This window comes from Paenibacillus sp. GSMTC-2017 (genome assembly GCF_016019935.1).
Taxonomy (GTDB): domain Bacteria; phylum Bacillota; class Bacilli; order Paenibacillales; family Paenibacillaceae; genus Pristimantibacillus.
Map to the genome: position 1 here is coordinate 346029 of NZ_JAECMT010000002.1, position 57423 is coordinate 403451.

Here is a 57423-nt window from a genome sequence, read left to right on the forward strand (position 1 = left end):
AGTCCAGTGCTTCAACTAACTCTTGCTTCGCCCGTTCTTGCCCACCTATTTGCCCAAAAGTAAACGAAGTATCTTTTACTTCATTTCGGCTTTTACCGTTAGAAAACGCTGTAAGCTTACCTTTTCCTTTTACTGTAAAGAACAAAAGAGTACCAAACAGGGCAAAAAATAAAACAGGCATGACATTAATGCCAATGACAGTCAAAAAGATGAGTAATACAGGCACAAATCCAATGGTTAGCTCAAGCCAATACTTACGCATTCGACCACGCTCCCAATTTGTTAGGCGTACGAGGCATTACAATATATTTAGCTGATTTATCATTCCGAAGTGTTACATAAACGTTAGAATCGTCCATCTCGGTTTCAAATGATACCCCTTTTACACTTTCAGTAGCTAGCTTTAATGCTTCAGGAATTTTTGAGTACGTTTTAGTTTCCATCGCTTCTGCAACTTCAAACATTGACTGCTGCCAAATTGTATTTAGCACTTCATCTTCCGATGTACGCACTTGTAGATCTATCTTTTTGCTAGGTGTAATGTCTTTACCTGTTTTAGTAGCCGCTTCGTAAATGTCTCTTATATTAGCATTTTCAGATAGCTCTACAGCTATTTGAACGTTATCTTGTGTAATTGTGGGTTTCTTAGCTTCGACAACCCCTGGAACAGCCTTTAATGCATCTGTTAGTGGTGATGCAACTGCAACTTGTTTATATAAAGTCCATCCACCAAATAATAAGCCAATAGAAAGGACTGCTGTAATGACTATTGGAAATAAACGAGGCTTTTTCATCAATGAATCCCTCCCGTAGCTTTTTTGTAGATTATTATCTATCAGCTTTGCTATACGAAAGTATATCATATATCTCAACAATTTGATTGATGTAAAAACAGGAAACGGGACCATCACGGTCCCGTTTTTGTTGGAAGCTTATATGAATTTAGTAATTTAAACTCTTTATCGAAAGTATAGAAATCGTAATAATATCGCTTAGTTCCATCCACTGTTTCGCTATAATACAATTCCCAAGCAGGGTTATTAAGAAACAATGCAGGAGATAATCGAATGACTTCCGCTTCAGGTTTAAGCTTATTGAAATTAGATTTCACTGATTCCTTTGATAACGTTACACTCGCATCGATCGTATGAAGAAGTTCTTTATCTTTATGGAACAGATAAAGAGCCCGATCATTTTGATCAATCCCTTCTGTTATCCACGTCGTTTGCTCCCAGACATGTTTATTTATGCTGGTAACTTCTTTGATAAGGTTTGTAGCTAGTGCTATGTCACGAGCTGCTTTTTCTTCAGACCATCTTGGCGACTGGATCTCACGGAAATAAAAACCGAACCATAGGCCAAACGTAATAATTGCAAGCACAATTACTACTTTCCATCGCTTTGGCGTCATTAACGGCGGTCGCTTTTTCTCAGTTACGCGCATTAGCCATTCAATAGTCGTTCAAAGCTCGCTTGCGCTTCATAACGAATTTTCTCCTCATCAAGTAGTGTACAAACGCCATTACGTACTACTTGTTGACCGTCCACCCACACATGTTTCACATCTCGTCCTGATCCTGAATAAACAAGATGAGATACAATGTCCGTCATCGGGTAGAAATGAGCTTGATCTATATCAATGGCAATAAAGTCTGCTTTCATGCCCACCTTTAATGTACCAATACGATCTTCCTGCCATATTGCAGAGGCTCCATAAACTGTTCCAAGTTTTAAGGCTTCCCAAGCAGGAATTGCTGTCGGGTCACCTGAAATTCCTTTATGAAGAAGAGCCGCAATACGAATTTCCTCGAATAGATCAAGATTATTGTTACTAGCTACACTATCCGTTCCAAGCGACACCTTAACGCCTGCTTTAATGAGATCATTTAATCTTGCTACTCCACTTGCAAGCTTAAGATTGCTGACTGGATTATGAGATACTGAAACATTGCGTGCTGCAAGCAGAGCAATCTCATCATCAGTAAGATGGACAGCATGTGCGACTAACGCCGGACGACTAAAGAAACCTAAAGAATCCAAATGTTCAACTGGTCTAACTCCGTAGTCACGAACGTTCATTTCCACTTCTGCTAACGTCTCAGACATATGTGTATGTAGTGGTAAGTTTAAGTCATGAGCGGCTTGTACAAATTTCTCAATGTATGCTGGTGGACATGTATATGGAGCATGTGGTGAAAGCATCGTAGAAATTCTTCCATTAGCTTTTCCGTTCCATTCGCGCGCAAATGTAATCGCATCGTTTAGTTTCGCCTTTTGTTCTTCTTCAGAGCAAAGTCCGATAACACCACGTGTAAGAATACCACGTATTCCTGCCTGCTCAGTTACTGTTGCTACTTGATCCATACGGTCATACATATCAACAAATGTTGTTGTACCACTACGCAACATTTCTACGATTGCTAGAGCACTGCCTGCTTTCGTATCTGCATCGACATATTTAGCTTCCATCGGCCACATTTTCTCTTGAAGCCAAACCTGAAGCGTTTGATCATCAGAAAAACCTCGAAGCAGTGTCATCGCAGCATGTCCGTGTGTATTGATGAGACCAGGCATAAATGCAAGCTTACTTCCATCGATCTTCTGCACATCAGGTAACAAGCCTACTGGTGGCTCTGCTCCGATATATGTAATCCGATCATCAGTAATGACCATATGTCCATTAAGCTTAGCATTAGAGTCATCCATCGTTACGAACAAACCATTTTCAATCCACAATTGCGTCATCGTTTCCGTCTCCTTCATGGTTCAAATAGTAAGCTAAACTAAGCAATTCTTTTGTAAAATCAGCATTATGAATCCGAACTTCTTCCGGTACGCGCAATATAGCAGGTGCAAAATTAAGTATGCCTTCAATTCCAGCAGATACGAATTGGTTAGCAACATTTTGAGCTTCGAATGCAGGTACAGTAATAATGCCGATTCTAATGTTCTGCTCTTCCACTGTTTTTGCCAATTCACTCATTGGCAACACAACAAGATTGTTTACATTCGTACCAATTTTCTCTGGATGTATATCAAATACTGCTGTTATTTGCATGTTATCTTTAGAATATTTATTGTAATTGCATAGTGCATGCCCTAAATTACCTGCGCCGACGAGTGCAACTTTAATCGTTTGATTTACTTTTAAGATTTGTCTAATCTTTTCGATAAGATACATAACGTCATACCCTATGCCTTTACGACCAAACTCGCCAAAGTAAGCTAAATCTTTTCTAATCTGGGCTGGATTTAAGTCAAGTTTAACACCAAGTTCTTGAGAAGAAACCGTTTGTATCTCGCGACTATAGAGCTCATTTAGCACTTGAAGATAGATCGGAAGGCGCCTTACGACAGCTTCCGATATTTTTGCATGTTTCATCGCAACCTACTCCTCCTTCATGCTCGACATTACTTCATCAGAATGTTTTCCGGTATCAGCCAACCACTCACGCATTCTTGGTACCATTTGATCCGTATGCATCGATTCGATCTTAGGTCCAGGCAATGAATACAAAAAGTGTTTTCCATAATACGTATCAATGACTCTTGTATCATAAATAATGACGATACCCTTATCTTGCGATGTTCTAACTAACCGGCCAAAACCTTGTTTAAATCGAATGACAGCTTGTGGAATGGAAAGCTTCATAAAAGGATTTTGCCCTTGTCTCTTCAACATCTCTGACTTCGCCTCAACAAGCGGATGATTAGGCGGCTGGAATGGCAGACGAACGATAGCAAGACAGATTAAGCCTTCGCCGGGAATATCGACACCTTCCCAGAAGCTGCTTGTTCCAAGTAACACCGATTGAGGTTGCTGTAGAAATCGTCTTGTAAGCTTCGTCCGATTACTGCTATCTATCCCTTGCCCTAACAAACCAATTCCAACTTCATCGAGCTTATTCTTGAGCGGATCATATACTTGTTTTAACAACTTATACGATGTAAATAATACAAGCATACGACCTTTCGTCTGATTCGCCGTATCCGCTATTGAACCAACTAATTTCTGTAAATAGGCGTCATCCACATAAGCTCCTTTTAATATAGGAAAGTCACGAGGTATAACGACAAGTGCTTGTTCTCGATAATTAAAAGGTGATGAAAGTAAAACGGTACGAAGTCTTCCTTGTTCTTCATATCCAGTGAGGCCAAGTTGTTCCTGTGCATATTGGAACGACTTCTGTACGGTAAGTGTTGCTGATGTAAGAACGATACTGTCTTTCACATCAAAGAAGTACTTTTGAAGCTGCTCACTTACGTCCACAGGCGCTGCATAAAGCTGTACAGATCTGTGACGATAAGCTGTGCTTGCTTCTATCCAATAAACGAACTGAGGGCTATCCAGCTTCGTTATATGACGGAGTTCATCTTTTACTCTCGATAAGTCGCGTAGGGCACCATTTAAATCAGTAAGCGATGCTTGTACGGATATATCATCTATACGATCTTTAATATCAGTCAATAACTTCTCTGACGTTTTGATAACTCTAGAAAGCTCTACATGTATATTCCCTTCGACAGCGACAACTTCCTCCCATCCTTCTGGGACGGCGGTTGAAGTTAATCGTTTTACCAAAGAACCATTGTCAGTCATACTATCTGATCCGTTTGCAGCGAAGTTGTATAACAGCTCGAATAGCTTATCCCAATGTTCTTTAATTTCTTGAAAAATAGGAATGATCGTTTCAATCGTTTCTAACCATGATTGTTGATGGTCATCATCTTCTTGCTCAAGCTTAAATTTAAGCGACGGAAGTAAACCTGAACGATTATCTTTATAAAGTCTAATAATAGCTTGAACCAACGTGAAATAATGCACTTGCATCCCTAGATGTTTTCCTGCCACTTCTTCAACATGATGTGCCTCATCAATAATAAGATTACTGTAAGCAGGCAATAATCGATGGTCCGCTTGAACATCTGTAAATAACATGGAATGATTCGTAATACATACATCAGCCAGATTGGCTTCATGTTTAGCTCGATGGTAATAACAACGTTTAAACCACGGACACGCCCGATTAAGGCAAGAGTCGGCATCACTAGACACAGTGCCCCAGAAATCAGCACCTCTGCTCCCGAAGTTAAGTTCTTCTTGATCACCTGTTTCCGTCTCACTTAACCAAACGACCATTTGAGCAGCTGTAATAGAATCTTCAATCGGAGCTACCAGATCACCCACATTTAATTTCCCTTCAAACTTCCTTAAACAAAGGTAATTACCGCGACCTTTAAAAATAGATGCTTTAAAAGGGAATGGCAAAACATCACCTAACAACGGAAGATCTCGTTGTCTGAGCTGTTCTTGCAGGTTAATTGTGTGTGTGCTCACTACAATTTTACTATTATTTTTAATGCTGTAATATAGTGCAGGAATCAAATAACCAAGCGATTTCCCCGTTCCAGTCCCTGCTTCGATAAGTAAATGTTTATTCGTGCTGAGAGCGTCGTAAACTTCATTAAACATTGTTGTTTGCGCTTCACGCTCTTCGTAATTTTCAAATCTCGATTGGAACCGTTCTTTAATTTCTGCTAAATATTGCTCAAAGCTCATCTCCGCAAGTGGGTTCTCCGACTGATTAGCCACTTCTCCTCGAGGATGTTTTTCTTCCGACCACTCCCGCGCTTTAAGCGCAAATTGCCGATGATAGTCATATTCATTGGAATCGAATACCGTTTCTTGTTCGACGTGTTTCTCTGTATGCTTCAAAAACCAATGTAGATCCTTGCTTTCGTCAATTAACGCAGACAGCCGCTGCACAGTTAGCAGCGGCATGGAGCGAAGTTTATTGACTAAGTCAATGAAGATTTGTGCGGTCGCCATCGCGTCACTGTCAGCACGATGGTGCTGGTGATTAGCAATGCCAAACTGCTCCGCTACAGCTCCGAGTTGATAGGTCGTAATTGATGGATACAATATCCGAAGAAGCTCAACAGTGTCAAGCCTACGACCTGTGAAAGGCATATAGCCGCAGCGATCAAGCGCTTGGTTTAGAAAACCAGCATCAAATCCTACATTATGCGCTACAAGAACAGCATCATCCAGTAAAGGAATGAGCTGAAGCAAAACATCATTAAGCTCCGGCGCATCCTTTACCATCGATTCATCAATGCCCGTCAATTGCGTAATAAAAGGCGGAATTGGAATAGTCGGCTTAACAAATGCACTGAAAGTACTAATAATCTCAAGCTGATCAGAGACAATGACAACTCCAACCTGCAAAATATCGTCTTCAGTGCTATGTCCAGTCGTTTCTAAATCCAAAACAGCATAGTTCATTCCATTCCCGTCCCTCTCACAAACAGCACAGCTCCGTGCTACCAAAATATAATGATAATTGCCCTGGAGTTTCTTGACAACTTTTTAAATTATTTAATGAGTCCGTAAAGGTGGGATACGTTTCATAAGCTTTACTAAACAACTTTTCAGCTTGTGCCATATTCATGTGTACAGCTTGAATGCACCCAAGGGCATTATAGCCTAAAGCAAGCCACTTCGGAAAGTCCGAAAGTACAATTAGAAGTTGGAAATGTCGCTGAGCTTCATTCCAATTTTGCATATGCATCTGACTCATGCCTAGAAACAAGCGGGCTAAATTACATTCTGGAGCAACAGTGATGGCTTCATTAAAAATGCTCGCAGCACGAGAAAACATAAATAAATTGTAGTACCCTTGTCCCGTCTTTATTTTGTCTGCAACATCGTCAGGGATAATAATATCCCCTTCGTTACAAGAAATTGCTTTGCTACTCGATTGTAACGTTTTGGATTGTTCTGGTGGAGACAACTGAAGAATAACTTCCCCCAAGTCCTTAGACTCATGAATCTGTTCCCCAAACAACTCTTGAAAGTCAGAAACCTTCTCTTCAAACTGTAGCCAGCTCTCAATAAAGGCGTCATTTAACTTTTTCAGCTCACATACCTGCTCATTATACATCAGTCGCTCCTGATCGGTTGCTTCCGGATATAACTCCACAATCCCATCGAGCATCTCGTTCATCGAAGTGAACATATGCTGAAACATTCCGCATCCCGCCTTCGCATTTGAATAAGGAGTGATACGGTCATTTTTTGTTTACTGACGTCTTTTCATTCAGCATGGGAATCGTTACATAAGACAGGGATGAAGCGTTAATTATTATTGGGATAGTTACATGATTGTTGCGTGAAGTTCTTCAGTTAAAAGTTTAACAGGTTTGTTATTGTTATCCAGTATTGTGATGATTGGCTTATGAGTTTTCGCTTCTTCATTTGTTAACATGGAATAAGAAATAATAATGACTTGATCGCCAGGCTGTACTAATCTAGCAGCAGCACCATTCAAACAAATGACCCCTGATCCTCTTTCACCAGTAATGACATATGTTTCAAGACGAGCTCCGTTGTTGTTGTTTACAATTTGCACCTTTTCATTTTCAAGCAAATCAGCTGCATCCATTAAATCTTCATCTATCGTTATACTTCCAACATAGTTTAAGTTTGCTTCCGTTACTGTTGCACGATGGAGCTTTGACTTCATCATTGTTCTAAACATTGTTAGCACCTCCGCTTGTATTTAACAAGCTATTATCAATTAATCGTGTTGTTCCAAACTTAACAGCTAAAGCTAAAATTATTCGTGAAGTGATCGAACCTACATACTTATTCACTTCGATAGGCTCAAGTGTTGGGTAATGAAGTAGCTCCACATATTCAATGTTTGCTTCCTTTGCAATCCCAATATGTGATTTCACACGCTCGATTAAACTTCCAGCAGTAACTCCTGTTTCCTTAATCCACTCTTCGGCCAGATGCAATGACTGAGACAATACAACTGCCCCAGCACGCTGTTCAGCATTCAAATAGACATTTCTAGAACTTAATGCTAAACCGTCTGGTTCTCTAACGATTTGGCATGGCACGATTTCGATATCGAAGTTCAAGTCATCAACAATTTGCTCGATAACGGCAACCTGTTGTGCATCCTTCATGCCAAAGTAAGCACGATCTGGTTTAACAAGGTGGAACAATTTGCTTACGACAAGCCCCACACCGTCAAAGTGACCTGGTCTAGTTGCGCCACACAGTTGACTTGTCAAACCGTTAACGACTACAGTCGTTAACGGTTTTTTTGGATACATTTCTTCATTTGATGGAATAAAAACGATATCGGTTCCGCATTCCTCAGCAAGTTTAAGATCTCGTTCTTCATCTCTTGGATAGCGATCAAGATCTTCATTCGGACCAAATTGCATTGGATTGACATAAATACTAAGAACAGATATATCGTTTGCTTCATGTGCCAAGCGAAGTAGGCTTCCATGTCCTTCGTGTAAATAACCCATCGTTGGTACAAAACCTACTGACTTTTCATTCGCTCGTAACTGATTCAAATTCGATTTGAGTTCCTCTTTCGTACGACAGACGATCATGCTGTTGGAACTCCTTTCGGCGTCACTGAAGCTACGCTAGCCTTATCTATCCCTTCAGGTGAGTTTTTAGCTCCACCGCCATATAAACTCGTAGGAGAAGCTGTTTGAGGCTGAAATACATTCTCTTCAGCAGGAAATACACCTTCTTTGACTTCACTTACGTAAGATTCAATGGCATTACGTATTGTTGTACCGATATCAGCGTATGATTTTACAAATCTCTTCTCGAAATAAGGTGAAGAATATTGTAACAAATCGTGGTAAACAAGCACTTGACCATCACAACTTCTACCCGCTCCAATTCCGATTGTTGGTATCGTAAGCGCTTCACTAATTGCAGTACCGAGCGATTCAGTTACAAGCTCAATAACGATAGCGAATGCTCCAGCTTTCTCTAATGCTAGTGCATCTTGCATCAATCGCTCAGCATCAATTTCCGACTTGCCTTGTACTTTGTAGCCGCCTAGCTGATGAACAGATTGTGGTGTTACACCAATGTGGCCCATTACCGGAATACCTGCCTTCACTAACGCTTCAACATCGTCTGCAATTTCTGCTCCGCCTTCCAGCTTCACTGCTTGAGCGCCGCCTTGCTGCATAATTTTCGCAGCGTTTAGAAGTGTGGCTTCACGACTTGCTCCATATGTCATAAACGGCATATCCGTTACTATAAATGTGTTTGTAGCAGCCCTCGCTACTACCCTTGAATGATAAATCATATCGTCGATCGTTACAGGAATAGTCGTTTCATACCCGAGTACAACATTCCCAAGTGAATCTCCAACCAAAATGACATCAATACCAGCTTCTTCTGCAAGCTTAGCGGACGGAAAATCATATGCCGTCAGCACGGAAATCGCATTGCGCTCCTGCTTCATCTTCTGCAGGCTTGAGATCGTCAGTCGTTTCCTCATTTGCTCCAACCCCTTTTAGACTATTTTAAACACAAAAAAACCTTTTAGCCGTTGCTAAAAAGGTCCCAGAACAAAAAAGGAAACGATTGCTTGTTGTGCTTCCTTCTGTCTCGGTCCCTACGGCTCAGAGCAGAATATGCAAAACTAAACTTTGACACAAAACCTTCTGCAATTATCAGTGCAGCTTCATTCGAATACCGCCTGATAATTGTAGTGTACCAAAAAATGTCGACTTCGTAAATGATCGTAATATACGGATCATCTACGATCTATCGGCTCACCCATTTCAGCAGAAAAAATGGCAACTTCCGATCCATCTTCTCGCCTAACTCTTATTGCTCCACTTTCTTCAAGTCCTACCGGTACACCTATCAGCTCGCCTTGCGGAGTATTGAGCATTACCGTTTTACCAATTGATACCGACAATGATTCCCACAGTGACAAAATAGAACTAAAACCCTCTTGCTGGAATAGATCATAAAGTTGCTCCCATTCCTTCAAAAACTCGTTTATAATAACGGTTCTGTCAAAAGAATGTCCCCCAGCTATGCGTAGTGAAGTTGCTTTACTTAGCAATTCTTCAGGGTAATCAGATTCCGTTAAATTAACACTAATACCGATTCCAGCAATAATATATTTTAATCTTTCGTCTTCAGCAGCTGATTCTAACAAAATGCCGCTAATTTTTTTTCCATTTACGAGCAAATCGTTCGGCCACTTAATTCCGATTGGTAACGAAGTTATTCGCTTTAAACTTCTACAAAGCGCAACGGCCGTAAGCAATGTAAGCTGGGGTGCACAATGTATAGGTACCTCAGGGCGCATAATCATACTCATCCAAATGCCTTTACCTTGAGGAGAAACCCAACCTCTGCCCATACGGCCTCGACCACCTGTTTGCTTCTCTGCGATAACAAGAGTTCCTTCTGGGGCCCCTTCTTCAGCTAATGTTCGTGCTAAATCTTGTGTAGATTTTACTTCCTCAAAACAAACAAGCTGCTTTCCGAACCTAACAGTCGTTAACCTATCACGCAATTGTTCGCCTATAATTGGATCAGGTTCAACTAACAGACGATAACCAAGTTTAGTTGACGCTTCAAACTCATAACCAGCAGCCTCGAGCTTTTTAATATGTTTCCATATCGCTGTCCTGCTCACATTCAACTTTTGGCTCATTAAAGCACCTGATACATATTGATCCCGATTTTGACGAAACACTTCTAACAACGTTTCAGAATTCATTCTAATTTCCCTCTTCATTCCATAGTTTGGCTAACGCAGCGAGCTTGTCCGTTTCATTACACACTTCACCTGCTGCTGCAGACTCAAGCAATCGCTTTAACATCATGCTTAACCACGGTCCACCTTCACGGCCCAGTTGTCTCTGTAAATGAGAGCCATTTATTTTTAACTGTTTCATACTTTTAACTGGCATTTTTTCCATTTCTGTTTTCAGCAAATCAAGGACGTTTTCCGATATACTTACAGTTCCATGTTTCATTGCATGTGCAATTAGAAGCCATTTCGATGCCATACTTTCACTATATGTTAAAACGACTTCTCTCCATCTCTTCATAAGCATGTTCTGTTCATTTATATTTGTTCGTACAATAGTATGTATTTTCATTATCGTATGGATCGTTTTCGTGCGATCACCTGACAAACGAAGTGCTGCCATTGTTGCTAAAGCATCTTTTTCCTCCCAGTTAAAAAAAACAAAAAGAGATGCCCAACGAAGATCCAATTGTTCAATTTCTTGTAAAAAGTATAATGCTTCATTGTTAAACGTATTTTTCTGAACGTCCATCATTGATTGTTGCAACTCATAGGGTAATACAAGTGATTCCTTACAAAATAATAATAAACCACTGGCAGCTAGCCATCCTAGTGCACGATGCGGCTTCTCACTCTTGATCATTTTGTCGAGCTCTGCATGAACTCTCTCCATAGCGATATGTACAAGCAAACTACGATGCCGCTTAAGTGATCTCCAAGTAGAAAGTGCAGGTTTATAATGATATGCCCCCATAAATCGAACCGCACGAAGCATACGCAGTGCATCCTCTAGAAAACGCAAATCCGCATAACCTACACATCTAACAATTGAAGACATCATATCTTCGTGTCCTCCATAAGGATCATGAAGCTCACCATTTGCTCGAATAGCCATCGCATTCATCGTAAAATCGCGCCTCAGCAGATCGTTATCCAGATCGCTTATAAATGAAACTTGTTTCGGCTTACGATGTGCTTCATATTGCGATTCTTCTCGGTATGTCGTAATTTCGTATGGTATACCTTTATCGATCACGGTAACCGTCCCATGTTGTAATCCTGTTGGAATTGTATGTGGGAAAATTTGCATCGTCTGCTCTGGGAGAGCAGACGATGCAATATCAATATCATTAATTGGCAAACCTAAGAGCATGTCTCTGACGGCTCCACCTACAAACACCGCCTCATAGCCATGCTCCTCAAGTTGTTTTATTACGGGCAATGCTGCCGTCATTGTTGCTGTCAGTTGAAACTTCAATGATGCAACCTCCGTGTTAGATCAGTCTAGTAGTTGTAGTTCTGATCATCAGTTATTCACATACCAACTCTGGAATGTCAGCTTCAATACCAAGAACTCGGTAATAAATCTTCTCATATTGAACTGTAATTAAATCATTACAGAATGTATTTCTTGCTCGATGAAGACAAGCTTGTCTGAACGACTCATGAAGCGCCTCATTAGTCAGTAATTTAATCGCATTTGCTGACATCTCTTCAACATCACCAATTGCCGATAAATAGCCTGTTTCCCCGTGTGTGACGAGTTCTGGAATACCGCCGGCATTAGATCCAATAGTCGGAACTCCACAAGCCATTGCTTCTAAGGCAACAAGTCCAAAACTTTCTTTTTCCGAAGGAAGAAGTAATATATCTGCTAATGAAATCACTTGAGCCACATCTTCCTGTTTACCAAGGAAATGTACACGATCTTCTAACCCTAAACTTTTGATTCGATATTGCATTTTCGAAAGTTCAGGTCCTTCTCCAACTAATAACAACTTAGCGCGTACTTGCTTGGAAACTCGTTCGAAAATGTCAATAACGTCACATACACGCTTGACTGGTCTGAAGTTGGAAATATGCATCAATATCTTTTCATCCGGCTCAGCAAAGTCAGCTCGAAGCGACTTAACTTCCCTCGGATAATAAACACGTTTATCAACGAAATTATAAGTCAGATCAATAGGTGTCATAATATCTAATAAATGTCTTGTTTCTTGAATTAAATCTTTGGAAACAGCCGTAACAGCATCACTTTTGTGTATGGCTAGACGAATGAGATCTTTTAACGATTCATCTTGCGCGAGCACCGTAATATCAGTACCATGCAACGTTGTCACTGTTTTAAGTCCATCACCGATCATTTCTTTAGCTAAGTATGCACAAACAGCATGCGGAACTGCGTAATGCACATGTAGCAAATCTAGCTTTTGCATCTTAGCAACTTGAGCCATCTTACTTGCTAACGACAAATCATAAGGTGGATAACGGAATACGTAATAATCGTTAACTTCTACCTCATGGAAAAATATGTTTTTATGAAATTTCCCTAGTCGGAACGGAATGCTATGAGTTATAAAATGAATTTCGTGCCCACGTTCAGCAAGCAATTTACCTAGCTCAGTAGCGACTACACCTGATCCTCCTAATGTCGGATAACAAGTGATACCTATTTTTAGTTTTTTTGTCACTCTGGCTGCACCTCCCACTCAAGTGGTATCACTCTAGTATATTCTATGGAGCTTGTACTATTTGTTAAAATAATGAAACGTTATATGGACGTTTTATTGCAAAACCTTCTGCATATGCACAACCTCTACTGCCACCTAACAAAGAATCTCTTGATTCTACTCGCTCCAAATATCCGTTTGTTAGTGGAGTTGCAACAGAATTGTTAGTTGCAAAGGGATCAAATTGCGAACGATATGCTCTAAGTGCTTCTTGTTTAGTCGCATACACCTCACTAATATCTACAGTTAAATTAACCGCCTCTACATCATTTATGTAATAGTAGATCAATTGTTCTACATTCACAACGGGAATATTAGGCATATAATTACGTAGCTTTGCGTTAAATACAGCTTCTTCAATCAATTTACTCGTCTGGACATGGTCCGGGTGCCGATCGACCCAATAGGGAGCGAATACGATTCGAGGACGTAACCGACGTATTTCTTCTACGATTACTTCAATCGTCTCTCGACTGTGGACTAATCCACGATCAGGTAGCCCCAAATTAGATCTGGAGGAAAGACCAAGCACCGTGGACGCATGAGCAGCTTCTTGCTGCCTTAGCTCCACGGTGCCATTAGAAGACATCTCTGCAAACGTTAAATCACAAACTCCTACTCGATAGCCTTCTTTTACATGTTTAGCGATCGTGCCGCCCATACCGATTTCTGCGTCATCCGCATGGGCACCGAACACAAGAATATCTAGTGGTTCCATTATTCCAACGCTCCTGGCTTATATTTATGGACAAGCTCTCTCCATGCAAAATCCCCGCGTTCAACTGCTTTCACAAGTACCTCAGCTGTTGCAATATTTGTTGCTACAGGTATGCCTTGTACATCACAGAGACGTAACAATGCAATAATATCTGGTTCATGCGGTTGTGCCATTAAAGGATCTCGCATGAAAATGATTAGATCCATCACATTTTCCGCTACTAACGCGCCAATTTGTTGGTCTCCACCAAGTGGACCTGACATAAACCGATGTATGGATAGGCTTGTCTGCTCCATTATTCTTGTCCCAGTCGTACCTGTAGAAAATAAAGTATGAGGTATAAATACATGTTCGTAAGCTATAACAAAATTAACTAACTCATCTTTTTTACGGTCATGTGCGATAAATGCAATGTTCAACATGTCGTTCCCCTCTTCTGCTGTCTGATTAGGAAGCCTGTGCTAATCCATGATATGTTCAAAGCCATATACTAATCCAGTATACGTCATTACCTTCTTAACAGCTACATTGACGCCCGGCATGTATCCAGCTCGATCATAAGAATCATGACGTATCTTTAAAGTTTGCCCGTAACCACCAAATACTACCTCCTGCTGTGCAAAAACACCTGGAAGTCTTACGCTATGTATACGGAAACCATTATAATATCCGCCTCTTGCACCTTCAATAATTTCTTCTTCTTTCGGATTACCTTGTCTTAGCTCTTGACGTGCTTGTGAAATAAGCTCAGCTGTTTTAATTGAAGTACCCGATGGTGCGTCAAGCTTTTGATCTCCATGATATTCTATAATCTCTACATTAGGCATATATTTGGATGCTTCTGCAGCAAACTTCATCATTAGTATTGCACCAATCGAAAAGTTTGGAGCAATTAAACCACCGATTCCTTTTTCTTTACAAAGCTCGTCCAGTTCTTCGATCTGCTCAGGTGTAAACCCCGTTGTCCCAATAATCGGACGAACACCATATTCAATAGAGGTTCTTGTGTTGCTGTACGCAGCTTGAGGGACAGTAAAATCAACGAGTACATCAGCTTTAGTTCCGTTTAGCGCTTCTTCAAGCGTAGAACTAACAATGACACCCGTATTCGATTTACCAGCAAAAATTCCAGCGTCTACTGGACCGGACGAAGGATTAACTGCAGCAACAAGTTGCAGCGATTCATCCTCTAGCACCATCTTCACAACTTCTCTTCCCATTCTTCCGCCTGCGCCTGTTATTGCTACTCTAATAGGTTGTGTCGACATGATTATCACCTTATCCTTATTTTCTTCTTGTCGTTGTTCGAATACGTTCCATTCTCCGCTTTCGACTAATATCCGCAAATAATCTGCGGGCAGTCGAATGCTGTGGATCAAGTCTTAACGCTTCGCGCGCATGTTCGATTGCCTCATCAAGCAGACCATCAGTAGAACATACGAGAGCAAGCGTATAAAATGCGTCAAAACATAATGGATCTAGCATAACCGCAAACCGCAAACGTTCAGCTGCAAGTGATAAATTAGGCGGCGTATCGTTTAGCAAGCCATTGACTTCTGCAACAATTAACTTTGCTTGTATAACACCTGAGTGAAATCGAAATTCTTCGTTGTCTGGTTCCAACTTCTCTGCAACATCGCTATATATTTTAGCTTTAGACCATTTACCGCTTCTCGCGCATGAGACAGCACATTTATGATAATAGCTTGCATTTTCTGGTTCCAGTTCAATTGCTTTTTCAAACCAAATAATCGCACCTTCAAAATCGCTATGAAAAATAAGTTCATATGCTTTTCTAATACAACTTTCCCCATCCATATGTGCCCATCCTCCTTGTACAGGGGTTCATGGTACAGCATATGTAGGGAGCTTGCTTACAGTTCTTCGTTTTTCTTCGTCCACCGATTTGCATCACGCGTATTAAACTTATGCATTACTTTATTATGGGCCTCAGTTAAATCAATTTGAAGAGAATTTGCAAAGCAAGATAATATAAACAAAATATCGCCAAGCTCCATCTCAACAGTGTTTTCTGCCTCATCGGATTTTTTTGGTTTTTCGCCGTAATAATGATTAACTTCACGAGCTAGTTCACCAACTTCTTCAGTCATTCTAGCCATAAGCGCCAGTGGACTGAAGTAACCTTCTTTAAACTGCGATATGTAGTCGTCAACTTCGCGTTGTATATCTGACAATGATTTATCTGACATTCAATAAGCTCCCTTTCTATCATTAACCTTACAACTATGTTACCGCAAGGAGCTCTTCAAAATCAATATTTTTCACTTTCAAGAAGTAAGTATTATTTTAGCGATTTTACACCATATGGGTGTTGTTTATACTTCCTCCAGCCTGTCCAAGTTAGAACAGCGGAAATAATTGCTCCAATAAAAAATATCCATTTTAATGGACTAGGTCTGTATGGTATCGCAATTACTGGATTTGCTGAAGCCTCTTCATAAGATTGGAATATTCCATTGATCGCAATGTCAATTCCTTCAATAGATTGTTCAATCTTTTTATCGGCTTCACTATCATATTTTGACGACTTCCGTGCTTCTAATAAACGATTTATGTATCCAATTCTTTCTTCTAGTTCATTCATTCTAATTGAATCTCCTGCAAGCAAGGCAGCAGGTTCGATCCTATCGGCATGTAAAGACACACTTTTCATCACCGCCTTGGCAGCAATAATATTGTTGCTCGACCCTCTTTTCCATGCTTGGTGAACAGATGCCATGTCTTCGACTAACAAGCTCTCATATTGCAACCACAAACCACGTTTCCCATTTATAAGTGCGTCTGTTCCTAATCGAATACGTACAGCATTTTCTATCCATTGAGAATTCTTTACACCATTAGAAAGCGCAGTTTCAATGGTATTCGCATCATTAGTCAATGCCAACCATCCACCTGACTCTCCATAGATTTTAAGCATATCGTTATCCAAATACTTCTGCAATTTTTGCAACTCGGCAAAAGCCACTTGTCGATTATTTTGATAAGCAGCATTATATAATGCTGTAGCCGTTTCATCTAAACGGTACAGCTCCTGATATGGACTATCGGAAAACATATAGATTAAACTTCCTTCAGGGCTCGCGCTGCCCCATACAGCTCCAGCAGTTCCAAACGTCATGAAAAGACAGATGACGAAAGGAATAATAACTCGCGATTTCATGGACATCCCCCCATAGGACAATCTATGAAGGAAGGTTTGTTGATATACCATTATTGGATATGTCATCTTTTTTATTTCTGAACCGCATAACGATAAAAGCTGCAGCAAAGCTTAAAAGCGATAAATTATAGGTAAACCACTTAATCGGAGTAATATCGTCTTCTAGTTCACTTGACAGTCCAGGATACACATCAAATGTGTAATCTACTGTGTCATTAATGATCAGGACAGTTAGAGCAACAGTTAGTGCAGCTGTTCCAGCCTTCATGAATCGGAAGTACAGCAACGCCTCAAAAGCCATACCGAGATGTGAAATGATGAGCATATAATGCGTCCAATTCAGTACATCACCCTGTGCAGCACCTATAACGATCATGGCTACTGCCCAAATACCATATTTCACTGAGCAAACAACTGCCAATGCTTCTATAATAACTCTTGCATTTTCAGCAATCTTTGATGGTTTTTTTAAAGGAAACAATAGATACAATACCGCTGCCGAAAAAAATAAACTCGAAGTTGGAGAATCAGGAACAAAAGGTATCATCCATCCTGGTTTATTAGCTACTGTCCAAACAAGTTGACTTTCGTACCACATATATCCGTAGATCGTGCCTGCAAAGTTAACGATAAACAGTAACCACAAAAATGTACGGTTAAGTAGGAAACTGCGACTCCAGAAAAAAGAAGGATTCATTAGCTCTTCCTTTCAAAAAAAACCTGACCGTATAATACGATCAGGTTTTTATCTAATTATTGTATACAGAAACGACTACTGCGTTTGTTTCGTTAGCCAAGTAGCTAATTGATCAATCTCTTCAGTAGAAAGCTTGCTGCCATACTCTGGCATAGCTCCGTCACCACGACCATTCGTAATCGTAGTAACAATTTCTTCTTTAGACAAACGGCTACCAACACCTAGTAGTGCTGGTCCGCCTCCTCCACTCAAATCAGTTGCATGGCAACCCATACATTGAGATTTAACCGTTTCCATGATTGGATCGTTTGGCTCAATGATTGCTGCAACTGGCTTTTTCTTAAGTGGGTTAGGACGTTCTTCACCTTTTTCGTGAGCTTCCCGAGCTTTTTCTTCACGAACGTGATGCTCAGGAGTTTGTCCATTCTTCTCAAGCATATGTTGGTAATGATCCCATGATACAACTGTCAAGTATACACATGCTGCAAGCGAAAGGAACATAAGAGAAGAAGCAATTGGACGACGGTAGAAACGACGCTCTTTACCTGTATCAAGGAAAGGAGCTAGTAGCAATCCGCCGAACATAATACTTGGTATACCTATCGTTCCGAGTAGGATGTACTCCTGTGAAACGTATGGATATTTCAAAAATTGATACAAGAACAAGAAGTACCAGTCTGGCATCGGAATAAAAGCCGCATTCGTCGGGTCAGCAGGATAACCAAGCGGTGCTGGTTCTGCAATTACCCAAACTAGGAAGCCGACAAGCACTACGCAGCCGACCATCCATTCCTTAAGCAAAAAGTTAGGAATAAAGGCTTCCGATTTTCCCGGAAATGATGTATAGTCTGGCGGTATTTGAACACCCAAGCCTTTTTTGACACGAGTATCGCCGACATAAACCACTTTCTCGTTCGATTTGTGACCATGAGCCATCTAAGAGCCCTCCCTTCGCTTAAAGTGGTCCTGAAATACCTTGTTTCCGAATCATCAAGAAATGCGCTGCCAACATTGCGATCAATGCGCCTGGCAAGAAGAATACGTGAATCGCGAAGAAGCGAGTCAACGTTTGCGCACCTACGATATCGCCCCCGTAAAGGAAGTCAGCGATGTAAGACCCAATAACTGGAACGGATGCTGCGATTTCAACCCCTACTTTAGTTGCGTAGTAAGCTTTGTTATCCCAAGGAAGCAAATAACCTGTGAATCCTAGGCCTAACATAATGAAGAAAATCAACATTCCGACTACCCAGTTCATCTCACGAGGTGCTTTGTAGGAACCGGTGAAAAATACACGTAGAGTATGTAGGAACATCATTACAATTACTAAACTGGCACCAAAATGGTGCATGCCACGTACGATTTGACCAAATGCAACTTGGTGTTGCAAGAAGTCAACGCTCGCATAAGCGTTAATAATATCTGGCACATAATACAGCGTCAGGAACATACCTGACAAAATTTGAATGACAGTAATAAAAAACGTCAATCCACCGAAACAATAAACAAATGCGGAAAAGTGATGTGCTGGGTTAACGTGCTCCGGCACTTCATGGTCTGCCACATCTCTCCAAAGCGGCGTAATGTCAAGACGTTCGTCAATCCAGTTGTATACGCTTTTAAACATCTGCAATACGCCCTCCTTAGCTTCTAGTATTCGGCATGACTGGTCCCAGATAAACAAATCCTTGGTCAACTTTTACTTCGTATTCGTCTAGTGGGGAATTTGCGACTGCCAAGTTTTTCCCATCGACGGAATAACGTGCGTCGTGGCATGGACAATCGTATTCGTTCTTTCCATTTGTGTTCCAGAAAATCGTACAACCTAAGTGCTTACAAACTGGTGAGAGTGCAAAAATTTTGCCGTCTGCACCTTTTGAGATCCAAGCTACAAGCTCAGGCTCACTTTCATACCATCCATCAACTTGATGAATTTTGAATTTGAACTCTTGAGGTTCAGCTGTAATCTTGCTCTCTTCTACAACTTTAACCAAATTGCCTTCGCCCTTTTTCACTAACAGCGGGTCCACTGCAAAACGTACCATCGGCAATACCGCGCCACCCATCATGAAGGCAGTTGTTCCGCCAAGCGTATATGACAAAAATTGACGCCGGGACATTTCTTTGCGCTGAACCGGTCGATGCTCCGTCTCGTGTTGTTCATGATTACTCATCTTCTGTTCTAACCCCCTTTGCCAACCATATCTTGCGTCTTGCCGCACAGCAAAAACACATGACGAACTAGGACATAACTTATAATAGCCTAGGTGCTTAGGAGCGTCAAGAATATGGCCCGATTTTTGCGTCATTATGGAAATAACGTTCAACAATTTGTTAGGATTTTGTCACAATTGACCTGCTATGGCATTTGTTTTCCCCCATTTGTTGACGATTTATACGGCAATACAACCAATATCATACATTTTTTCCGCTCCAGAGGGACCTAATTTTGTCCGACACTTCCTCCTGTGTAGGCAAGGCTCCATCCACTTGTGGTTGAACAACTAAATCCGCACTTTGACAATCAAATGTTAATCCATTTTTTGCAGTTATTAAGACAACATATTTAAATCCCGTTCGTTTAAGATTGCTACACCATTCTTCAATTGCAGATTCAAAACTAGACTCCCCAGGCATGTAATGACATGCGGGAAAAGTAACGATACGTCCTTTAAATGGAAGTTCTACAAGATCCATAATATCTCTTAAATTCTCTAAACATTGTGTCGCTTCATACGGAGTCTCAAGTCCGTTCATTCCAGTGACTGGAAGAAGACAAGTATCTAAATACGGTTGCAACTCGTCCCATTTTTCTTTTGAGATATCACTAAATTTCATCTTACCCTCTCCCGTACAACATATAATCGCATTCCAATCCCTATATATTACAAAAAAAAGCTTCCGAATGCTAGACTTGGACAATTAAGTCCTATTCCAGTTTGGAAGCTTCTTATCCTATTGTTATTTCAACTCATTCAATTGCTTGACGAGTCTGTGGAACGTATCCTCATCACCTGATGCCAACGCTTTGTCTATTGCACTGTTTAATTGATTTGTCTGAAATTTTAGCACTGCTTCATCAAGTACTAGTTCTGCGACCAGTCCTAGCATTGCTTCATAGTTTACTTTCATCTTATCCATAGGATACACCTCCACACCGGCGTTAAGAGATCCTATATTCGATTCCTTTCGTCACATAGCTCTCCATCGTCCTTCTCATGCGTTGCAAATCATCCTCTGTCAACTCTCTTACGACTTTGGCGGGTGTTCCGAGAGAAAGCGTATAGGGTGGTATTTTCTTATTCTCTGTAACAATCGAACCGGCTCCTATTAAAGCATATTCACCAATGTCTGCGCCGTTAAGTACGATTGCCCCCATTCCAATTAATGTGCCTCTGCCTATCGAGCATCCATGGATGATGGCGCTGTGACCGACCGAGACTCCATCTTCTAAAATGAGTGGTTGATTAGAATTAACATGGCCTACTACACCGTCTTGAATATTACAACTATGTCCGATTTGTATCGGCGCAAGATCACCACGCAGCACTGCATTAAACCAAACTGTGCTTTTTTCCCCTAACGATACATTGCCGATCAATTTTGAACCTTCAGCCAAATAACAGCTATTATGTATGTTGGGTAATATCCCCTTGTAAGACACCAGCATGATGGATCATCTCCTTGACGATATAATTGGAGTGATTCTATCAAGCGGTATCGTTAAAGTCAATGATGGACGACTCCATGCCCATCAAAACGTAGTCCACATCCGCTAATGATCATGTTACCCGCTTTCGTCATTCGTATGACTTTCCCATAAAGCGGATGATCACCGACGCGTATAAGCCCTAAATGCATCATCATCTTTAATATTCTTGTTTCTAGTACAGAATCAACATCGTCGTAAAAATATGGTTTTACAAACGGACTCAATACTTTTTTGATGGACTCTACCGTAACCCACTCTTCAGAGAGCGAATGAATCCAATGAACGAGTGACAACAAGTTTGTAACAGGCATCTTATAAAGCTTTAGCCAATATCGAAATAGTGATTCCAGTTCAGTAGCAAAAGGCTTCTGTAGCATTCCTATTCCTAAATCAGTAATTGAAAGCGTATCTTCCTGCTCGCTAATATATTTTGCATTAAAACAGTAGTCATACAGAAGCGAGATCCGATCCGGGAAATGATTGAAATGACGACCATATCCAAATCGCCATGCACCTTTTGCAGGGGGCTCTTCTTGAATTCCCATTAACTCAAGTACTTGCTGGAGGAACCGTTTGTACATTGAACCATCGGAAGTAAGTTGAACCTCGTTCTGGTAAACGTATTGAAGAAAATGCTTTATATCGTCTGTTATTAACCCTTGCTCATCACGATATATCGGTGGTTCGTCTGTATATTGCAATTGTTCAGCAAACCTTCTTCTTAACGTTTCACGGAACCTAGTTTTCAAGTCGCTTGGAACTTGAAACAAATATCTGCTCGGACCAGTAAACCCATTAAATAACCAGCCTTGATGTTTAAACCTAGCGATAATTTCCCTCGGACTAAGTGGCGCTGGTGGAAGAGGTGCTTTTTTCTTACTCTTTTTCACTTTGATTTCTGCAACAGCTACTTGTACCTTCTTCTCTTCTCCGAATCTACTTTGCTGTACTCGGGCAATTAAATCTTCAAGACTATATGATTGTCTAGACTCAAAGAGTAGTGAGTTTAGAAACCGTAAATCTTCAAGTTTCATTCCGCTAATTTGTTCATCAAACACATCGTGACGACTGATTTGAGACAAAATGGATTGGATCAACTCGTTTTTGGAATTACCGTTACACTCACATCGGTATACACCAGCAATTTTGTTTAGCTGTCCGATATCTGCATAACTAAGCATATCCGATAAGTTCATAGCACTCCCCTTTCTGCAGTCCAAGGCAACTACCAGTTTCTAAAGCGAGGTTTTATTACCATTATTGGACGTTTTTTGATTTTCATACACTTTAATTGGACATTTCGTGTTTTTAATTCACATTTCAATTTGAATGATTCAAAAAACACTCGACATTCGTACAAATCTATTGAAAATGTACAGTCCACTATACCAATTCCAAACTGAAGGCATACATTAATTCGATTCATTCAGTCTTACTACTAAGTTGATCATATTTTGAGATAAAGGGAGGGGTTAATGATGGGAACTTCGCTTAAACAAGTAGAATCAGAGGAACAAGTTAAAAATAGAAATAAGATAGAAGCAAACTCTTCAGACACTACTACACAATTGTCAGATGAGTTATTGCTTACTATCTTATTGGTGGCTAGTCAAAAATAATGATTCATGTATCTTTTAGCACTATTGTGAACATGTATGAATGATAAGTTATTCATTTGATGCTACTCTAGATGTCTCATGCAATTGTGAAGTAGAGGGAACCAACTATCATCGCGTCTCTCCAAAATGGAATAAGACAAATTACCGAGTTTAGTATCCTCTAAATCAGTACAAAGTGTTTGTAGCATCTGTGCGATAAAACTTCCGTGCGATACGATCAGTACATTGCGTCCATCATCATTTTTCATTAACTCTTCAATTGCTTCTAGACCACGAGCACTAATCGACTCGTTTGTTTCCATCCCCACGTCTTGTTTGCGCCAATCAGATCCATATCGCTGGGCACGCTCTGCTTCTGTCGTTCCTTCAACCTGACCAAAACTGCGTTCTCTGAACCGTGTATCAGCCGTTAATAGTGGAATTCCTAACTTTTCTGCTATTATTACGGCTGTATCACGCGCGCGCATGAGGTCACTTGAGATAACAGCATCCCAAATTGAGTCCTCTTCACTCAATCGCTCCGCTAAAGCGGTAGCCTGACTAATCCCCTCTTCATTTAAAGGAATATCCGTCTGTCCTTGAATAATACCCTTTGCATTCCAATCTGTCTGTCCATGTCTGACGATACCAATTAACAAATCAAATTCTCTCCTAACCGTAAGTAGAAATACTTCTGTCAGTTGCGTGTCCTCGACAACCAATTCAACATTAATAATGCCATTACAAGTCCGAGCAATGACAATGCAACATAATATTGAGGGAAAGAGGGGACAACTGTCAACACAAAGGGATCGCTAATACTTGCGACAGGTATTTCTGCATGATATCCAGCCGACAATACATGACTATCTCCAGAAGCATTTACAGCATCAAATATTCCCGTTAATTGTTTCATTTCTTCTTCAGAAGACACTTCTTTATTTTCAAATAAAAAGATAAAGAATGCACAAGCAAACATTGCCATGCATCCTGCAATTAGTATCGCAACATTCCGCCTAAATGATTTCGAAAATTGATAACTTTTGCTTGCTATAGGCATATACCATGACTGCTCCATGTAAATGCGTTCCATTACAGTACGATTAACATGATCTGATGGTCCAATATGAGCTGATTCATTAGAGTATTGACGGATCAGTAACTCGCTCTCCTGCCAAAATTCGAATTGCTGTGCACAGTCCTCACACTCTAACAGATGTTCTTCAAGCAACATCTTCTCGTTATCATCATCGGACATTTCCGCATAATCACTGAATCTCAGCACTGCACTCTCACAATTCATCTTGTATTCATCCTCTCAAATTCCTCTTCCATCGGCATGTGTCCGAAATAAGGCTCCAGCTGTGCCTTCACACTGGCTCTCGCCCGGAATAACAGCGATTTGACTGAACTGACCGACTGCCCAAGAATATTAGCGATTTCTTGGTAATCAAGCTGGTCGTATTCTCGAAGAATAAGTGCCGAGCGTTGTTTCTCTGGCAAGCTGTTAATTGCATCTCTCACCATCGACATTCGTTCATTTTTTAGCAGTCGATGTTCTGGTGCTGAATCCAATGCCGCAATAGGCTCAAAGCCCGCTTCATCAAGTGATACATTCGCCGCTTTTTGTTTACGCAGCTCACTCAGCACAGTATTACGTGCAATTGTATATAGCCACGTCGAAAATGTAGCGTCCATCTCACGAAAGGAATGTAGGCTTCGATACGCCTTATAAAACGTCTCTGAACACAAGTCCTCAGCCATAAGCTCAAGTCTCGCACTTTTTAACATATGAAAGATAAATGCCAATATCTTACGCTGATACCGACCCATCAGTTCGGAGTACAGCTCGACATTGCCATCCTTAATTTCACGAATTAATTGGGAATCAGTCATGACAGGCGAACCTCCCCCGCCTGCAATTCATTCCCGGATCCTATAGTACGTTGTACTGATCCAAGAACAAAAAGTTGCGGTCGTTATCATTACTTTTTTTGAACACGATAAATCTAAATATAAATTCCAAGTATTTATGTTAACTATAAACATCCGAAACATTTATTAAACAAATTCACGAGTAGTAATGTATTCGATTTCGATTAGCAATTTCCTGCTTCTTTCGACAAAAGGATCATAATATTTCAATATCCTGTAAATCGAGTGGGTTTGTGGTCAAAAAAAAACCACTCCGAGGAGTGGTTAGCGCTCATGTTGAGCACTATAGGTATTGGATAGGAGTGGAGAGAAACCATACTGTACTCTCATTATATGTATACGCTTCCATTTTGTCAACAAACGTTTTCATGCCCTCTTTTAGGAGTGCATGAAGTCGTTTTGAAGTATATATCTCCTAATTGCTATTGATGTACCGAATAACCTAACCCATCTAGTAGAACGATGGCTTGATCCAAGTATTCCTGATTTCGGAAAGAAAGTCTAAGAATACCTGGAACATCTTCTCTGCTCTCAATTATTTGTAAATTACTAAGATTGATCCGATGATTTCCGAGTTCACTAGCTATTCTTCCTATAATGCCAGGATGATCGGGTACGTCGACGTAACAATCAAAGACGGAATGGATCATACCTTTACGTCTTTCTGGCATCCTGCTTCGGAATGCACCTGCACTTGCGAAAGCATCTTCGATCGCACTGCCATCCATTTCCTCTAGCATACGTACGAACTCATCCATCCCCAAACTCCAATCCTTAAGAAGTTTCATCAGGACTGTACGATTGTCAATGAGAATGTCCCGCCATAACGTAGGATCACCTGAAGCGATACGTGTTATATCACGGAAACCTCCTGCAGCAAGCGATTCATACAAATCATTTTTTTCACTATAACCTCGCACTTGATTAACAAGTGCTACTGCGATTATATGTGGTAGATGACTGATCGCTCCTACAATATCATCATGGGAATCTGCATCCAGCTTTACGATGTTTGCTCTAGTGTGCGAAAGTAATTCCGTAAGCCTTTCTACAGCTTCTGGAGGCGTTGTTTCATCAGGAGTCAGCACATAAAAAGCGTTCTCCAGCAAATGATAAGAAGCAGCTTCAACGCCTGTACGCTCAGAGCCCGCCATAGGATGTCCACCAATAAAAATTGCTTGATTAAAGTTCATCGACTTTGCATAAGAAGCGACAGAAGACTTCGTACTTCCAACATCCGTTACGATACAACCAGCCTTCAAATTACAGTCATTCAGTTTTTCTAAATACTCTTGTAGATTGCCTACAGGAACACACAAGAAAATAAAATCTGCTTGCTCCGCAGCTTCCCTGATGGAAGTTGTCCCAACATCAACAACGCCGCGTTGTACATATTTCTCTACGGATGACTGACGATTGGAAAATCCGATTACATTAATTCCCGGCTTACCTTTCAAACAGAGCGCAATCGATCCTCCAATAAGTCCGACTCCAAATATCGCTACATTGATCATAACCTTTTATTTACACCGTCACTTCCTGTAATACCTGCTCTAGAGCAACTATAAATAGATTGTTTTGTTCAGGGGTCCCAACAGATACACGAATATGATTCGGATAGTGCGTCCAGCGTGATCTAATAATGATTCCGCGCTGAAGCATAGCTTGAAACACATCAGGTGATGGTCGTTTAACATCTACCATTACAAAATTACCGTACGCAGGGAAATAGGCTAGTCCCAATCGATCAAATTGCTGGGTCAAATAACGAATACCTTCAGCGTTCTTTTCACGACATGAAGCTATAAATGAATGGTCAGTCAAAGATGCGTTTGCAGCAGCTTGAGCTAATCTAGTAGTATTAAACGGTTCACGTACTTGATTAATAAATCCGATTACATCAGGATGACCTACGCCGTATCCGATACGAAGTGCTGCCAATCCATAAATTTTTGAAAAGGTGCGAAGAACAAGCAAGTTACGGTAATCATTCAACATACTTACGCCATCACTATAGCTTTCATCGTCGATAAACTCACCATACGCTTCATCAAGAACGACGAGCACATGTGGCGGAACAGCCTTCATAAATGAAGATAGCTCATCATGAGTAACAATTGTTCCAGTTGGATTGTTAGGATTACAAATCCAGACGATTTTTGTTTTATCCGTTATTTTCGCTAACATTGCTGGCAAGTCGTGTTTGCCTTCATTTAATGGCACTTCAATAATTTGCGCATTTTCGACTTCTGCATTATGTTTGTACTGCGAGAACGTTTCATCGGCCATAATCGTTTCGTCACCAGGCACGAGAAAAGCTCTGGCTGTCATAAGTATGATTTCACTTGATCCTGTACCAAAAATAAGATTGCTTGGCGATACACCAAGTTTATCTGCTAGAGCTGCTGTTAGTTCCACGCTAGCTCCATCTGGGTATATATTGCAATTGGTTACCTCTTCGATCATCGCAGCTTTTGCACTGTTCGAGAAGCCATATGGATTTTCATTAGATGCAAGTTTAGTGACTTCACTTAAACCAAGTTCTCTTTTTACATCTTCAACTGGTTTACCAGGTTGATAAACAGGAAGATGGACGATATTCGTTTTTGGCTGCATTCGCCGTTCACCTCATCATTTTCATAAGTGATTACTAATACTATCATTCATTGTCTCATATATGAAATTTGTTTTAAAGTATTTTCACAAAAACAAAATCCTCCCACTTCTGGGAGGTGAATTAAAAATGTATGAGTTACCCTTTGAGAGATGCAACGAATTTCCCGATCTGCTCTAATCCTTGTTCTTGCGTATCGGGGTTTTCAAGTAGTACTTGAGCTTCTTCGATTTGACGCACGATGGCGCTGCCAACTATAACCGCATCACAAGTACCCTCGAATCGTTTCACTTGTTCCCTGCTTGAAATTCCAAAACCTATTCCAATCGGAAGATCAGTTGCTTCCCTTACTGTAGATAGGAATGAATCGATATCACTATGGAAATCTGTTCGTACTCCAGTTACACCAAGTGAAGATACGCAATAAACGAAGCCACGAGCTTTCTGAGAGATTCTGGTTACTCGATCTCTAGATGTTGGTGCAACTAATGGAATAAGATGAACGTTCGCACTTTCTGCAAGAGCACGTACTTCCTCATCCTCTTCGATCGGCAAATCCGGTATGATCAATCCGCTTATTCCCTTGCTCTGAACGAGAGTGACAAACTTCTCTAATCCAAATTGAAGAACTGGATTAAAATAAGTAAACAATATAAGCGGAATTGTTACACCTGCTTCACGTGCACGTTCGGCCATTTCAATGCAATTAAGAAGTGTTACTGTTGAGCCACTTAACGCACGTTCTGATGCACGTTGTATGACGGGTCCATCTGCAAGCGGATCAGAGTAAGGAACGCCTAACTCGATCATATCCGCCCCAGACTTCTCTAATTGTTTAATAATAGCTAATGTGCCCTCCAAGTTCGGATCACCAACAGTTATAAATGGGATTAGAGCTGTTTTCCCCTCTGCTTTAAGCCTGGCAAACGATTGATCAATGAGATTCATGCTTCTGACCTCCCAAGTAACCCATTATTGCTTCCACATCTTTATCACCGCGTCCTGATAAGCTAACAACAATTACTTTGTCCTTATCCAAAGTTGGCGCAAGCTTAATCGTCTGTGCAATTGCATGTGCGGATTCCAATGCTGGAATGATCCCTTCTTTACGCGACAACAGCTGTAGTGCCTCAAGTGCTTCTGCATCTGTAATAGGAACATAGTCTGCACGACCTGAATCTTTCAGGAAAGCATGTTCAGGGCCAATTCCTGGATAATCCAGTCCAGCGGATATTGAATGTGCTGGTTGAACTTGACCGTGATCATCTTGCAATACATAGCTGAATGATCCTTGGAATACGCCATGACGCCCTTTTGTCATCGTAGCTGCATGTTCCGTTGTTTCAACACCACGCCCAGCAGCTTCGACTCCAAGCAGCTTTACTCCTTCATCTTGAACGAACGGATAGAAGATACCCATTGCATTGCTTCCACCGCCAACAGCAGCGACGACGTAATCTGGCAACCTGCCTTCTTCTTTCACGATTTGCAAACGTGCTTCATCTCCAATAATGCGCTGGAAGTCTCGAACCATCATTGGATAAGGATGTGGTCCTGTTACAGAACCTAAAATATAATAAGTATCGGTTACATGGCTAACCCAGTAACGTAACGTTTCATTGCAAGCGTCTTTAAGCGTACGAGTTCCAGAAGTTATTGGCACTACCTCTGAACCAAGAAGATTCATTCTGAATACATTTAATTGCTGACGTTTCATATCTTCTTCGCCCATAAACACTTTACATTCCAAGCCAAGAAGAGCTGCAATTGTCGCCGAAGCTACGCCATGTTGTCCCGCACCTGTCTCAGCAATAATTTTTGTTTTGCCCATACGTTTCGCAAGAACACCTTGTCCGATTGTATTGTTGATTTTGTGTGCGCCAGTATGATTTAAGTCTTCACGTTTCAAATATACTTTAGCGCCGCCCAGATGTTCCGTTAATCGTTTTGCGTAATAAAGAGAAGTCGGACGACCAGAATATTTGTACAATAACTCGCGAACTTCATTTTGAAAATCGGGATCTTTGGAATAATGTAAGTATGCTTCCTCAAGCTCAAGAAGTGCGTTCATCAACGTCTCGGGTACGTATCGTCCTCCGAACTTACCAAATCTACCATTACTATCTGGAACTTGTGTCATCTCTCTATCACCCTTCTTACAAATGATCTAATCTTCTCGATATCTTTGTGTCCATTCGTCTCTACTCCACTAGATACATCAATTCCGTCTGGCGAATAGTTGTTCAAAAGCTCCCCTACATTGTCCGAATGCAATCCACCCGCTACATAAAGAGGCAGATGATAACTTCCCGCTATTCTTTCATATATCGCGATAACTTCCCAGTTAAATGGTTCGCCAGAACCACCACCTGGTGCATCTATTAATATAGCATCTACGAAGTCCTTATAGCCACTTAACTTACTTTCCACATCGTTCTCGAGTGATATAGAAGTATCTGTATCGGCATCATTCTTTATGCCAAATACTTTCCACACTTGCTTATTAGGATATTTGCTCTTAATCGCTTTACAATACGCTGGCGATTCATCTCCATGTAATTGGATGACATCAAGAGGAGCTTCAGACAAAACATCTCCAACCTCTTCAATTGATGCATTCAAAAATACACCAACAGCTTTAGGTCGTTCATTGTTTGCTGATTTAAGCTTGTACAATGCTTTTATCAGCTCGGCAGCTTTTAATTTATCTACTTGTCGTTTGCTAGGCGCAAACACAAATCCAACTTCATGGACTGGTAAACCATCCATCGCTTCAATCGTTTCCCAGTCAAGTAAACCACATATTTTTATTCGGACACTCATTGTCCCACCGCATCCATCAAGTCTGACACAGCTTCACCAACATGCTCTTGACGCATAAAGTGTTCACCAATGAGAACTCCATGTGCACCAACAGATTGCAAATAACTCATATCACTTCTTCCTGCTATTCCACTTTCACTAATAATTGTAATGTCCTTCGGGATCATTCCGATAAGATGTTCAGTCGTTTTTAAATCCGTGACAAACGTCTTCAAATTGCGATTGTTAATACCGATGAGTGACGCTTTTCCGATTTCTAACACCGTTTCAAGTTCTTCAGCATCATGTACTTCAACTAACACGTCCATCCCAAGCGACTTTGCAAGATCATGGAAGTCGGAAAGCTGTTTTTTAGACAATATTGCCGCTATTAGCAAAATAGCATCTGCACCGATAACTCTTGCTTCATAAATTTGCCGATAATCTATTGTGAAATCTTTTCGAAGAAGTGGTACTTGTACCGCTTCTCTAACTTTAGTCAAAAAATCATTAGCACCTTGGAAATAGTCCTTATCCGTTAATACGGAAATACAGTCTGTTTTTGCCGCTTCGTATGCAGATGCAAGAACGACCGGATCAAAATCTTGTCTAATCAATCCCTTAGAAGGAGAAGCCTTCTTCACTTCTGCAATAAGTCCCATACTTCTATTACGGCGTGGTGCGATTAAAGCTGCTTCAAAACCTCTACAAGGTTCCATCTCTGCTATTTTCACTTCATACTCCGATAGATGAAAGGTTGCAGCTAACGCTTCGACCTCAGCTTGTTTGGTAGTCACAATTTTATCTAGAAACATGTGCTAACTCTCCCGTCGTTTGAATAAGCTCATTCAGCTTTGTAAATGCCTTGCCAGAATCAATCACTTCTGCTGCTATCTCTACACCTTCTCTTGGCGATGCTGCTAAACCACCAACGTAGATACAACCGCCTGCATTTGCCAAAACAATATCTCTGTAAGCGCCTCGTTGCTCACCTGCAAAGATACTACGGATCAATGCAGCATTATCTTCTGGGGCACCGCCAATAACATCTCCAATAGGATAACGTTTTAAGCCAAGGTCCTCCGGCTCGATATCGTATGTTTTAACTACACCATTTTTAAGTTCAGAAATTTGTGTTGGTGCGGAAATACTAATCTCATCAAGTCCGTCATGACTGCTGACGACAAATACGCTTTTTAATCCTAATTCGCCAAGCACTTCAGCAATCGTTTCTGTGCGCGAGCGATCGTATATCCCAAGTAGTTGTCTATCTATTGGTGCTGGATTCGCTAATGGACCTAACATATTAAATATCGTGCGAATACCTAACTCTCTTCGAGGACCCGCAACATGTTTTAATGAAGGATGATATTGTTGTGCAAACATAAAGCAAATACCAATTTGAGCTAGGCAATGTGCCGCTTGATCTGGTGTTAGCGTAATGTTCACACCAAGCGCTTCTAACACATCTGCACTTCCCGTTTTTCCTGAAACAGCACGATTTCCATGTTTAGCAACACGAATACCTGCTGCTGCCGTGATGATAGACGATGCAGTCGAAATATTGAATTTATGAATGCCAGAACCTCCCGTTCCGCATGTGTCCATCAAACCTTCGTTTGATGTCGGAACTTGGCAAGAAAACTGACGAATCACTTCTGCAAAACCAGTAATTTCTTCTCTCGTCTCACCTTTCATACGTAGTGCTATAGCAATGGCGCCAATCTGAGCCTGCGTAGCATCACCGTTCATGATGTTTGTCATGACCGCATTGGATTCTGATCTGCTCAAATGTTGACCATTCACCAATAGATTTAATGCTTGTTGTGTTGTAATCGCACCACTCATCTTAATCACGCCTTCCACTAAATTCAACCTCATAATCTGAGTTAATACACCTTGTAGCTGGTTCAGCAGCTTGCTCAGCAACAGGTTTAGCAAAACATGCTTCCGCTGCTCGAATCGCCTTTAACATTCCTTTTGCTTTATTGACAGTTTCTAAATATTCGCTTTCAGGAACAGAATCCCATACGATACCCGCTCCACTTTGAACGTAGGCTTTTCCTTTTTTGAAAATAATCGTTCGAATCGTAATGCACGTATCCATCGTTCCACCAAAACCCAAATAACCAATCGCACCCGCATAAGCACCACGTGCTTCGTTCTCAAGTTCAGCAATAATTTCCATTGCACGAAGCTTAGGCGCGCCAGATACTGTTCCTGCTGGCAAACAAGACACAAATGCATCAAAAAAGTCTTTGTCCTTGCGTAGCTGTCCTGAAACGTTTGAGACGATATGCATGACATGAGAATAACGCTCAATTTCCATATATGAATCACAACGTACTGTACCGAATTCGGAGACACGACCAATATCATTTCTACCGAGATCAACTAGCATTAAATGTTCTGCACGTTCTTTCTCATCTGCCAGTAGCTCTAGCTCAAATGCTTTATCCTCTTCAGGTGTTGCACCCCTCGGCCTTGTTCCTGCAATTGGTCTAGTTTCTACACGATCATTAGTAACTTTCACGAGTGCTTCTGGTGAAGTACCAACGATAATTTCTTCACCCATTTTTAAATAATACATATAAGGCGAAGGATTCATCGTTCTTAGTACTCGATACACAAGTAACGGATCAATATCCGTATCTATACTAAACCGTTGGGATAATACAACTTGAAATACATCACCTGATCGAATGTAATCCTTAGCTTTGTCAACGTTCGAAATAAATTGTTCTTTTGTTAGGTTTGACCTTACTTCACCCAAATCAGGGTTGAGTGGGATAGCAGAGCTAGGCGCTACAGCCAATGCTATCGGCTGCTGAATCCGTGTTATTGTCGCATCAATCTTTGCTAGTGCTTGACCATAAGCGATCGCAATATCACTTTCTAATGCCCCCTCTTTGATATGAACATTGCCTACAATTTGAAGTTGCTGCTTGAAGTGGTCAAATACGATAACTTGATCGCAAAACATAAATTGCATATCATTCATATTCAAATCATCTACACGATGAGCTGGGAGTTTCTCATAATACTGAAGTAAGTCGTATCCAAAAAATCCAATCGCCCCACCTGTGAATGGTGGAAGTTCCGCGAATGATGGGCTTCTAAAAGAACGAAGCTTCGATTTTAATAATTCAATCGGTTTATCACGCAATATCGTTTGCTCGCCTTGTACATCAAGCACCATGTTTCCATGTTTTCCATACAGCTTCATAAATGGGTCTGTTCCGATAAAGGAGTAACGTGCCCACTTAGCACCGCCCTCTACACTTTCAAGTAGAAAAGCATGATCTTCTTTTGCAAAATGTTGAAACAGTCTGATTGGTGTTTCTGTATCTGCCATTACATATCTTACGATCGGGATTAAGTTATATTTACCTGCTAATTGATTGATCATTTGTAACTCGTTGGACATGATGAACGACCTCCATTTTTTTGCAGAAACGATTCCGTTCTGCCCTATATTTGAAGAATAATCAACACATGTCGGAGAGGATTTAAATATAAAAAAACGCCCCCGCCAAAGCAGGAGCGCTTAAATGATGATTGTGAAGACAAGCCTATAGCGTCCATTCAATCACTGTAATGCGGTAAAGCGGAATAGCCTACAGATAGACTTTCGTCTTTGTATGCACTTCTGGCTTTCCCAACAGCTAACTGAACTTCTCACTCGCTACGCTCGTTCCTAAACTCTTCTCATCTCATCTCAGCTAAAAACCTACTCGACTAATCTCACTTATGTTTTTAAATATAAATCATAGCGTATCCGTACGTCAACCAGTTATTTTACATTAGATAAATCTGGACGAAGCGCTTGTGCTCCCCCTAGATACACATGATTAATTTCTTTTTGACTTTTGTCAGTATTGACAAGTACCATAAATCGAATACAAAGTTCTAAGCTGCCTTTAACAGGTACTTCAAGTGCACACATCAATGGGACGTATTCCCAACCTTCAAGCTGTCTAATACATTGTGCAGGAAATGCTGCGTCCAAGTCATTTGTTACAGTGATCATTACACTGCTAATATCTGACGGAACGATTTCATTTTGTGCAACTATTGCCCTCATCATCTCCAAAGTTGCATTAGCGATCTCTTGTGCGTTATTGGCATCTACAGTAATAGCACCTCGTATTCCCCGTACGCTCATCGTTATTCACCCTCCTTTTTTAGTTCTTCTACGATTTCTCTCACCCAATGTACAGGCACATCAGACTTGATCTCTACTTTTCCAATTGCTGTTGGAACAACAAAAACCATCGTTCCTTCTGTAAACTTTTTGTCGTGCATCATCGCGGACATAATAGCATCTACATCGAAATGTTGCGGAAGTCGAATTGGAAGACCGCATTTAGCAAGCACTCGCTTCGTTTGTGTGTATACTTCCTCTGGTGCCCCATATCGAACTGCTAATTTAGCAGAACCAACCATTCCAATAGAGATAGCTTCTCCATGCTGAAGCTCTCCGTAACCTGCAACCGCTTCTAATGCATGCCCAATTGTATGACCTAAGTTGAGTATCGCTCGTAGTCCATTTTCACGTTCATCCTGTGAAACTACAGATGCTTTTACACTACATCCGTTGTGAAGTGCGTATCCTAATGCTTCTGAATCAAGTGCAAGCATCTTATCCGCATTGTCTTCACACCATTTCACAAAGGAAGCGTCCCAGATAAGACCATGTTTAACGACTTCGGACAATCCAGATCTAACATCACGAGGTGGCAATGACTGTAATGTATTCAAATCATAAAGAACAAACTCTGGTTGGTGAAATGCACCGATTATATTTTTGGCTTGCGGATGGTTTACCGCTACTTTCCCTCCGACACTACTGTCATGAGCTAGAATAGTAGTTGGTATTTGTATAAATTTGATCCCTCTCATATACGATGCTGCTACAAATCCAGCTAAGTCTCCGATGACTCCGCCACCTAATGCAATAATAGCGGATTTACGATCAAGACCAGCATCAAGTGCTTTACCAACTAGATCACCCAGCATCAGTAGCGATTTTGAGCTTTCACCAGCTGGCACAATAGCTGTCGCTACCGTATAGCCTCCTTGACTCAAGTTGGATTCTAACTGGTCTAAATAATGAGGGGCAACATTAGAGTCTGATATGATAAGTAGAGGAGATTTCTCCCCTATACCATGTTTGTGAAAAAAGGAAGAAACCTCTTGCAAGAGGCCCTCCCCAATATAAATGGGATATGAGCGGTCGCCTAAATCTACTAGTAGCTCACGCATCTCTTAATACCGATCCAATTGTTCAAGGTAGCTATTTACATTGGCACGGATTTCTTCGATGGAATCTCCACCGAACTTTTCTAGGAATGCTCTTGCTACTTCCCAAGCAACAACATGTTCCATAACGACACTTGCAGCAGGTACTGCGCAACTATCCGAACGTTCAACTTGAGCTGTAAAAGGCTCTTTGGTATCGATATCTACACTACGAAGTGGTTTATACAACGTTGGTATCGGCTTCATGACTCCACGAACGACGATTTGTTCTCCATTTGTCATACCGCCTTCAAAACCGCCTAGACGATTAGACGCACGGTGGTATCCCTTCTCTTTCTCATACATAATTTCATCATGAACAAGAGAACCTCTAAGTTTAGCTGCTTCAAATCCAATCCCGATTTCACAGCCTTTGAATGCGTTAATGGACACGACTGCTTGTGCAATTCGTCCATCTAACTTACGATCCCATTGAACGTGACTGCCAAGACCAATTGGAACACCTTCGATGACACATTCAACAATCCCGCCGATGGAATCACCTTCAGCTTTAATTTGATCGATATAGTCCATCATCTTTTGTTCGGTTTCCTTATCTACGACACGAACAGATGATTCTTCTGTAAGACGAATGAGCTCATCTACCGGCAATTGGTTCGCAGGAGCTTCTATTTCACCAATTCGAATAACTTGTCCAGCTACTTTAATGCCGAACTCAGCAAGTAATTGTCGTGCAATAGCACCGACTGCTACACGAGCTGCAGTTTCACGCGCGCTGGAACGTTCTAGCACATTGCGAAGATCCTTTAAGTTATATTTTAAACCACCGTTCAAGTCAGCATGACCTGGGCGTGGACGATGTACACGACGCTTCTCCTCGTCACTGCCTTCAATCGGTTCAATATTCATTACTGATGTCCAGTGTTTCCAGTCATTATTTTTAACAACTAGCGCAACGGGTGCCCCAGTTGTTCTTCCATGACGAACACCGCCAACTACATCTGCTGTGTCCTTTTCAATTTGCATTCTACGTCCGCGGCCATGACCTTTCTGGCGACGATGCAGTTGAAAGTTCAATTCCTCGAAATCAATGGTTAAATTGCTCGGTAAACCCTCAATTATTGCGGTCAGTTGCGGACCATGGGTTTCTCCTGCAGTCAAGTACCGTAAACTCAAGCCCAAACTCCTCCTTCAACGCAAGCTTTCTTTCGCCTGCTGTCATGTAATGCCCAAAACATCTTTGCTCATTATAGTATAGCGTTGCAGGTTTGACAAGAAATCTCATGATAGACGTTGCAGTATTAATGCTTTTGAGCAGTAAAGAAGGGCCGCTTCCTCCATCCATTGGATGAAAAGGAACACGGCCCCTCCAGATTTAATCGTTACAGTGTATTCAACGTTCGTTGTTCGATATGTACGGAAACGTCAGTTGTAAAGTGAGAATCATTTACTAATCTGCTCATTTGTACGTTGTCTACACCGATAATTTGTGCACATTGTTGAATCGTTATAAATCCATGACGATATGCGTCAATTACTTTACGCTTATCCAATTCCAGTCGCCCTCCTGCTCATCTTGCTTATGATTAGTATAGGAATACATGGAAATTGGTATACATACGTTTAGACGCGTCTATAAAAGAATGTGTCAGCCGTCTCGAAGCCGTATTGCTGAGGTGAAAAAATCTGTTCCGTGCTACCCACGAATAATAGTCCACCTGGCTTCAGTGCTGCAGAAAATTTATGATATAGTTCATGTTTTGCTTCTTCTGTAAAATAGATCATAACATTACGGCAAACGATAAGATCAAAACCTTTATCAAAGGTGTCATGAAGAAGGTTTTGTTGTTTAAACTGAATCGACTTTTTTAATCCTTCCGAAACTAGAAAAGCACCTTCCGAAGGTGAAAAATATTTGCTCCGATAATCAACTGGAACATCCCGAAGTGATCGTTCTAAATAACTAGCTTCTTGTGCCTTCTGGAGAACATTATTATCCAGATCTGTCGCAATAAGCGTAGACTTTTGAAGCACACCTAATTCAGATAAAATCATAGCAAGTGTATATGGTTCCTCACCAGTAGAACATGCAGCACTCCATACTTTAAGTCTAGGACTCTCGGTAATCATTTCTGGTAGAAAACGATCCATAAGAATGCTCCATCTTACAGGATTTCTCCAAAACTCCGATACATTTATCGTCATCCGATCCAAAAACTCATTTAACAAACTACGATTTTGCTCCATAGCTTGAAAATATTGCTCGAACGTTTGATAGCCGTGCTTCAAACGTAGCGTTGTTAAGCGTCTTTTCATTTGTGCTTCTTTATATTGGGATAAATCAATAGCTGTCTTCCGCTTAATACGTGCAATAAATTGAGAGAAGTCCTGATCTTCAGACATAGCATCCTCCAAGAATAACGGTGTTATATGATATACACCTAAGAATCGTATGATAGCTGATCTCTTGTCAACACAGTGCAAAGAAGAGCCAATCTGCCTTCAATGCACAAAACTGCTTAATAATTTCGTTTTCCTACAAAGTAAGCGATATCGGTAAGATTCTTTTTTGCTGTAATATCAGGTAAACCTTTTAAAGCATGTAGTGCTTTTTGTATGTAACGATTAGCCAAATCTTCAGCCAGTCCTCCGCCTTCACTGTTTCTTATCAGAGTGATTGCTCGCTTTGTATCCGCAAAACCATCATAATCACGGATCTTTCTGATTTCTTCAAGAAGAGGTTCTCTAACTTTTGCGTCTTGAAGCGCTAATATGACAGGTAAAGTAATGTTACCCTGTCTTATATCAGAACCAGGTGGTTTGCCGATTTGTTTTTCTGTACCGTATAGGTCGAGTAAGTCATCTCTTATTTGGAATGCCATACCGACGTTATAACCGAAACGATACATCCGGTTAGCGGTTACACGGTCAACATTACCTGCAACAGCTCCCAGCTGACAACTGATTGCAATAAGAAGAGCTGTTTTTCTACGAATACGTAACATGTAGTTACGAATCGATTGCTCCGTGTTGAAGAAATCTCGAATTTGCTCCATCTCACCTAAACACATCTGGACTAAAGCTTTTGACAACACTTGATGAATAACAGGATTTGGAAGTTCTGCTGCGATAGCTAGCGCCTTACCATGAATATAATCTCCGGTATACATTGCAATACGATTATCCCATTTGGACTTAACTGTCAACTGTCCTCTACGTGTCTCTGCATCGTCAATAACATCGTCATGAACGAGCGAAGCCATATGAATCAGTTCTAGTGGAACTGCAATCCGCTTTAGAACATCTAGTTTGTAATCGCCGAACTTACCTGCAAGTAGCACGAACACTGGTCTTATTCGTTTACCTCCAGCCTTCAGCAAGTGCGTCGACGCCTCACTAAGAAGAACATGTTCATCGGATACACTCCGCTCAAGTTCATGTTCGATTTGATTCAAATCGCCTTTCATCTTTGCATACAAGTCTAATAGTTTCATTCATTCACCTTTTTGGGGAGATTGTTCTTTATAAAAAGAAAGTTCCACTTCATCTTGAAGCAAATTCAATTGATTTGCATATCGGAAATATAGTGTTAAGCCTTCTTGCAGCTTATCTCCAAAATCATATTGAAGAGATTGGAAATATGTTGTCCAATACTCAGATTTGCCACCTAATCGTTCAAGGGCAAGATTAACTAGCTCTTCTTGATGTTCAAGATTATATTTTTTAGTTGCCAACATCGCTTCATATACAGAATGAATGCTAGCAGCGTTCTGCTCTACAATTTCTCTACGAGCTGCAACAACCGCATAAGTCATCCCGAGTCCTGTCCAGTTATTCCACATTTCCCCGAGATCCATAACATACAATCCTTGACTTCTCCTCGATGCAGCAATTGCTGGATCTCCAATCAGTAATGCTGCATCGGAATCTTTGAGCATTGCTTCAAGGTTTGGCTCCGCTGATATATAATCAGGCCTACATTCATAACGCATTTCCATAATAATTTTGAGCAAGTTAACAGATGTAGCTGAAGCTGTTGTTAGCGCAATTCGCTGTGGTCTTTTTTTCTCGATCGGCTCCTTAAGGAACAATAAAATGGAGTGTACACGTCCAATCGAACCAACAGATAAATGTGGTAATAACATATAGTTTTTGGCATATTGCCCATAAGAAAATGATGAAATAGCCGACAAATCCAGCTCACCAACATTTAATAACCGATTTAGTTCTGAAGGTACACGAGATTTCACTTCAAAGTTACGTTCTCCCGCATACTTCTCAAATCCATAAAATAACGGCCACGCATTAGCGTAATCTATTTCACCGATGGTGATCGGGCGATTGAAGCCCATTCTGCTCATCTCCCCATCTTCTGTACAAATCATGATCAATGTCGATATTATCCAAAACTTTACCAACCATAAAATCAATCATCTCGTCCATAGTTTGTGGTTTATAATAAAATGCCGGCATAGCCGGCACAATGCGTACACCCAGTTTAGCTAACGTTAGCATATTTTCTAGATGAATAGCATGTAATGGTGTTTCTCTCGGTACTAGAAGTAGCTTTCGTCCTTCTTTCAACATAACATCGGCTGCTCTAGTCAATAAATTGTTCGAACTGCCATGTGCGATAGATGCAAGCGTCCCCATTGAACAAGGGACAATTAACATTCCCTCTACACGGAAGGAACCACTTGCTATCGATGCGCCAATATCGCCATTAGGATGAAAGATAAGTCTGCCATTAGTCATATATTCGCCAAATCTCTGTTCAAGTGCGCTAGATCTACGGACCGTCTCCCAGCCCATTTCTTCCTTCAGCACTCTCCAGCCTGCTTCTGTTACAACGAGATGAACAATATAATCCTGTTGCAACAATTGCTCTATAAGTCGAATACCATAGATCGAACCGCTTGCTCCTGTAAGACCAACAACCCATCTTTTTCTTTTGGCTACATTCGTTTCACTATTTCGATCTATATTGCCTACCATTGCCTTAACACCACCAAATCTACAATCGTAAACAAGAACAACAAAACACTTAATGTACCATTCATTCCGAAAAAGGCAGTAGGAACTCGTGACAGATCGGACGGTTTAACAAGCCAATGCTGGTAAAATAATAATGAAATTGAAAGTATGGCACCAATCAAATACATCCAGCTTAATTGTGTCATCCAAAACAAAGCGATAAATCCGATTGCAGTTACGATATGGAGAGATCGTGCTATCCATATTGCTCCTGTTAATCCAAAACGAGCAGGAATTGATTTAAGACCTACCTTGCGATCATACTCAAAGTCTTGCGTCGCATAAATAATATCAAAGCCCGCGATCCAAAGCGCAACCGTTCCGTATAATATCCAAGCTGCTGCGTTAAACTCTCCTGTAACAGATACCCAACCACCCAGTGGTGATAACGCTATCGTTAAACCTAATACAATATGGCAGAGCCATGTGAATCTTTTTGTATAAGAATAAAGAACAAGGAAAAACACTGCGATTGGCATTAGCTTGAGCGCAATTGGCTCCAAGTTAATAGTACCCCAAAATAACAATCCAAAAGAAACGATAATAAATAACAACACTTCAACTGATTTAAGCAATCCTGCAGGAAGTGCTCTACCTTTCGTCCGCGGATTACTGAAATCAATTGCTTTATCAATAAGTCGATTAAGACTCATCGCCGCACTTCTTGCACCGAACATTGCAAGCGATATCCATCCAATCTCGCTCCAAGAAGGCAATTGACCTTCCATCATGACCGATCCTAAAATCGCCCCCATATAAGCAAATGGAAGAGCAAATACGGTATGTTCAAATTTAATCATTTCAAGAATAATGCCTAGTTTGCGAATCATAGCTGCCCATCATTTCCCTTCGTACCCATATGCAAAGCGGCTATGCCACCGAAAAACAGATCCACTTTTGTCCCTTGCAAACCTGCTTGGTTAAATAGTTCTGTTAGTTGCTTGGAGTCAGGAAAAGACCTCAGTGAAATTGGTAGCCATTGATACTCTTTAAATCCATTCGCAAGCATCTTTCCAAAGATGGGCATAATTCGTTCAAAATAAAAATTGTAAATACTTTTGAATGGTTGCCACGTTGGCTTCGACAACTCTAAACAAACAACTTTTCCACCTGGCTTCACAACACGATGCATTTCGCGTAGAACTTGCAAATAGTCAGGAACGTTACGTAAACCAAATCCGATTGTTACATAATCAAACGTATTGTCCTCATATGGTAAGTTCATTGCATTACCTTGCACCAATTCGATCTGCCTGCCAAGTGATAGTTTGGCTACTTTAACTTCAGCTACATTTAGCATGTTTTGACTAAAATCAAGGCCAACGATTTTACCTGTCTGACTTGTATTCGCCAAATCAATTGTCCAATCACCTGTACCACAACAAATATCTAATGCATTTTGACCTTTTTGGACGTTCATTTTATTCATCGTATACTTCCGCCACGCTTTATGTCTGCGGAAGCTTATCACATCGTTCATAAAATCATATTTAGGTGCGATAGTTTCGAATAATGCATGAACGTGACTTTTAGAGTTAGTATCCACCCTATCTCACCTCATCTCATTTAAAGCCGGAGTAGAAATGTTTAGCTTGTTTATCAAGCCCTCCATAATCCCGCTCAGTTCTTTAGTTAGCATGTCCGACTCAAGTTTGCCAGCAGCTAGTTTCATTGAGTCAGCAGCAAACTTCAGTTTAGCATGTAATTGATCACGAATATCGTATTTATCGACCATACTGTTAATAAAACTTTGATCGAAAGATTGTGAAGTGAGACGATGACGCTCTTCCTCACTCCCTACTTGAAGCAGATGCCAGTAAGCCCAGCTCTTTTCAAAACGTTCCTTACTTGAGCTACGCTCAATCTCGTCAAGTGCCACTTCAAAGCGGCTAACTCCACTTAACATCTCTGGCCATAGTCGTGAGAGCGTACCTTCGAGTAAGCTTGAAAATTGTTGAAACATTTCGCTTCTGAGCTGCACGGCAAAGCTGAAATATTCGTCGGCAGTTAATCGAAGTTGCCTCATACGCATATATAAGTTCACCTTTAACCGGTTTACCTCACATACTGCATTACTTATTCTTGATATCATTTCGATTTGGCCGGATTCAGCTAACAGTTGATAGAAACGAGCACTGAAAAAATCTCCCGCCAAAACGTTAAGTTGTCTTGAACGCATTTCCTTTTCTGAACGCCTTGCCGTCTCTGTATCGATTAAATCATGAGTATCCATCCCAAGCTGAACGAGAGATATTACAAGTGTATATAGTTCACTATGCTTGCTCAGTGCAGGTTGCTGATCGAGGAATGCAAATAACATTCGTAATCTTGGTCCTGCAATAGGTGGTAGCTTTGTGTGTTCGTGTATCATATCATGTTTTGCATAGTGCTCAGTCATTTCCGAAATGCGGTATCTTGTCATGGTAGAAGCCTCCGAACGTAAGTAGCAGGGATCGCCGCTCAATAATCTAAACTATTATATCACAACTTCTCATAAGAGCATACGAATCCGCTTTTAAGTTCTTCTTTTTACTCTAGCGGTTTAATTGTATGTGTGATGTTTGAACAGAGTAACCTTGGATGGGACCAAAACGATTCTCCCATGTGTTTGTAAAACTTAAACGAAGGCGCTTACGCCAAGTTTGATCATATACGGGATTTGCGTAATCCAATGACTTCAAATCATCTCTTAGCCACTCATCTGTTACTCTAACGTCTACTGCAGTAAGCAACCTTTTTCCATATGTATCTTTTTCAACAATTCTAATTAATAGTCGATTGACGTTATTGAGCTCTGCGAATGAAACATTTATCAACTTTTTCACATCGTTAAACCATGTTTCTGGTCGCCCACTATTAGCGGCAACTACTAATTCAAGTGTTAATCTAGAATTATTCCATTCCACATGACCGACCGTCTCCTGTAATGGGATACGAAGAAGGACATCTACAATATTGGAATTGGATAAATGATCGATCCTATCTTCTTTGAACACAGTAATATTCTGATGCGCATCCTCGTTTTTCGATATTGTGCTTGTTAACCATGCTAGACTTATTGTTAAAACTAACGTTAAAGCATATACAGTCCCAATTGATTTTCGGACTCGCATTGCTGCACCTCCATGCTCTTACAAGTAAATATATGCCTTAGTTAAAGTTTGTTCATTCCAAACTAGACTCATACTCTAGGGCTTATACAACATTGTACGAGATTGTAAGGGCGATTATTCGAAGGGTTCTATAATTGTAGTCAATACACGTCTATCGCTTTTCAATCGCAACAAAAAAGCAGGCATAGCCTGCTTTTCACACGACCATTATTGATCGGTTTCAACCGTTCCATACTTCGTCATGACGATCGCTTTACCTCTAATTTTGATCGCTGACGTATGATCTGTAAACTGACAGATCAGCACTTCGTTTTTATCCAGCTTTTCCGTATGATGAAAGCGTGTATCTTGACCGCGTGTCAGTCCTATTACCTGCACTCCTTGGTCTTTTGCTTTCACTACAATATAATCGCCAACCGTAGGCTCCATGGTGATCCCTCCGCATTCGTCGTTCAAAGTCATCCATGTGAATTATAGTGGAAGTCGCTATATAGTGCAATGACCATCCTCAATATTAGTTTAAGAAAAAAAAGACGCTGGAACAAAAACATGTTCGAGCGCCTATCCTAAACTTATACGTTAATTGGATACAAGGTCCTTGAGAGATTTGCCTGGTTTGAATGCCGGCATCTTGCTAGCAGCGATATCAATCTCTTCGCCAGTTTGCGGGTTGCGGCCTTTACGAGCTTGACGCTCGCGAACTTCAAAGTTACCGAAGCCAACTAGTTGTACTTTGTCACCGCTTTGCAAAGCGTCGGAGATCGCTTCAAAAACAGCATCCACTGCTTTCGTCGCATCTTTCTTAGACAATTCTGTTAGTTCTGCTACTTTTGAGATCAAATCAGTTTTGTTCATGTTTTCACCTCCTCCAAAGTTTTGCGAAGCAAAACTTACTTCGTAAGCATTGACATCGTTTTGCGAAGCAAAACTTACTTCGTAAGCATTGACATCGTTTTGCGATGTAAAACTTAATTCGTAAGCATTAGCATAAATCTCAGTATATCCACCTTATTAACTGAAAACTTGAAATATATACCTTTTGACCGAACAAACCTATAGTAATACAGTATAATCGCAATTTCAAGTCAATTCCCAGTTAAGACAACAAAAATACCGCCTCAGACTTAGCGAGGCGGTACTAACAGTACTATTGACCTGCTTTTTACAAAATAATAGCGATTAAGCCGCCTGATCCTTCGTTAATTATTCTACCAAGCGTTTCTTGTAATTTATAACGAGCATTATCCGGCATCATTGCTATTTTACCTTGAATACCTTCTCGTACGATGGAATGTAGTGATCTGCCAAAAATATCGGATTCCCAAATTTTTATCGGATCGTTTTCGAAATCTTGCATTAAGTAACGAACCAGCTCTTCACTTTGTTTCTCTGTTCCGATAATCGGTGCAAATTCGGATTCAACATCAACACGAATCATATGGATAGATGGCGCGGTTGCTTTCAAGCGTACACCAAATCTTGAACCTTGACGTATGAGTTCAGGCTCATCAAGTGCCATCTCAGCAAGTGAAGGCGCAGCGATACCATAACCAGTCGTTTTGACCATCTCAAGCGCTTCAGCAAATCGATCGTATTCTCGCTTGGCATGGGAAAACTCCTGCATAAGCTGGAGCAGATGATCTTTGCCCCTTATTTCGACACCTACGACCTCCATCAAGATACGGTCATATAGTTCATCTGGTGCATATAGATCGATCTCGGCTACACCCTGACCCATATTCATCCCACTTAATCCGGCGCGGGCGATAAAATCATAATCCATAAACTGTGTGACGACTCGTTCCACATCTCTTAGACGGCGGATATCTTTAACCGTATCCCGAACGGAGTTCTCATAGTTGCTACGCAACCAGTGATTATCGTTAAGCACCATTACCCAGCTTGGGAGATTAACGTTAACTTCATGAACAGGAAATTCATAAAGCACCTCACGCAAAACGGAAATGACCTCTTCCTCACCCATCGTTGCTACACTGAGCGTTATAACTGGAATATCATATTTCGCTTGAAGTTCACTTCTTAGTTGTTGTGCTTCATCACTACGAGGACGGGTGGAGTTAATGATAAGCACAAATGGCTTGCCTACCTGCTTCAACTCGTCAATAACACGCTCTTCTGCGACAACATATGAACTGCGAGGAATTTCAGCAATTGTTCCATCAGTCGTCACTACTACGCCAAGCGTTGAATGCTCTTGAATAACTTTACGCGTACCAATTTCAGCAGCTTCCTGGAATGGAATCGGTTCGTCAAACCATGGAGTTGTTATCATCCTAGGACCATTTTCATCTTCGTAACCTTTAGCACCCTCAACTGCGTAGCCAACACAATCGACTAGCCTTACGTTTACATCAAGCCCTTCTGCAACTTTAAGCTGAACGGCTTGATTAGGTACGAATTTGGGCTCAGTCGTCATAATCGTTTTGCCTGCGGCGCTTTGAGGAAGTTCATCTACTGCTCTTATGCGTTCAGCTTCATTTGCAATGTTTGGGAGTACGACTGTCTCCATAAACCGTTTGATAAACGTTGATTTACCAGTACGGACTGCCCCAACTACACCGAGGTAAATATCCCCGCCGGTACGTTCGGCTATATCCTTAAAAATGTCTACTTTCTCCACTGAATATCCCCTCCCAATTGATTTTCCGGTTCGCCGCCATCCACCGGACAAAAGGGCAGGCCAGCGACGCAACTCGTACATACTTTTTGGACTAGTAACATCATATGTTCAGACTGTCCAATTATGACGATTCGTTCTTTAAAAACTTTTTTCTCCGGTTAATCCAACTTCCCTTCCAAGATTGAAATATATGAGAATAGCCTTTCAACTATGACTTTTAGATTCAAAAAAATGCAATTAATCTAAATGTCGCTTACTCTCGAGTAGATAACACTAGCTCAAGGGGAACGCTTTACTATTTTGCATGTGGCTAACCCGATTTTTTCGGGTTAGCCACATTACTGTTAATTGAATTGTAAAGGGTCTCACCCGGATCTGTTGTACGAACACGGAAGGAAATCAAACAATTTGAGTTAGTCTTAAACACATGAGCTAATAACAATAACTCAAAAAACAAGTAGCGAAAAAGACAATGTCAATTGGGCTAGATAATGATTGAGTCAGAATTCGTATTTGAGTAAATGATGTACAAACAGACCAATAACAAAGATGGCGGCGCAGGAATAAGCTCCCGCACCGCCATTTTTCGTTGTTCTTATACGTTTTGATTAATAAGGGCTATTTACTAAGTAGTCCTATCACTATGAAAACAGACCCGCTTCACCATAACTTTATTGGTGAACAGCAACTGGCTCGCCATTTACGAGCTTATAGAACGGTGCTTTAACAGGGACAAAGTCAGATGAATCAACGAGCAACTCTCTTAGGTCATCATTTTCAGCAACCTTAACTGAGTCCTTTTTTTGAATTAACTGCATAATATCGATTCCATAGTCAGTGTAGACAATTCCATTGTCATCGATTAGTGCTTGTAACGTTTGTCCAGAAAAAACACTTTTAATGATTGGAGCTTTTTTATTCATGGAAGAATAGTCAATCTCATAGAAACCAGGATACATTGCATCCTTTTTAGGGAGAACTCCACCTTCTTGCATATGAAGCTTGACCCAGTTTTGAACGTCATTAATTTTTTGGAAACCTACTATATCGAGCAACTTTACTCGTGGCTTCGTATCTTCATCTAGAACAAGAAAATAATAATTTCCGCCACTTTCAAACGCAGCTCCAGGTGCAGAACTTAAATAGTTTTTACTTTTCAGCTTTGTAAAATCAATTCGGAATTTCTCATATTTAGGTACGTCCTGCCCACTATTAATAATAGGCAACAAACTTAAGTCTGCATAGTATTGATCGATTGCCCCTTGTACATTACGAACAGCTTCTTTAGGTGGAACATTTTGTTTCATGTTTTCCTTTGGATACAGGCAGCCAGTTAAAGGCAGAATGAAAAGCGTTATAGCGACAATCGTTGCACTTAATCGCAAGGAACGATTGGCTATACGCTTAGAAAAAATACTCATTAGTTATCCTCCATTTCCTTACCATAACGCATCATCTTGTTCCTTCTGTCTTGCTAAAGCTTTAGCAACTGCTGATTGTAGCGGATCAGGAAGCAGTTCAACATCCGTTTTGCCTGCAACTCTTACTTGGCAAGACAATCTAATGTTCTTTTCCTCCATACCAGCAAGTTTGCGTCGTTCCTCGTCACCCATCGGAAGCAGATCGCTCCCTGGTTTGACAATAACTTTGCACATAAAACAAGCAGCTTTACCACCACAACGAGTTTTAATAGATAACCCTGCACGCCTTGAAGCATCCAAAACAGTTGTTCCACGTCTTACTCTTACTGAACGACCGGAAGGCCAGAAGACAATTTCAGCGTCCATTCTAGCTCACCTTCCCTCTGATCATTTATCCATCCATTAACACATTCAATTAATTCTTTAGGGAAACCATTTTTCTGTTCAATGACAGTCAACGCCTTCTTATGCTCAATACGAGATAATCTGATGGCATCTACGATCAACTCCACACGATCAGACCTATCTCTAAGCGCATTAAACCATAGCTCATGAGCTAAAGGCACAATGTGAACCAATTGATGAAGGCCATTGACTCCAACGTCCACAGCCTTGCTGTAGTGCCTTAGAACGTTCTTCACTTCCGTTTTATAGCGACAGCCATGAGCGGAGATCTGAAATCCACCTACAAGCTCAACACGATATTGTCCAATTTGATAATGACTGAGCGTAGAACGATAGATATCGGACTCACTTAATTCAGGGTCATCTATTGCAAATTGTTGCAAGGCACGATGTATCGACAACATATCTTTATCATCACAGTACAAATCGATATCGTTCGGTTCAGTTGGCAATTGCAAACCTCGTAGTAACAACCCACTACTTCCACCGAGTACCCAACGATTATTGCCTGCAGCGTCAATAATCGTTGCCAGCGCTTGTCTGATGTGTATGTCTTTTCTCATGCTGGCACTCCCCTTTGTTAGAAATAGGTTTTGTTTGTTGCCGATATATGTCCTGCGCCATCCTTAATGATAGCCTGGCAACCTAATCGATAACCTTCTTCGAACTCTTCTGGCTCTAGACGATCCCATTCTTCGTCGGTAATACCTTCGAGAAACTCTCCACCTTCTGTAACGATACAACGGCAACGAGCACATGTCCCTCTTGCACATGTGTAGCTAAAGTCAATATTATGTTTAATAGCATGATCCAGAATGGATAATCCGGCCTCTGCTTCAACTGTCGCCACTTTTGTTCTACCCTTCAGTTCAATCATTGCTGAAAATTCTCCTTTAGACCTATCATTTTGGCTTATGTACCTGTCAATTATATGATGGAAAATACTCCGTAAATAAATCCAAAAACTAAAAATACAAAAGCAACAAATGATAATACAAATTTGACGATACCTTTTGTTTTCAATCTAGCAAATGTAATCAAAAGTGCAGCTAATGCCATTAAGCCTATGCCAAGTAAAGAAACCCACATCTTTGTCATCGGATCCATGTTAAAACCATTCTCCTAATCTATAACGTTATAAGTTCTTATCTATTATAGCACCAGGCAAAAAAAAGGACAAAAGCATAATAACGAATTTTCACTCGAGGTACACACTCAAGAGACTTCGCTTGCTTTTGTCGGATACAATTACTTCTTCATCATCATTTTCACTAACGTTTCCATACTCGACGGGCTCATCCCGCTTGATTTGACTGCTTTAACAATATCATTTACGGTCGATTCCGGTACTTTGATTTTGGCCATATCAGATACCTGCTTTATTAACTTACGAAGCTCTGCTTCATTTTGCAGGGTCTTGGCATCAACGCCGCTCGCCAGTTTTTTTACGGTATTCTCGGAAATGTTTTTGCCTGTTTTTTTGTTAATTGCGCCAAGTACATCCTTTGGAATATCTTTTGACAAATCGTCCACCCTCCTCAACCTATGAGCTCCATGCATCATATGAAGGGGGTGGACGTTTGGTGTAGGCGCTTGACCTTAGCCTATGCTTTCAATTTCATGTGTTTTTAATCTACCCATTAGATGTTCAACTGCCGCTTTTGGCGTCTTGCCTTGGAATAATACTTCATAAAGTTGGCCAGTAATAGGCATTTCTACATCGTATCGTTTTGCTAGTTCAAAAGCCGCTCTCGTCGTACGAACACCTTCAACAACCATTCCTATTTTCTCCAAAACGTTCTCAAGAGACGTTCCGTCAGCAAGTAAATACCCAGCACGCCAGTTGCGACTATGCTTGCTCGTACCCGTTGCAACTAAATCACCTACACCAGCTAGTCCTGCGAAAGTAAGTGGATTAGCACCCATAGCAGTACCTAATCGACCGATTTCAGCCAAACCACGCGTAAGCAGCGCCGCTTTTGCGTTGTCTCCGAATTGCAGACCATCGCTTAAGCCCGCTCCTAGTGCAATAATATTTTTGATAGCGCCAGCCACTTCTACACCAACAACGTCTCCATTCGTATAGACACGGAAAACATTATTCATTAGCGCATCTTGTGCCTTCTCTGCTGCTTCTTGTTGCTCCGAAGCTACAACGACTGTCGTAGGGAGCTTATTGATCACTTCTTCAGCATGGCTTGGCCCAGACAATACTACGATTGACGATAACGGACGAGTAAGCTCTTCAGATAGGACAATTGACATACGTTTTAGTGTATCTGCTTCAAATCCTTTTGTTGCATGTACAACAAGTGTTTCAGAAGCTAGAAATGGTGCCGCTAGTTTTGCAACTTGACGCATCGCACTTGATGGAGCTACAAATAGTGCTAACTCCACATCGTTTAGAGCATCCTCCATATTCGTTGTTGCGATTATAGATGATGACAGTTCACTACCAGGCAAAAATTTGTTGTTTTGTCTATTCGTATTGATATCTGCCGCTTGTTCTGCACTACGAGTCCATAAGTTAACGGTATAGCCATTGCTGGCTAAAACAGACGCAAGTGCAGTTCCCCAACTACCAGCAACGAGCACTGCAGCCCGGCGTTCTTGAGATGTTGTTATTTCTTTCATGTGATGTTACGCCCCCTTCTTGGCACCTAGCTTGTTCTCCGTCCCTTGCATCAGCTTAACAATATTTGTCCTATGACGAATGAATGCAAAAGCACAAATGACTAATGCTACACTTAGCAATGGTAACGAATAATCAAACAAAATGATAAAAATTGGCGTAAACGCCGCGAACAATAACGATCCGAGTGACACATATCGAGTGAGAACGATGCAAACAACAGCAACTACACCCGCACATAATGCAGGCACAAGCGCAAGTGTAGCAATTACACCTACTGTTGTCGCAATTCCCTTTCCACCCTTAAATCGGAACCAGATCGGCCAGTTATGACCGATGATGACAGCTAAGCCGCATAAAACGGGTATCCATTCATTATCACTAAGTGCGTTCCCTAAAAAGATTGCGGCAACACCTTTTGCTATATCAAGAAAAAAAACAACGATCCCTGGTCCCTTACCTAAAACGCGAAGAGTATTCGTGGCACCCGCATTACCGCTACCGTGCTGCCTTATATCGATTCCCTTCACCCATTTGGCAATGGCAATACTAAATGATATTGATCCGATCAAATAACAAAGAACAACCGCGATAATATCCAATACCAAGCTTCTTCTCCCCTAGTCCTCGTCGGATTTGCGCCTTGTAAAGATTCTTAAAGGTGTCCCTTCAAAGTTAAAGGCTGCGCGTATTTTGTTCTCCAGGTATCTCTCGTAAGAGAAGTGCATCAGGTCTGGATCATTAACAAAACATACGATTGTAGGTGGCTTCGTAGCGACCTGAGTTACGTAATTGATGCGCAAACGTTTCCCTTTGTCAGACGGCGGAGGATTAAAGGCAACCGCATCTGAAACGACATCATTAAGCAAATGTGTCTGAATACGCAAAGCATGTTGATCAGAAACATGGTTGATTACAGGCAACAGCTTATGTAAGCGCTGTTTAGTGAGTGCAGATAAATAAACGACTGGTGCATAAGTCATGAATAAGAAATGATCACGAATACTTTGAGTAAAATGACTCATTGTCTTTTCATCTTTGTCAACAACATCCCACTTGTTTACAGTGAAAATGGATGCTTTACCTGCTTCATGCGCATATCCAGCGATATGCTTGTCCTGCTCGATAATACCTTCTTCGCCATTAATGAGTACGAGTACAACGTCCGCACGTTCAATAGCTTTCATAGCACGCATAACACTATACTTCTCCGTGGATTCATAAACTTTACCACGTTTACGCATACCTGCTGTATCGATTAGCACATATCGTTGTCCATCATGTTCAAATGGCGTATCGATTGCGTCGCGAGTTGTACCAGCAACATTGCTGACAATTACACGATCTTCACCAAGTAATGCATTAACTAACGATGATTTACCAACGTTTGGTCGACCAATAAGTGCGACACGGATAACATCTTCGTCATAACCATCATCCTCAAGCTCAGGAAGAAGATTCGTTGCGGCATCTAGCAAATCGCCAATACCAAGTCCATGTGAACCAGAGATCGGAATCGGTTGTCCGAATCCAAGACCGTAAAACTCATAAACTTCATCCATACGATTCGCATTATCCACTTTATTTACTGCAAGTACTACAGGCTTGCGTGAACGGAATAACATTTGAGCAACTTCATCATCCGAATGGGTTAAGCCAGTTTTGGCATCTACCATAAATAGGATAACATCTGCTTCCTCAATCGCAAGTTCAGCCTGCATACGAACAGACTTCATTATTTCATCTTCACCATCAATTTCGATACCACCAGTATCGATAATACTAAATGCTTTGCCGTTCCATTCCCCTACACCGTATAGACGGTCACGGGTAACTCCCGGTTTATCCTCAACGATTGCCAGCCGATCACCGATGATACGATTAAATATGGTTGACTTACCCACATTTGGACGTCCGACGATGGCGATAACGGGTCTTGCCATAATTGGTTTTTCACTCCTTCAACAATTCTCACGTTACTCATCATAGCAAAAAAGATCGTTCTTGGCTAACTTTTCATGTTATCGGTGATCTACAAGAATAATTGTTCCATTCTTTAGGTCATGTGCACTCGCATCCATTATTTTCTCCAGAAGGAATGACGTTTCCTCTAACTTTGTTTCATCCGATACAAAAAATATTGGAGCTCCTCCTGCAACTTGATCCGAATGGAGGGATACAATTGCTACAATTTCAGCCATGGCTTTTATTCTCCCCCTTGTTCACAGGCGCCTCAGTAGGCATACGGACTGCAGATTCTAGAATTGGTGCGCGCAAAATTACCTCTCTTCCCTTTTTAGCATCTTTTTCTTGAGGAAGTATAAAGATAGCTAAACGTCCATCCTTCATATCAAGTTTCGCTAACGGTATTAACGCTGGCTCACCATCGTCTCGGTATACACCAAGTATTGTTGCTAGATCATATAAAATAGCTTGGCGTTGTCCTAGATTACTTAATGTCACTTTACCATTTGGATTATATGGAGTCAGTATGAAACCTAACCCTCTCTCCGCTACAATAGCCTGATTTGATTTAAGACCTACGTTCATCATGTAAACGTCATCTACAAATAAATCTGGTCCATCAATTCGCATCTCTGCAATCGTGACATCAGCAATATGAGCTATCGACTTGCCTGATTTGAGCATTCGCACAATTAGAAGGGTCAAAACTCCTGCTGCTATTCCATACCAAAGATTTAACAATATGGCGAACAGCGTAGTTAGAAGGGCTGACATGATGACCAAGTAGTTCCTACCTTCGAACACCATTGCAATTCCTTCAATGTACGTAGCACCACGCCCAACAAGCTCCAAGCTGTCGATTTTCGTCAGAGTATCCCTCTCCATCTTCCGAACATCTCGAAATTGTTGCGCAGCAAGTGTAAGAAATGTTATTGCAGTATAGTCTTTATTAAACAGCGCAGGTACCGCTACAGCACCTAAAGCAGCTGCTATTACCCCAAGCGAAATATGAATGATTCGGCCATGAGGATAAGTCGGATATTGTCTATAATCGGTCTTTAGCATTAGCAATCGAGCTATTATACCGAATGTAATACCTAGGAGAACCCCAAATAAGTGATGATTTTCTTTTATATAAGCGATCATCATGATGAACGTTCCCCCTTCAAATGTAGCCATATTGCGTTTAATCTTGTGATACCAGCACGCATCAATTTAATAACAAGAGTAAAAGAAATTGCTATACTTAACGCTAACCAAAACCCATCCCAGAAGGAGAGAGTACCCACTGTAACTTGATAAATACCTTCTTGAAAAACCGCTTCAATACCTTCACCAAGTGCAGTACCCCAAGCAATAATCGCAAATTGATGTTTACAATCAGAAGTGAATGCGCCGCATATTAAGCCTCCCATAAGAGGCGCATTCCAACTGGACTGATACCAATGAAACATGGCTTCAATTGAATAAAGGCTTTTAACACTCCCAAGTATCAAGGTTAGCATCAAAATACACAATAATAAGTAACTTCGACTACCCCCTTGTCCTCCACGCCAAATAATTACTGTACTTACGATCAAAAGAAAACATACAGCTGCATGAATTTTCACATTTGGACTGTCCTGTAACGGCATCCACCAAAGTGGAAATAACAATAGCACTGTTATAACTAGGATGAGTAAAAAAAATGAGCCTGTTCGGATACTGGGTGCAAATACCGACTTCCAACCCGTGACAAGCAAAATACACATAATCAATTGCAGCAACACGGTAAAGTAGCCTGGTATCATCATGTTTCACCTCTCGTATCCCCTATTATGCGCCAACAAAAAAAGGCTATTCCTGCGAAGAATCGCAGGAATAGCCTTTGGACGAAAGAATACTATTTCAACTTGCTTAGTTTGTCGCCAAAACGTTCAGCCAATGAGTAGCTCATGCTTGCGCTATTCAAACTAACATTAGGGTTGTTGATTTCTTCGATCTTCGGAGCACGAGGAGCACGAGGTGCGCGTTCCTGTCTTGGTGCAGCTTCAGTTTGTGCTGGAGCCTCTTCCGTTTCTTTGATGCTTAGGCTAACGCGCTTTTCAGCAGCGTTGAAGTCAAGAACTTTAGCTTGAACTTCTTGGCCTTCAGTCAAAACTTCATGTGGTGTAGCGATGTGACGGTGAGCGATTTGTGAAATATGCACTAGACCTTCAACACCTGGTGCGATTTCAATAAATGCGCCAAACGTTACAAGACGGCGAACAGTACCAGTAACGATGTCACCAACGTTAAATTGGCTTGTAGCAGCATCCCAAGGACCTGGTTGTGCAGCTTTGATACTTAGGCTGATTTTGCCGGCAGCAGCATCAACTTTAAGTACTTTAACACGAACCGCTTGACCTTCAGCTACAACATCTTTTGGATGTGCAACATGTTGCCATGAAAGTTCAGACACGTGAACCAAACCGTCAATGCCACCGATATCAACAAATGCGCCAAATGGCGTCAAGCGTTGAACAGTACCATCAAGCTCTTGACCAGCTACAAGGTTCGACATAACTTGTTGCTTGCTTTGCTCGAATTCTGCATCCAATACTTCTTTTTGTGAAAGAATTACTTTTTTATTTTCTACATCGATTTCTTTAACTTTTACGCGAAGAGTACGACCTTTGTAGTCGCTGAAATCCTCAACGAAGTGACGCTCAACCATGGATGCAGGAATGAATCCACGTACGCCAACGTCAGCAACAAGACCGCCTTTAACAACGTCTGCTACTACTACTTCAAATACATCGCCTTTTTCAAAACGTTGTTGAAGCTCATCCCAAGCTTTTTCGCCGTCAACTTGACGCTTAGAAAGAACTAGGCTTTCTTTGCTATCGTTGATGCTAACAACTTTAAGCTCAACTTCTTGACCTACTTGAACTGCAGCAGCAGCGTTTTCCAATTGAACAGCTGAAAGCTCATTAATTGGAATGACACCGTCATATTTATATCCAAGGCTTACGTAAGCTTGGTTATCTTCGATTTTGACGATTGTACCTTTTACGGAGTCGCCTTTTTTCAAAGACACGAAATTATCCATTGCATCTTGGCTTACTTCCTCCGCAACGGTTTCTTGCACATTGATCTCTTCTGACATTGAAATAACCTCCTCAATTCATACCCCAACTTTATTTAAACCCGCTTAGCAAAAACTAAGTCGGTATTTAAAACAATTAAATGTGATGCTGTACCGCCAGTTCGCGAATACGATTCATAACGGCATCTGTTACTTGCTCTAGCATTTCTGGTGATGATTCTTCGATAATTGCTGTAAGATCAATAGGTTCACCATAAATGACAAGCGTTTTTCTAAATGGTTTATAATTACCTACAATTGCAACCGGAACGATTACTGCCCCGCTTCGTATAGCAATCATAGCAGCACCCTTTTTGGCAGCGCCGACATTACTGCGTGATCCTTCAGGGAATATTCCCATAACTTCTCCGGATTTCACTAGTGTAATAGCGGATTTAATGGCATCTTTGCTCACTCCGCCCCTTTTTACAGGGAATGCTCCGACAGCACGAATAAGTGGACCTAATACTGGCACTTTGAAAAGTTCTTCCTTGGCCATAAAATGCACTTTGCGTGGAACTTTTACACCGATCGTCGGCGGGTCAAAATTACTAATATGGTTTGATGCTAGGATGACTGGTCCCTCATTTGGGATATGATGCAGCCCTTTTGCCTCAAGCCGGAAAATTAATGTGTAAATCATTCTCAAAAGAAACTGGGCTATGCGGTATAACATAGTTTACTTCGCCTCCGCCAATTTGGTTCGGCTTAATTTCACAATTGTCTGAGCGACATCGTGAATAGTCATGCCGGTACTGTCCAATTCTATGGCATCCGAGGCTCGAATGAGTGGAGAAATATCTCTTTGCTCGTCCAATCGATCCCTCTCGGCAATTTCTGCCTCAAGTTGTTCCAGTGAGATGGCGTTATCCGCCGATAACTCTTTAAATCTTCGTAAAGCACGCTCTTCAACTGAAGCAGTCAAAAATACTTTGACTTCAGCGTTTGGAAGTACATGAGTTCCAATATCTCTTCCATCCATGACTACACCTTTACGGATTGCATAATCCCTTTGCATTGTACTGAGAACTTGCCTTACGATCCCACTCGCAGCAAAATAAGATACATGCCTCGTCACTTCTCTAGAGCGAATGAGAGTGGTAACATCCTCATCGTTTACGAATATGGATTGTCCATTTACGCCTGGCTCTAGTTTAATCTGGAGAGATGCTAGCATTTCAGCTAAGCGTTCGTCTTGCTCTGCTGTAATAGATAAGCGCTGAGCACTTAGCGTTACAGCTCTGTACATCGCACCTGTATCGATGTACACATAACCCAATTGTCCGGCGACCATTCTCGCAACCGTGCTTTTTCCAGCGCCTGCAGGCCCGTCAATTGCAATATTAATTCGGTCACTGTCACCATCTTGTTGCGCCACGTATGGTCATCCCCCTTTAAATCAAGACGGCCTCTTTCTCTCTGAATCAACCAGTTGCTGTTCAAAGAAAAAGCAGGCATTGCCTGCGAACG

General features: G+C 41.1%; 69 protein-coding genes (1 of these 69 cut by a window edge). 1 reads left to right on the forward strand and 68 read right to left on the reverse strand.

The genetic code is table 11. The features are described 5' to 3' along the window. The 27 genes from I6N90_RS08860 to I6N90_RS08990 form a co-directional block, all read right to left on the reverse strand. On the reverse strand, positions 1-262 hold the start of the coding sequence (locus I6N90_RS08860) for an AAA family ATPase (protein ID WP_197935163.1). It extends 1232 nt beyond the left edge of the window; only the first 262 of its 1494 coding nucleotides appear in the window; its start codon is at positions 260-262; the stop codon falls past the left edge of the window. Continuing rightward, complete coding sequence (locus I6N90_RS08865; protein WP_197935164.1) at positions 255-794, reverse strand: hypothetical protein; 540 nt, start codon at positions 792-794, stop codon at positions 255-257. The genes I6N90_RS08860 and I6N90_RS08865 overlap by 8 nt, the downstream gene beginning before the upstream one ends. Positions 795-907: 113 nt before the next feature. Further along, on the reverse strand, positions 908-1411 hold the full coding sequence (locus tag I6N90_RS08870) for a hypothetical protein (protein WP_232242805.1): 504 nt from the start codon (positions 1409-1411) through the stop codon (positions 908-910). A 32-nt stretch (positions 1412-1443) separates the two neighbouring features. Next, positions 1444-2745, reverse strand: a complete 1302-nt coding sequence (locus I6N90_RS08875; protein ID WP_197935166.1) for an amidohydrolase — start codon at positions 2743-2745, stop codon at positions 1444-1446. Then, positions 2726-3382, reverse strand: a complete 657-nt coding sequence (locus tag I6N90_RS08880; RefSeq protein WP_197935167.1) for a redox-sensing transcriptional repressor Rex — start codon at positions 3380-3382, stop codon at positions 2726-2728. The genes I6N90_RS08875 and I6N90_RS08880 overlap by 20 nt, the downstream gene beginning before the upstream one ends. Before the next feature lie 6 nt (positions 3383-3388). Continuing rightward, positions 3389-6286 (reverse strand): ATP-dependent DNA helicase DinG, encoded by a 2898-nt coding sequence (gene dinG, locus I6N90_RS08885; RefSeq protein WP_197935168.1) that lies wholly within the window; start codon positions 6284-6286, stop codon positions 3389-3391. 16 nt (positions 6287-6302) lie between these two features. Next, positions 6303-7031, reverse strand: coding sequence for a hypothetical protein (locus I6N90_RS08890; RefSeq protein WP_197935169.1), 729 nt, complete (start codon positions 7029-7031; stop codon positions 6303-6305). A gap of 126 nt (positions 7032-7157) precedes the next feature. After that, positions 7158-7541, reverse strand: coding sequence for an aspartate 1-decarboxylase (gene panD / locus I6N90_RS08895; RefSeq protein WP_197935170.1), 384 nt, complete (start codon positions 7539-7541; stop codon positions 7158-7160). Continuing rightward, complete coding sequence (gene panC, locus I6N90_RS08900; RefSeq protein ID WP_197935171.1) at positions 7534-8418, reverse strand: pantoate--beta-alanine ligase; 885 nt, start codon at positions 8416-8418, stop codon at positions 7534-7536. Before panC ends, panD begins: the two co-directional genes overlap by 8 nt. Further along, positions 8415-9332, reverse strand: coding sequence for a 3-methyl-2-oxobutanoate hydroxymethyltransferase (gene panB / locus I6N90_RS08905; RefSeq protein ID WP_197935172.1), 918 nt, complete (start codon positions 9330-9332; stop codon positions 8415-8417). The genes panC and panB overlap by 4 nt, the downstream gene beginning before the upstream one ends. Positions 9333-9590: 258 nt before the next feature. Further along, positions 9591-10574 (reverse strand): biotin--[acetyl-CoA-carboxylase] ligase, encoded by a 984-nt coding sequence (locus I6N90_RS08910; RefSeq protein ID WP_197935173.1) that lies wholly within the window; start codon positions 10572-10574, stop codon positions 9591-9593. Position 10575: 1 nt separating this feature from the next. Then, on the reverse strand, positions 10576-11865 hold the full coding sequence (locus I6N90_RS08915; protein ID WP_197935174.1) for a CCA tRNA nucleotidyltransferase: 1290 nt from the start codon (positions 11863-11865) through the stop codon (positions 10576-10578). A gap of 52 nt (positions 11866-11917) precedes the next feature. Then, positions 11918-13078, reverse strand: a complete 1161-nt coding sequence (gene bshA / locus I6N90_RS08920) for an N-acetyl-alpha-D-glucosaminyl L-malate synthase BshA (protein WP_197935175.1) — start codon at positions 13076-13078, stop codon at positions 11918-11920. 64 nt (positions 13079-13142) lie between these two features. After that, positions 13143-13835 carry a bacillithiol biosynthesis deacetylase BshB1 gene (gene bshB1, locus I6N90_RS08925; RefSeq protein ID WP_197935176.1) on the reverse strand — a complete coding sequence of 231 codons (693 nt, stop codon included), beginning with the start codon at positions 13833-13835 and terminating at the stop codon, positions 13143-13145. Continuing rightward, positions 13835-14257: a methylglyoxal synthase gene (locus tag I6N90_RS08930; RefSeq protein ID WP_197935177.1), complete on the reverse strand. Its 423-nt coding sequence runs from the start codon at positions 14255-14257 to the stop codon at positions 13835-13837. The genes bshB1 and I6N90_RS08930 overlap by 1 nt, the downstream gene beginning before the upstream one ends. A gap of 39 nt (positions 14258-14296) precedes the next feature. Next, positions 14297-15103 carry a 4-hydroxy-tetrahydrodipicolinate reductase gene (gene dapB / locus I6N90_RS08935; protein ID WP_197935178.1) on the reverse strand — a complete coding sequence of 269 codons (807 nt, stop codon included), beginning with the start codon at positions 15101-15103 and terminating at the stop codon, positions 14297-14299. A gap of 16 nt (positions 15104-15119) precedes the next feature. Continuing rightward, positions 15120-15653, reverse strand: a complete 534-nt coding sequence (locus tag I6N90_RS08940) for a tetratricopeptide repeat protein (protein WP_197935810.1) — start codon at positions 15651-15653, stop codon at positions 15120-15122. A gap of 56 nt (positions 15654-15709) precedes the next feature. Further along, positions 15710-16045, reverse strand: coding sequence for a nucleotide pyrophosphohydrolase (locus tag I6N90_RS08945; protein WP_197935179.1), 336 nt, complete (start codon positions 16043-16045; stop codon positions 15710-15712). Between the two features lie 92 nt (positions 16046-16137). Continuing rightward, positions 16138-17016, reverse strand: a complete 879-nt coding sequence (locus I6N90_RS08950; RefSeq protein ID WP_197935180.1) for a sporulation protein YpjB — start codon at positions 17014-17016, stop codon at positions 16138-16140. Positions 17017-17038: 22 nt separating this feature from the next. Continuing rightward, the gene (locus I6N90_RS08955) at positions 17039-17713 is read right to left on the reverse strand and encodes a DUF1405 domain-containing protein (RefSeq protein ID WP_197935181.1); all 675 of its coding nucleotides are present in this window, start codon (positions 17711-17713) and stop codon (positions 17039-17041) included. A 75-nt stretch (positions 17714-17788) separates the two neighbouring features. Next, positions 17789-18649 carry a menaquinol-cytochrome c reductase cytochrome b/c subunit gene (locus I6N90_RS08960; protein ID WP_197935182.1) on the reverse strand — a complete coding sequence of 287 codons (861 nt, stop codon included), beginning with the start codon at positions 18647-18649 and terminating at the stop codon, positions 17789-17791. Between the two features lie 19 nt (positions 18650-18668). Then, complete coding sequence (qcrB, locus tag I6N90_RS08965; protein ID WP_197935183.1) at positions 18669-19340, reverse strand: menaquinol-cytochrome c reductase cytochrome b subunit; 672 nt, start codon at positions 19338-19340, stop codon at positions 18669-18671. 16 nt (positions 19341-19356) lie between these two features. After that, positions 19357-19887 carry a QcrA and Rieske domain-containing protein gene (locus I6N90_RS08970; RefSeq protein ID WP_197935184.1) on the reverse strand — a complete coding sequence of 177 codons (531 nt, stop codon included), beginning with the start codon at positions 19885-19887 and terminating at the stop codon, positions 19357-19359. A 241-nt stretch (positions 19888-20128) separates the two neighbouring features. After that, positions 20129-20551 (reverse strand): DUF2487 family protein, encoded by a 423-nt coding sequence (locus tag I6N90_RS08975; protein WP_197935185.1) that lies wholly within the window; start codon positions 20549-20551, stop codon positions 20129-20131. Positions 20552-20674: 123 nt separating this feature from the next. Further along, the gene (locus tag I6N90_RS08980; RefSeq protein ID WP_197935186.1) at positions 20675-20854 is read right to left on the reverse strand and encodes an IDEAL domain-containing protein; all 180 of its coding nucleotides are present in this window, start codon (positions 20852-20854) and stop codon (positions 20675-20677) included. Between the two features lie 22 nt (positions 20855-20876). Further along, a complete protein-coding gene (locus tag I6N90_RS08985; RefSeq protein ID WP_197935187.1) occupies positions 20877-21383 on the reverse strand; it encodes a gamma carbonic anhydrase family protein in 507 nt (168 codons plus the stop codon). Between the two features lie 59 nt (positions 21384-21442). Continuing rightward, the gene (locus tag I6N90_RS08990; RefSeq protein WP_197935188.1) at positions 21443-22621 is read right to left on the reverse strand and encodes a hypothetical protein; all 1179 of its coding nucleotides are present in this window, start codon (positions 22619-22621) and stop codon (positions 21443-21445) included. 279 nt (positions 22622-22900) lie between these two features. Here I6N90_RS08990 and I6N90_RS08995 point away from each other — a divergent pair, with 279 nt between their 5' ends. Further along, complete coding sequence (locus I6N90_RS08995) at positions 22901-23044, forward strand: hypothetical protein (protein ID WP_232242806.1); 144 nt, start codon at positions 22901-22903, stop codon at positions 23042-23044. 62 nt (positions 23045-23106) lie between these two features. On the opposite strand, the gene I6N90_RS09000 is transcribed toward I6N90_RS08995, so the two are convergent. The 41 genes from I6N90_RS09000 to cmk form a co-directional block, all read right to left on the reverse strand. Further along, positions 23107-23745: a histidine phosphatase family protein gene (locus I6N90_RS09000; protein WP_332262431.1), complete on the reverse strand. Its 639-nt coding sequence runs from the start codon at positions 23743-23745 to the stop codon at positions 23107-23109. Next, positions 23721-24326 carry a hypothetical protein gene (locus I6N90_RS09005; protein WP_197935191.1) on the reverse strand — a complete coding sequence of 202 codons (606 nt, stop codon included), beginning with the start codon at positions 24324-24326 and terminating at the stop codon, positions 23721-23723. Before I6N90_RS09005 ends, I6N90_RS09000 begins: the two co-directional genes overlap by 25 nt. After that, the gene (locus tag I6N90_RS09010) at positions 24323-24919 is read right to left on the reverse strand and encodes an RNA polymerase sigma factor (protein WP_197935192.1); all 597 of its coding nucleotides are present in this window, start codon (positions 24917-24919) and stop codon (positions 24323-24325) included. The genes I6N90_RS09005 and I6N90_RS09010 overlap by 4 nt, the downstream gene beginning before the upstream one ends. A gap of 461 nt (positions 24920-25380) precedes the next feature. Continuing rightward, complete coding sequence (locus I6N90_RS09015; protein ID WP_197935193.1) at positions 25381-26472, reverse strand: prephenate dehydrogenase; 1092 nt, start codon at positions 26470-26472, stop codon at positions 25381-25383. Positions 26473-26482: 10 nt separating this feature from the next. Beyond that, positions 26483-27574 (reverse strand): histidinol-phosphate transaminase, encoded by a 1092-nt coding sequence (hisC, locus tag I6N90_RS09020; RefSeq protein WP_197935194.1) that lies wholly within the window; start codon positions 27572-27574, stop codon positions 26483-26485. A 136-nt stretch (positions 27575-27710) separates the two neighbouring features. Then, positions 27711-28520: a tryptophan synthase subunit alpha gene (gene trpA / locus I6N90_RS09025; RefSeq protein ID WP_197935195.1), complete on the reverse strand. Its 810-nt coding sequence runs from the start codon at positions 28518-28520 to the stop codon at positions 27711-27713. Next, a complete protein-coding gene (gene trpB, locus I6N90_RS09030; RefSeq protein WP_197935196.1) occupies positions 28507-29712 on the reverse strand; it encodes a tryptophan synthase subunit beta in 1206 nt (401 codons plus the stop codon). The genes trpA and trpB overlap by 14 nt, the downstream gene beginning before the upstream one ends. Next, positions 29709-30395: a phosphoribosylanthranilate isomerase gene (locus tag I6N90_RS09035; protein ID WP_197935197.1), complete on the reverse strand. Its 687-nt coding sequence runs from the start codon at positions 30393-30395 to the stop codon at positions 29709-29711. The genes trpB and I6N90_RS09035 overlap by 4 nt, the downstream gene beginning before the upstream one ends. Next, a complete protein-coding gene (gene trpC, locus I6N90_RS09040) occupies positions 30392-31189 on the reverse strand; it encodes an indole-3-glycerol phosphate synthase TrpC (protein WP_197935198.1) in 798 nt (265 codons plus the stop codon). The genes I6N90_RS09035 and trpC overlap by 4 nt, the downstream gene beginning before the upstream one ends. After that, positions 31176-32255 (reverse strand): anthranilate phosphoribosyltransferase, encoded by a 1080-nt coding sequence (trpD, locus tag I6N90_RS09045; protein ID WP_442950951.1) that lies wholly within the window; start codon positions 32253-32255, stop codon positions 31176-31178. Before trpD ends, trpC begins: the two co-directional genes overlap by 14 nt. Next, positions 32224-33801: an anthranilate synthase component I gene (gene trpE / locus I6N90_RS09050; RefSeq protein WP_232242808.1), complete on the reverse strand. Its 1578-nt coding sequence runs from the start codon at positions 33799-33801 to the stop codon at positions 32224-32226. Before trpE ends, trpD begins: the two co-directional genes overlap by 32 nt. 366 nt (positions 33802-34167) lie before the next feature. Then, a complete protein-coding gene (gene aroH / locus I6N90_RS09055) occupies positions 34168-34539 on the reverse strand; it encodes a chorismate mutase (protein ID WP_197935199.1) in 372 nt (123 codons plus the stop codon). Between the two features lie 2 nt (positions 34540-34541). Then, positions 34542-35639 carry a 3-dehydroquinate synthase gene (gene aroB / locus I6N90_RS09060; RefSeq protein WP_197935200.1) on the reverse strand — a complete coding sequence of 366 codons (1098 nt, stop codon included), beginning with the start codon at positions 35637-35639 and terminating at the stop codon, positions 34542-34544. Between the two features lie 3 nt (positions 35640-35642). After that, positions 35643-36812 carry a chorismate synthase gene (gene aroC, locus I6N90_RS09065; protein WP_197935201.1) on the reverse strand — a complete coding sequence of 390 codons (1170 nt, stop codon included), beginning with the start codon at positions 36810-36812 and terminating at the stop codon, positions 35643-35645. A gap of 206 nt (positions 36813-37018) precedes the next feature. After that, positions 37019-37189, reverse strand: a complete 171-nt coding sequence (locus tag I6N90_RS09070; protein WP_197935202.1) for a hypothetical protein — start codon at positions 37187-37189, stop codon at positions 37019-37021. A gap of 70 nt (positions 37190-37259) precedes the next feature. After that, on the reverse strand, positions 37260-38039 hold the full coding sequence (locus I6N90_RS09075) for a CheR family methyltransferase (protein WP_197935203.1): 780 nt from the start codon (positions 38037-38039) through the stop codon (positions 37260-37262). A gap of 116 nt (positions 38040-38155) precedes the next feature. Continuing rightward, entirely contained in the window at positions 38156-39130 is a 975-nt protein-coding gene (locus I6N90_RS09080; protein WP_197935204.1) for a polyprenyl synthetase family protein, read from the reverse strand. Next, the gene (locus tag I6N90_RS09085) at positions 39131-39988 is read right to left on the reverse strand and encodes a menaquinone biosynthesis protein (protein ID WP_197935205.1); all 858 of its coding nucleotides are present in this window, start codon (positions 39986-39988) and stop codon (positions 39131-39133) included. It lies immediately after the preceding gene. After that, positions 39957-40631 (reverse strand): UbiX family flavin prenyltransferase, encoded by a 675-nt coding sequence (locus I6N90_RS09090; protein ID WP_197935206.1) that lies wholly within the window; start codon positions 40629-40631, stop codon positions 39957-39959. The genes I6N90_RS09085 and I6N90_RS09090 overlap by 32 nt, the downstream gene beginning before the upstream one ends. Further along, on the reverse strand, positions 40625-41500 hold the full coding sequence (locus I6N90_RS09095) for a UbiA-like polyprenyltransferase (protein ID WP_197935207.1): 876 nt from the start codon (positions 41498-41500) through the stop codon (positions 40625-40627). Before I6N90_RS09095 ends, I6N90_RS09090 begins: the two co-directional genes overlap by 7 nt. Beyond that, positions 41497-42216: a demethylmenaquinone methyltransferase gene (locus I6N90_RS09100; protein WP_197935208.1), complete on the reverse strand. Its 720-nt coding sequence runs from the start codon at positions 42214-42216 to the stop codon at positions 41497-41499. Before I6N90_RS09100 ends, I6N90_RS09095 begins: the two co-directional genes overlap by 4 nt. A 6-nt stretch (positions 42217-42222) precedes the next feature. Next, positions 42223-43092: a heptaprenyl diphosphate synthase component 1 gene (locus I6N90_RS09105; protein ID WP_197935209.1), complete on the reverse strand. Its 870-nt coding sequence runs from the start codon at positions 43090-43092 to the stop codon at positions 42223-42225. Positions 43093-43204: 112 nt separating this feature from the next. After that, positions 43205-43783 (reverse strand): hypothetical protein, encoded by a 579-nt coding sequence (locus tag I6N90_RS09110; RefSeq protein WP_197935210.1) that lies wholly within the window; start codon positions 43781-43783, stop codon positions 43205-43207. A 207-nt stretch (positions 43784-43990) separates the two neighbouring features. Continuing rightward, on the reverse strand, positions 43991-44212 hold the full coding sequence (mtrB, locus tag I6N90_RS09115) for a trp RNA-binding attenuation protein MtrB (RefSeq protein ID WP_116044760.1): 222 nt from the start codon (positions 44210-44212) through the stop codon (positions 43991-43993). Between the two features lie 150 nt (positions 44213-44362). After that, positions 44363-44638: an HU family DNA-binding protein gene (locus tag I6N90_RS09120; RefSeq protein WP_197935211.1), complete on the reverse strand. Its 276-nt coding sequence runs from the start codon at positions 44636-44638 to the stop codon at positions 44363-44365. A gap of 307 nt (positions 44639-44945) precedes the next feature. Further along, positions 44946-46424, reverse strand: coding sequence for a stage IV sporulation protein A (gene spoIVA / locus I6N90_RS09125; RefSeq protein WP_197935212.1), 1479 nt, complete (start codon positions 46422-46424; stop codon positions 44946-44948). A gap of 671 nt (positions 46425-47095) precedes the next feature. Next, positions 47096-47845, reverse strand: a complete 750-nt coding sequence (locus I6N90_RS09130; protein WP_197935213.1) for a hypothetical protein — start codon at positions 47843-47845, stop codon at positions 47096-47098. Positions 47846-47863: 18 nt separating this feature from the next. Continuing rightward, entirely contained in the window at positions 47864-48211 is a 348-nt protein-coding gene (locus I6N90_RS09135; RefSeq protein WP_197935214.1) for a 2Fe-2S iron-sulfur cluster-binding protein, read from the reverse strand. Further along, on the reverse strand, positions 48169-48813 hold the full coding sequence (locus tag I6N90_RS09140) for a hypothetical protein (protein WP_197935215.1): 645 nt from the start codon (positions 48811-48813) through the stop codon (positions 48169-48171). The genes I6N90_RS09135 and I6N90_RS09140 overlap by 43 nt, the downstream gene beginning before the upstream one ends. A gap of 17 nt (positions 48814-48830) precedes the next feature. Continuing rightward, complete coding sequence (locus I6N90_RS09145) at positions 48831-49127, reverse strand: 2Fe-2S iron-sulfur cluster-binding protein (RefSeq protein WP_197935216.1); 297 nt, start codon at positions 49125-49127, stop codon at positions 48831-48833. Between the two features lie 50 nt (positions 49128-49177). After that, entirely contained in the window at positions 49178-49357 is a 180-nt protein-coding gene (locus I6N90_RS09150; protein WP_197935217.1) for a DUF2768 family protein, read from the reverse strand. Between the two features lie 141 nt (positions 49358-49498). Next, positions 49499-49774, reverse strand: coding sequence for a stage VI sporulation protein F (locus I6N90_RS09155; RefSeq protein ID WP_197935218.1), 276 nt, complete (start codon positions 49772-49774; stop codon positions 49499-49501). 75 nt (positions 49775-49849) lie between these two features. After that, on the reverse strand, positions 49850-50884 hold the full coding sequence (locus I6N90_RS09160; protein WP_197935219.1) for an NAD(P)H-dependent glycerol-3-phosphate dehydrogenase: 1035 nt from the start codon (positions 50882-50884) through the stop codon (positions 49850-49852). Between the two features lie 6 nt (positions 50885-50890). Next, positions 50891-51490, reverse strand: coding sequence for a glycerol-3-phosphate 1-O-acyltransferase PlsY (gene plsY / locus I6N90_RS09165; protein ID WP_197935220.1), 600 nt, complete (start codon positions 51488-51490; stop codon positions 50891-50893). Positions 51491-51502: 12 nt separating this feature from the next. Further along, entirely contained in the window at positions 51503-52825 is a 1323-nt protein-coding gene (gene der / locus I6N90_RS09170; protein ID WP_197935221.1) for a ribosome biogenesis GTPase Der, read from the reverse strand. A 78-nt stretch (positions 52826-52903) separates the two neighbouring features. Further along, a complete protein-coding gene (locus tag I6N90_RS09175; RefSeq protein ID WP_197935222.1) occupies positions 52904-53083 on the reverse strand; it encodes a capping complex subunit for YIEGIA in 180 nt (59 codons plus the stop codon). Further along, the gene (locus I6N90_RS09180; RefSeq protein ID WP_197935815.1) at positions 53076-53993 is read right to left on the reverse strand and encodes a YIEGIA family protein; all 918 of its coding nucleotides are present in this window, start codon (positions 53991-53993) and stop codon (positions 53076-53078) included. Before I6N90_RS09180 ends, I6N90_RS09175 begins: the two co-directional genes overlap by 8 nt. Next, positions 53993-54640: a YphA family membrane protein gene (locus I6N90_RS09185; protein WP_197935223.1), complete on the reverse strand. Its 648-nt coding sequence runs from the start codon at positions 54638-54640 to the stop codon at positions 53993-53995. The genes I6N90_RS09180 and I6N90_RS09185 overlap by 1 nt, the downstream gene beginning before the upstream one ends. 89 nt (positions 54641-54729) lie before the next feature. Further along, positions 54730-55974, reverse strand: a complete 1245-nt coding sequence (gene rpsA / locus I6N90_RS09190) for a 30S ribosomal protein S1 (RefSeq protein ID WP_197935224.1) — start codon at positions 55972-55974, stop codon at positions 54730-54732. Positions 55975-56050: 76 nt separating this feature from the next. Further along, positions 56051-56629: a lysophospholipid acyltransferase family protein gene (locus I6N90_RS09195; protein ID WP_197935225.1), complete on the reverse strand. Its 579-nt coding sequence runs from the start codon at positions 56627-56629 to the stop codon at positions 56051-56053. A gap of 3 nt (positions 56630-56632) precedes the next feature. Beyond that, positions 56633-57331 carry a (d)CMP kinase gene (cmk, locus tag I6N90_RS09200; RefSeq protein WP_197935226.1) on the reverse strand — a complete coding sequence of 233 codons (699 nt, stop codon included), beginning with the start codon at positions 57329-57331 and terminating at the stop codon, positions 56633-56635. Positions 57332-57423 lie beyond the last annotated feature (92 nt).

Bases quoted from the DNA above. Each gene is read 5' to 3' on its own strand.
- I6N90_RS08865 (WP_197935164.1), bottom strand. From the start codon at position 794: ATGAAAAAGCCTCGTTTATTTCCAATAGTCATTACAGCAGTCCTTTCT.
- I6N90_RS08870 (WP_232242805.1), bottom strand. From the start codon at position 1,411: ATGACGCCAAAGCGATGGAAAGTAGTAATTGTGCTTGCAATTATTACG.
- I6N90_RS08875 (WP_197935166.1), bottom strand. From the start codon at position 2,745: ATGACGCAATTGTGGATTGAAAATGGTTTGTTCGTAACGATGGATGAC.
- I6N90_RS08880 (WP_197935167.1), bottom strand. From the start codon at position 3,382: ATGAAACATGCAAAAATATCGGAAGCTGTCGTAAGGCGCCTTCCGATC.
- dinG (WP_197935168.1), bottom strand. From the start codon at position 6,286: ATGAACTATGCTGTTTTGGATTTAGAAACGACTGGACATAGCACTGAA.
- I6N90_RS08890 (WP_197935169.1), bottom strand. From the start codon at position 7,031: ATGTTTCAGCATATGTTCACTTCGATGAACGAGATGCTCGATGGGATT.
- panD (WP_197935170.1), bottom strand. From the start codon at position 7,541: ATGTTTAGAACAATGATGAAGTCAAAGCTCCATCGTGCAACAGTAACG.
- panC (WP_197935171.1), bottom strand. From the start codon at position 8,418: ATGATCGTCTGTCGTACGAAAGAGGAACTCAAATCGAATTTGAATCAG.
- panB (WP_197935172.1), bottom strand. From the start codon at position 9,332: ATGAGGAAACGACTGACGATCTCAAGCCTGCAGAAGATGAAGCAGGAG.
- I6N90_RS08910 (WP_197935173.1), bottom strand. From the start codon at position 10,574: ATGAATTCTGAAACGTTGTTAGAAGTGTTTCGTCAAAATCGGGATCAA.
- bshB1 (WP_197935176.1), bottom strand. From the start codon at position 13,835: ATGGAACCACTAGATATTCTTGTGTTCGGTGCCCATGCGGATGACGCA.
- I6N90_RS08930 (WP_197935177.1), bottom strand. From the start codon at position 14,257: ATGTTGAACATTGCATTTATCGCACATGACCGTAAAAAAGATGAGTTA.
- dapB (WP_197935178.1), bottom strand. From the start codon at position 15,103: ATGTCGACACAACCTATTAGAGTAGCAATAACAGGCGCAGGCGGAAGA.
- I6N90_RS08940 (WP_197935810.1), bottom strand. From the start codon at position 15,653: ATGGATGGGGAAAGTTGTATTAGAAAAGCATATGAACTTATTTTTCAT.
- I6N90_RS08945 (WP_197935179.1), bottom strand. From the start codon at position 16,045: ATGTCAGATAAATCATTGTCAGATATACAACGCGAAGTTGACGACTAC.
- I6N90_RS08950 (WP_197935180.1), bottom strand. From the start codon at position 17,016: ATGAAATCGCGAGTTATTATTCCTTTCGTCATCTGTCTTTTCATGACG.
- I6N90_RS08955 (WP_197935181.1), bottom strand. From the start codon at position 17,713: ATGAATCCTTCTTTTTTCTGGAGTCGCAGTTTCCTACTTAACCGTACA.
- I6N90_RS08960 (WP_197935182.1), bottom strand. From the start codon at position 18,649: ATGGCTCATGGTCACAAATCGAACGAGAAAGTGGTTTATGTCGGCGAT.
- qcrB (WP_197935183.1), bottom strand. From the start codon at position 19,340: ATGTTTAAAAGCGTATACAACTGGATTGACGAACGTCTTGACATTACG.
- I6N90_RS08970 (WP_197935184.1), bottom strand. From the start codon at position 19,887: ATGAGTAATCATGAACAACACGAGACGGAGCATCGACCGGTTCAGCGC.
- I6N90_RS08975 (WP_197935185.1), bottom strand. From the start codon at position 20,551: ATGAAATTTAGTGATATCTCAAAAGAAAAATGGGACGAGTTGCAACCG.
- I6N90_RS08980 (WP_197935186.1), bottom strand. From the start codon at position 20,854: ATGGATAAGATGAAAGTAAACTATGAAGCAATGCTAGGACTGGTCGCA.
- I6N90_RS08985 (WP_197935187.1), bottom strand. From the start codon at position 21,383: ATGCTGGTGTCTTACAAGGGGATATTACCCAACATACATAATAGCTGT.
- I6N90_RS08990 (WP_197935188.1), bottom strand. From the start codon at position 22,621: ATGAACTTATCGGATATGCTTAGTTATGCAGATATCGGACAGCTAAAC.
- I6N90_RS08995 (WP_232242806.1), top strand. From the start codon at position 22,901: ATGATGGGAACTTCGCTTAAACAAGTAGAATCAGAGGAACAAGTTAAA.
- I6N90_RS09005 (WP_197935191.1), bottom strand. From the start codon at position 24,326: ATGAATTGTGAGAGTGCAGTGCTGAGATTCAGTGATTATGCGGAAATG.
- I6N90_RS09010 (WP_197935192.1), bottom strand. From the start codon at position 24,919: ATGACTGATTCCCAATTAATTCGTGAAATTAAGGATGGCAATGTCGAG.
- I6N90_RS09015 (WP_197935193.1), bottom strand. From the start codon at position 26,472: ATGATCAATGTAGCGATATTTGGAGTCGGACTTATTGGAGGATCGATT.
- hisC (WP_197935194.1), bottom strand. From the start codon at position 27,574: ATGCAGCCAAAAACGAATATCGTCCATCTTCCTGTTTATCAACCTGGT.
- trpA (WP_197935195.1), bottom strand. From the start codon at position 28,520: ATGAATCTCATTGATCAATCGTTTGCCAGGCTTAAAGCAGAGGGGAAA.
- trpB (WP_197935196.1), bottom strand. From the start codon at position 29,712: ATGACACAAGTTCCAGATAGTAATGGTAGATTTGGTAAGTTCGGAGGA.
- I6N90_RS09035 (WP_197935197.1), bottom strand. From the start codon at position 30,395: ATGAGTGTCCGAATAAAAATATGTGGTTTACTTGACTGGGAAACGATT.
- trpC (WP_197935198.1), bottom strand. From the start codon at position 31,189: ATGTTTCTAGATAAAATTGTGACTACCAAACAAGCTGAGGTCGAAGCG.
- trpD (WP_442950951.1), bottom strand. From the start codon at position 32,255: ATGAGGTTGAATTTAGTGGAAGGCGTGATTAAGATGAGTGGTGCGATT.
- trpE (WP_232242808.1), bottom strand. From the start codon at position 33,801: ATGTCCAACGAGTTACAAATGATCAATCAATTAGCAGGTAAATATAAC.
- aroH (WP_197935199.1), bottom strand. From the start codon at position 34,539: ATGAGCGTACGGGGAATACGAGGTGCTATTACTGTAGATGCCAATAAC.
- aroB (WP_197935200.1), bottom strand. From the start codon at position 35,639: ATGCGTGAGCTACTAGTAGATTTAGGCGACCGCTCATATCCCATTTAT.
- I6N90_RS09075 (WP_197935203.1), bottom strand. From the start codon at position 38,039: ATGTCTGAAGATCAGGACTTCTCTCAATTTATTGCACGTATTAAGCGG.
- I6N90_RS09080 (WP_197935204.1), bottom strand. From the start codon at position 39,130: ATGAAACTATTAGACTTGTATGCAAAGATGAAAGGCGATTTGAATCAA.
- I6N90_RS09085 (WP_197935205.1), bottom strand. From the start codon at position 39,988: ATGGGCTTCAATCGCCCGATCACCATCGGTGAAATAGATTACGCTAAT.
- I6N90_RS09090 (WP_197935206.1), bottom strand. From the start codon at position 40,631: ATGGTAGGCAATATAGATCGAAATAGTGAAACGAATGTAGCCAAAAGA.
- I6N90_RS09095 (WP_197935207.1), bottom strand. From the start codon at position 41,500: ATGATTCGCAAACTAGGCATTATTCTTGAAATGATTAAATTTGAACAT.
- I6N90_RS09105 (WP_197935209.1), bottom strand. From the start codon at position 43,092: ATGACAAGATACCGCATTTCGGAAATGACTGAGCACTATGCAAAACAT.
- I6N90_RS09110 (WP_197935210.1), bottom strand. From the start codon at position 43,783: ATGCGAGTCCGAAAATCAATTGGGACTGTATATGCTTTAACGTTAGTT.
- mtrB (WP_116044760.1), bottom strand. From the start codon at position 44,212: ATGGAGCCTACGGTTGGCGATTATATTGTAGTGAAAGCAAAAGACCAA.
- I6N90_RS09120 (WP_197935211.1), bottom strand. From the start codon at position 44,638: ATGAACAAAACTGATTTGATCTCAAAAGTAGCAGAACTAACAGAATTG.
- I6N90_RS09130 (WP_197935213.1), bottom strand. From the start codon at position 47,845: ATGAGTATTTTTTCTAAGCGTATAGCCAATCGTTCCTTGCGATTAAGT.
- I6N90_RS09135 (WP_197935214.1), bottom strand. From the start codon at position 48,211: ATGGACGCTGAAATTGTCTTCTGGCCTTCCGGTCGTTCAGTAAGAGTA.
- I6N90_RS09140 (WP_197935215.1), bottom strand. From the start codon at position 48,813: ATGAGAAAAGACATACACATCAGACAAGCGCTGGCAACGATTATTGAC.
- I6N90_RS09145 (WP_197935216.1), bottom strand. From the start codon at position 49,127: ATGATTGAACTGAAGGGTAGAACAAAAGTGGCGACAGTTGAAGCAGAG.
- I6N90_RS09150 (WP_197935217.1), bottom strand. From the start codon at position 49,357: ATGGATCCGATGACAAAGATGTGGGTTTCTTTACTTGGCATAGGCTTA.
- I6N90_RS09160 (WP_197935219.1), bottom strand. From the start codon at position 50,884: ATGAAAGAAATAACAACATCTCAAGAACGCCGGGCTGCAGTGCTCGTT.
- der (WP_197935221.1), bottom strand. From the start codon at position 52,825: ATGGCAAGACCCGTTATCGCCATCGTCGGACGTCCAAATGTGGGTAAG.
- I6N90_RS09175 (WP_197935222.1), bottom strand. From the start codon at position 53,083: ATGGCTGAAATTGTAGCAATTGTATCCCTCCATTCGGATCAAGTTGCA.
- I6N90_RS09180 (WP_197935815.1), bottom strand. From the start codon at position 53,993: ATGATCGCTTATATAAAAGAAAATCATCACTTATTTGGGGTTCTCCTA.
- I6N90_RS09185 (WP_197935223.1), bottom strand. From the start codon at position 54,640: ATGATGATACCAGGCTACTTTACCGTGTTGCTGCAATTGATTATGTGT.
- rpsA (WP_197935224.1), bottom strand. From the start codon at position 55,974: ATGTCAGAAGAGATCAATGTGCAAGAAACCGTTGCGGAGGAAGTAAGC.
- I6N90_RS09195 (WP_197935225.1), bottom strand. From the start codon at position 56,629: ATGTTATACCGCATAGCCCAGTTTCTTTTGAGAATGATTTACACATTA.